General features: G+C 36.6%; 28 protein-coding genes and 2 tRNA genes. 23 read left to right on the top strand and 7 right to left on the bottom strand.

Annotation, left to right across the window (positions count from 1 at the left end):
* The 5 genes from F1003_RS04015 to F1003_RS03995 all read left to right on the top strand — a co-directional run.
* The coding region (locus F1003_RS04015; protein ID WP_155087924.1) for a DUF8693 domain-containing protein at positions 1-7,140 on the top strand (7,140 nt) is incomplete at its 5' end.
* A 177-nt stretch (positions 7,141-7,317) separates the two neighbouring features.
* Positions 7,318-8,085: a DUF8693 domain-containing protein gene (locus F1003_RS04010; protein WP_155087923.1), complete on the top strand. Its 768-nt coding sequence runs from the start codon at positions 7,318-7,320 to the stop codon at positions 8,083-8,085.
* 49 nt (positions 8,086-8,134) lie between these two features.
* The gene (locus F1003_RS04005) at positions 8,135-9,283 is read left to right on the top strand and encodes a trans-sulfuration enzyme family protein (protein WP_155087922.1); all 1,149 of its coding nucleotides are present in this window, start codon (positions 8,135-8,137) and stop codon (positions 9,281-9,283) included.
* A 4-nt stretch (positions 9,284-9,287) separates the two neighbouring features.
* Positions 9,288-10,010 carry a bacillithiol biosynthesis deacetylase BshB1 gene (gene bshB1, locus F1003_RS04000; RefSeq protein ID WP_155087921.1) on the top strand — a complete coding sequence of 241 codons (723 nt, stop codon included), beginning with the start codon at positions 9,288-9,290 and terminating at the stop codon, positions 10,008-10,010.
* Positions 10,011-10,070: 60 nt separating this feature from the next.
* Positions 10,071-10,146: transfer RNA gene (locus F1003_RS03995), tRNA-His, on the top strand.
* 294 nt (positions 10,147-10,440) lie between these two features.
* Here F1003_RS03995 and F1003_RS03990 read toward each other — a convergent pair.
* The 4 genes from F1003_RS03990 to F1003_RS03975 form a co-directional block, all read right to left on the bottom strand.
* The gene (locus F1003_RS03990; protein ID WP_155087920.1) at positions 10,441-12,024 is read right to left on the bottom strand and encodes a M28 family metallopeptidase; all 1,584 of its coding nucleotides are present in this window, start codon (positions 12,022-12,024) and stop codon (positions 10,441-10,443) included.
* Between the two features lie 129 nt (positions 12,025-12,153).
* Positions 12,154-13,185 (bottom strand): M28 family metallopeptidase, encoded by a 1,032-nt coding sequence (locus F1003_RS03985; RefSeq protein ID WP_155087919.1) that lies wholly within the window; start codon positions 13,183-13,185, stop codon positions 12,154-12,156.
* Between the two features lie 68 nt (positions 13,186-13,253).
* Complete coding sequence (locus F1003_RS03980; protein ID WP_155087918.1) at positions 13,254-13,589, bottom strand: DUF4149 domain-containing protein; 336 nt, start codon at positions 13,587-13,589, stop codon at positions 13,254-13,256.
* 7 nt (positions 13,590-13,596) lie between these two features.
* Positions 13,597-14,376, bottom strand: coding sequence for a DUF3108 domain-containing protein (locus F1003_RS03975; protein WP_155087917.1), 780 nt, complete (start codon positions 14,374-14,376; stop codon positions 13,597-13,599).
* A gap of 168 nt (positions 14,377-14,544) precedes the next feature.
* Here F1003_RS03975 and F1003_RS03970 point away from each other — a divergent pair.
* The 3 genes from F1003_RS03970 (at position 14,545) to F1003_RS03960 (ending at position 17,159) form a co-directional block, all read left to right on the top strand.
* Positions 14,545-14,629 (top strand) — tRNA-Ser (locus F1003_RS03970).
* Positions 14,630-14,879: 250 nt separating this feature from the next.
* Positions 14,880-16,058 carry an acyl-CoA dehydrogenase family protein gene (locus tag F1003_RS03965; protein ID WP_155087916.1) on the top strand — a complete coding sequence of 393 codons (1,179 nt, stop codon included), beginning with the start codon at positions 14,880-14,882 and terminating at the stop codon, positions 16,056-16,058.
* Positions 16,059-16,106: 48 nt separating this feature from the next.
* Positions 16,107-17,159 carry a GNAT family N-acetyltransferase gene (locus F1003_RS03960; RefSeq protein ID WP_155087915.1) on the top strand — a complete coding sequence of 351 codons (1,053 nt, stop codon included), beginning with the start codon at positions 16,107-16,109 and terminating at the stop codon, positions 17,157-17,159.
* Between the two features lie 13 nt (positions 17,160-17,172).
* Here F1003_RS03960 and F1003_RS03955 read toward each other — a convergent pair whose 3' ends face one another.
* The 3 genes from F1003_RS03955 to F1003_RS03945 form a co-directional block, all read right to left on the bottom strand.
* A complete protein-coding gene (locus F1003_RS03955) occupies positions 17,173-19,332 on the bottom strand; it encodes a xanthine dehydrogenase family protein molybdopterin-binding subunit (RefSeq protein ID WP_155087914.1) in 2,160 nt (719 codons plus the stop codon).
* 108 nt (positions 19,333-19,440) lie between these two features.
* Positions 19,441-19,902, bottom strand: coding sequence for a (2Fe-2S)-binding protein (locus F1003_RS03950; RefSeq protein WP_155087913.1), 462 nt, complete (start codon positions 19,900-19,902; stop codon positions 19,441-19,443).
* A gap of 92 nt (positions 19,903-19,994) precedes the next feature.
* Entirely contained in the window at positions 19,995-20,579 is a 585-nt protein-coding gene (locus F1003_RS03945) for a nucleotidyltransferase family protein (RefSeq protein ID WP_155087912.1), read from the bottom strand.
* Between the two features lie 96 nt (positions 20,580-20,675).
* On the opposite strand from F1003_RS03945, the gene F1003_RS03940 reads away from it, so the two are divergent.
* From F1003_RS03940 to F1003_RS03870, 15 genes are all read left to right on the top strand, one after another.
* Entirely contained in the window at positions 20,676-21,302 is a 627-nt protein-coding gene (locus F1003_RS03940; protein ID WP_155087911.1) for an NAD(P)H-dependent oxidoreductase, read from the top strand.
* A 73-nt stretch (positions 21,303-21,375) separates the two neighbouring features.
* Positions 21,376-21,531, top strand: a complete 156-nt coding sequence (locus tag F1003_RS03935; RefSeq protein ID WP_155087910.1) for a hypothetical protein — start codon at positions 21,376-21,378, stop codon at positions 21,529-21,531.
* 222 nt (positions 21,532-21,753) lie between these two features.
* Entirely contained in the window at positions 21,754-25,635 is a 3,882-nt protein-coding gene (locus tag F1003_RS03930) for a hybrid sensor histidine kinase/response regulator (protein ID WP_162306890.1), read from the top strand.
* A gap of 468 nt (positions 25,636-26,103) precedes the next feature.
* A complete protein-coding gene (locus F1003_RS03925) occupies positions 26,104-27,075 on the top strand; it encodes a hypothetical protein (RefSeq protein WP_155087908.1) in 972 nt (323 codons plus the stop codon).
* 20 nt (positions 27,076-27,095) lie between these two features.
* Complete coding sequence (locus F1003_RS03920) at positions 27,096-28,694, top strand: hypothetical protein (RefSeq protein ID WP_155087907.1); 1,599 nt, start codon at positions 27,096-27,098, stop codon at positions 28,692-28,694.
* 3 nt (positions 28,695-28,697) lie between these two features.
* Positions 28,698-31,811 carry a M43 family zinc metalloprotease gene (locus tag F1003_RS03915; RefSeq protein WP_155087906.1) on the top strand — a complete coding sequence of 1,038 codons (3,114 nt, stop codon included), beginning with the start codon at positions 28,698-28,700 and terminating at the stop codon, positions 31,809-31,811.
* Between the two features lie 10 nt (positions 31,812-31,821).
* Positions 31,822-33,261: a DUF11 domain-containing protein gene (locus F1003_RS03910; RefSeq protein WP_155087905.1), complete on the top strand. Its 1,440-nt coding sequence runs from the start codon at positions 31,822-31,824 to the stop codon at positions 33,259-33,261.
* 32 nt (positions 33,262-33,293) lie between these two features.
* The gene (locus F1003_RS03905; protein WP_155087904.1) at positions 33,294-33,899 is read left to right on the top strand and encodes a hypothetical protein; all 606 of its coding nucleotides are present in this window, start codon (positions 33,294-33,296) and stop codon (positions 33,897-33,899) included.
* Between the two features lie 27 nt (positions 33,900-33,926).
* A complete protein-coding gene (locus F1003_RS03900; RefSeq protein WP_155087903.1) occupies positions 33,927-34,532 on the top strand; it encodes a hypothetical protein in 606 nt (201 codons plus the stop codon).
* A 12-nt stretch (positions 34,533-34,544) separates the two neighbouring features.
* Complete coding sequence (locus tag F1003_RS03895) at positions 34,545-35,717, top strand: ScyD/ScyE family protein (protein ID WP_155087902.1); 1,173 nt, start codon at positions 34,545-34,547, stop codon at positions 35,715-35,717.
* A 134-nt stretch (positions 35,718-35,851) separates the two neighbouring features.
* Positions 35,852-39,517, top strand: a complete 3,666-nt coding sequence (locus F1003_RS03890) for a tail fiber domain-containing protein (RefSeq protein WP_155087901.1) — start codon at positions 35,852-35,854, stop codon at positions 39,515-39,517.
* 3 nt (positions 39,518-39,520) lie between these two features.
* On the top strand, positions 39,521-40,501 hold the full coding sequence (locus tag F1003_RS03885; RefSeq protein WP_202913875.1) for a hemagglutinin protein: 981 nt from the start codon (positions 39,521-39,523) through the stop codon (positions 40,499-40,501).
* A 26-nt stretch (positions 40,502-40,527) separates the two neighbouring features.
* Positions 40,528-41,352, top strand: a complete 825-nt coding sequence (locus F1003_RS03880; RefSeq protein ID WP_155087900.1) for a T9SS type A sorting domain-containing protein — start codon at positions 40,528-40,530, stop codon at positions 41,350-41,352.
* 28 nt (positions 41,353-41,380) lie between these two features.
* Positions 41,381-42,334 (top strand): hypothetical protein, encoded by a 954-nt coding sequence (locus tag F1003_RS03875; protein WP_155087899.1) that lies wholly within the window; start codon positions 41,381-41,383, stop codon positions 42,332-42,334.
* A 306-nt stretch (positions 42,335-42,640) separates the two neighbouring features.
* A complete protein-coding gene (locus tag F1003_RS03870; protein ID WP_155087898.1) occupies positions 42,641-43,834 on the top strand; it encodes a DegT/DnrJ/EryC1/StrS family aminotransferase in 1,194 nt (397 codons plus the stop codon).
* The last annotated feature ends 9 nt before the right edge of the window (positions 43,835-43,843 follow it).

The following is a 43,843-nucleotide window of genomic DNA, read 5'->3' as shown; positions in this document are numbered from 1 at the left end:
GGAACAACAACCGACCCACTAACGTACAGCACACAAGGCACCTATGTCATCAACTGGACCTTTGACGATGGCAACGGCAACAGTATCACAGTGCCACAGAATGTGATCGTGGACGATGTCACCGATCCAACCACACCGACACTGGTAGACGTGACAGGTGAATGCTCGGCCACTGCCACGGCACCGACCACGACGGACAACTGTTCAGGCACACTAACGGGAACCACGACAGATCCACTGACCTACAACACACAGGGCACCTATGTCATCAATTGGACCTTCGACGATGGCAACGGCAATGTGATCGTCGTTCCACAGAACGTGATCGTGGATGATATCACCGATCCGGTAATACCAACTTTGGTAGATGTCACGGGCGAATGTTCGGCCACGGCTACGGCACCGACCACAACGGACAACTGTTCGGGAACATTGACGGGAACCACGACCGATCCACTGACGTACAGTACGCAAGGCACCTTTATCATCAACTGGACCTTTGACGACGGTAACGGCAACAGTATCACAGTGCCACAGAACGTCATCGTGGACGATGTTACCGATCCGACCACACCGACACTGGCAGATGTTACAGGCGAATGCTCGACCACGGCCACGGCACCGACCACGTCGGACAACTGTTCGGGAACATTAACAGGAACCACGACGGATCCACTGACGTACAGCACACAAGGAACCTATGTCATCAACTGGACCTTCGACGACGGTAATGGCAACAGTATCATAGTGCCACAGAACGTGATCGTGGATGATATCACCGATCCGGTAACACCGACACTGGCAGACGTCACGGGCGAATGCTCGGCCACTGCCACGGCACCGACCACCACGGACAACTGTTCGGGAACATTGACGGGAACCACGACCAATCCACTGAGCTACAGCACACAGGGTACCTATGTCATCAACTGGACCTTTGACGATGGCAACGGAAACAGTATCATAGTTCCACAGAACGTTATCGTGGACGATGTTACCGATCCGACCACACCGACACTGGCAGATGTTACAGGTGAATGTTCAGCGACAGTATCAACACCGACCACCACGGACAACTGTTCGGGAACATTGACGGGAACCACGACGGATCCACTGACCTACAACACACAGGGCACCTATGTCATCAATTGGACCTTTGACGATGGTAATGGTAACACCATAGTCGTCCCACAGAACGTGATCGTGGACGACGTTACCGATCCAACCACACCAACTTTAGCGGACGTGACAGGTGAATGTTCGGCGACAGCTACAGCACCGACCACGACGGACAACTGTTCGGGAACATTAACAGGAACAACAACCGACCCACTAACGTACAGCACACAAGGCACCTATGTCATCAACTGGACCTTTGACGATGGCAACGGCAACAGTATCACAGTGCCACAGAATGTGATCGTGGACGATGTCACCGATCCGACCACACCGACACTGGCAGATGTTACAGGTGAATGTTCAGCGACAGTATCAACACCGACCACCACGGACAACTGTTCGGGAACATTGACGGGAACCACGACGGATCCACTGACCTACAACACACAGGGCACCTATGTCATCAATTGGACCTTTGACGATGGTAATGGTAACACCATAGTCGTCCCACAGAACGTGATCGTGGACGACGTTACCGATCCAACCACACCAACTTTAGCGGACGTGACAGGTGAATGTTCGGCGACAGCTACAGCACCGACCACGACGGACAACTGTTCGGGAACATTGACGGGAACCACGACCGATCCACTGAGCTACAGCACACAGGGCACCTATGTCATCAACTGGACCTTCGACGATGGCAACGGCAATGTGATCGTCGTTCCACAGAACGTGATCGTGGATGATATCACCGATCCGGTAACACCAACTTTGGTAGATGTCACGGGCGAATGTTCGGCCACGGCTACGGCACCGACCACAACGGACAACTGTTCGGGAACATTGACGGGAACCACGACCGATCCACTGACGTACAGTACGCAAGGCACCTTTATCATCAACTGGACCTTTGACGACGGTAACGGCAACAGTATCACAGTGCCACAGAACGTCATCGTGGACGATGTTACCGATCCAACCACACCGACACTGGCAGACGTCACGGGCGAATGTTCAGCTACAGTTACGGCACCGACCACCACGGACAACTGTTCGGGAACATTGACGGGAACCACGACCGATCCACTGAGCTACAGCACACAGGGTGCCTTTGTCATCAACTGGACCTTTGACGACGGTAATGGCAACAGTATCACAGTGCCACAGAACGTCATCGTGGACGATGTCACGGATCCAGCGACACCAACACTGGCAGACGTCACGGGCGAATGTTCAGCTACAGTTACGGCACCGACCACCACGGACAACTGTTCGGGAACATTGACGGGAACCACGACCGATCCACTGACGTACAGCACACAGGGTACCTATGTCATCAACTGGACCTTTGACGACGGTAACGGCAACAGTATCACAGTGCCACAGAACGTCATCGTGGACGACGTTACCGATCCAGCGACACCCAACCTTCCAATAATTACTGGTCAATGTAGTGCTACAGTTCCAGTACCAAGTACAACAGATGGATGTACAGGCACTATTACAGGAACAACCAGCGACCCGTTGACCTATAACGCTCAAGGATCTTATGCTGTAAATTGGACATTCAATGATGGTAATGGAAATGTAACTAATGTGGTTCAAAATGTAGTAGTGGATGATACGATAGATCCAATAGCTGTGTGCCAAGACTTAACAATTCAATTAGATGATACGACTGGAACAGCTACGATAATTGGGCCACAGTTAGATAATGGTTCTTCTGATAATTGTGGACTTGTAAATTTTTCACTATCACAAAGTATATTTGACTGCACTGATATAGGAACCAATATAGTTGTCTTAACTGTGGATGACGGCAACGGTAATACAGATACTTGCACTGCGACAGTGACTGTAACAAGCCCAAATATTGATGGAGGCACAGCTTTAGGATATTTAAATAATACCGAAACTGTTGCTGATTCGGATAATATTATAGAAGTTACGGCCTGTCCTGACGAACCACAAAATGCCACAATTAATTTATCAGGTCATTCAGGAAGTGTTGTTTTTTGGCAGACTTCAACTAATGGAGGTGTAATTTGGTCTGACGTTGCAAATACGACCACATCTTTTTACTATGCTAATATCTTGGAAACTACATTGGTAAGAGCTGTTGTTCAAATTGGTTCGTGCCAAGCCACATCATCTATAGTAGTTGTTGCAGTAGTCCCACCAGATGTACCGCCTACGATTATTGGTCCGTCGGAATATACTATTTGCTTAGGGGAGGCTATTACTGTAGAGGCAGAAAGTTCTTTTTCGGTCAATACAGAATTGAATAACGGAGGGCAATTTAATGAAGCCAATTTACCTGGATGGTTGGTAGATGGTGCAGACGGAGTTAGTGGCTGGAATGCTTCGGGTAGTAATACCAGTCCAACACCTTGGAGAGGTATAAGTAATGGTAATGGTAACAATAGTAGTAATATTACTGAAGGAGTCCGCTATAAAAATCAAGGAGGAGGGAAATTTGCTATAACTTATGGTGATTTCAACGGAGCAGACCCATCACCTCCTGTAACAACTTTAGAAACTGCAGTGTTCAATACCTTAGGATTGACAAATGCAAGTATTGATTTTCAATCTGCATACTATTTACAGTCTGGAGCATCAGGAATCGTTGAGCTGTCAGTTGATGGTGGGGCTACTTATCCTGTAACATTAATGAGTTTCAATGGACCAGGGGATTCAGGCGGGTTTGTTAATCAAGGTAACGGAGGAAATAATGTTCCAACAGTAAACTTACAGGATGGAATCCATTCGGTTTCATTAGACTTATCAGATTATATTGGCCTTACGGATCTTCGTGTAAGATTCACATTTACCTCAACAGTAGGAAGTTCTTGGGCAATTGACGGAATTACCTTGCCACAAGCTCCAGTTGACGAAGTCATAGAATGGGAAGATGGCACTGGAACTGTGGTAACAACAGGTTCATCAACAACTATAACACCAGTAACGCCAGGTATTCAAACTTATGGTGTTACTTCGTTAATCAATGGCTGTAGAGCAGATGGTCCGGAGGGAACAGAATTTATTGATGTTAATGCGACATTGGCTTATGCAGGCGAGGATATTTCACAAATTATAGGAGAGTGTGGAGAAGATGTAGAATTAAATGCTTACGATAATAATTTAACAGCAGCCCAGAATATTGCTAATGGTGTTAGTAACGCAGCTGTCTTTACTACGGGTACTTACCCTGGTACTGCAGCAGCTGGTGTATGGTCTGCAAATCTCATATCAAGCTGTGGTGGTAATTATTCTTTTTCAGACTTAGGAAGTCCGAGTTCTAAATTCTCAGCAGATCCTGGTACTTATGAAGTGACATGGACAATACCTTCAATAAATTGTTCTGATACTATGATTGTTACCATTGAAAGTTGTCCAACAATAGACTTTGATGGTACTAACGATTATATAACTTTTAAGGACAATTACGACTTGTCAAACGAATTCAGTATTGAAGTTTGGGTTAAACCAGAATCAGTCACAGGTACCCAAACACTATTTTCTAAACGAGACGCTAATGATTTAACTTCTGGTTATGATTTAAGATTAACAGGAGCTACAGTGCAATTTAATTGGAATTCAACGGAAACAATTCAGTCTTCTTATCCAATTTCTATCGATAGATGGTATCACATTGCGGTTACTAATGATAGCGGTAATTATCGATTGTATATTGATGGTATAGAGGTGAGTTCTCCAGTTGCTGGTATAGCTCCAACAACCAATGCAATGGCTAGTATTGTTGGTGCAATGGATCAAAATAATAATCCACCAAATAAACCTTTACATTATTACAACGGTTGGATGGATGAACTTAGGATTTGGAGCACTGCATTAACCCAGGATCAGATTAGACAAATGATGAACCAGGAAATAGATGATAATACTTTGGTACGAGGTGCTGTCGTTCCATTAGATATTACAGGTTTACCTTGGGCAGACTTAGAAGGTTATTATCGTATGGATGTTCTTTGTGGTAAGTTAGTAGCTTATAAAGGTTTAACAGGTCTTCTTAGAAATATGGACTCAGCACAGCAGGAAACAGCACCAATACCTTATACCTCTAGAGTTGATGGACAAGAGTGGGCTACAGATAACACTTGGACAAATTTTAATGTGTGGGATGCACCTAATAGTATAGGTGTGGATAATGCAACACTTATTGATTGGAATATTGTAGAGACCTCCCATGATATATTTTCAGGTGATAAGGATATTACAGTTTTAGGCTTGATATCTGATACACCAAATAAAGAACTTGAGATAAGAGATCCTTCAACACCAAATAACCAGACTAATGATGGTCAAATGTTAAGAGTGACCCATTACTTAGAACTTGATGGAAATATTAAGCTTGTTGGGCAATCACAATTGCTTCAGGATTTTGGTAGTGTGCTTGCAACTTCTAGTGTTGGTAGTTTGGAGCGACACCAACAAGGGACATTGAATGAGACCAATTATAACTATTTGTCATCTCCTGTCGGTACTCTTAATACTTCTTCTAATAATGTGGCTTATACAGTACCTTCTGTCCTTAGGGACGGAACAAATGCGAATAACATAAGCACTATAACATTTAATGACGGAGCAATAGACCCATCAGGTACTGCAGGAAATCTTACGATGGCTGGATACTGGTTGTGGTATTACAACAACAGGAATGATGTTGAGGATGAACAAACAAATTATGATGCTTGGCAATATTTGGGTTCAAGTACACCTATTGATGTTGGCCTGGGCTATACAATGAAGGGCAGTGGTTTGGCTAGTGCTTTTGGCGAACAGAATTGGGCTTTTGTTGGTAAGCCAAACAATGGAGATAATATTAATTTTAATATTAATGCAGATCATCAAACCTTATTGGGTAACCCTTATCCTTCGGCTTTAGATTCCCATAAATTTATTGACGATAATATACCAGGTTCTGGAACTGGTGCAATTGACGGGACATTATATTTTTGGGAACATTACCCAGAAAACCAAACACACTTTTTGGAAGAATATGAAGGTGGCTATGCGACGTTAACTAAGTTGGGTAGCGTACCTGCGGCTGTAATCTCATCATTGATTTCTGGTAACACCACTGCAAACCCTAAACGTCCGGGAAGATATATACCTGTGGCACAAGGATTTTTTGTTCAAGCTCCAGAGTTTGGAAGTGGTGTGAGAACAATTAACTTTAATAATAGTCAGCGTATTTTTTACAGAGAAGGTGTTGATCTGGAAACCCCAAGTGGAGATGATTCTGTATTCCTTAGGAATAATTCTGATACCGTTTCTGCATCAAGTAGTCAAAATGATAATGAACAAATTATTAGAAGTATAAGATTCTTCTTTAATTCTCAAGGATATTCAAGAGAGTTGTTATTAGGGTTTACAAGTGATAATGACGCTACCGATGGTGTAGATTTTGGTTATGATGCAGAGCGTTATGATGTTATGTTAGATGATATATCTTGGAAGATTGAAGATAGAGATTTTGTTATACAAGGAGTAGGGGAATATGATAGCTCAAAAATTTACCCATTGTATATAACGGTTACTAATGATGGTGAGATTGTTTTAGAAGCAAGCGAAATAGAAAATTTCGAAAGTGATATAGATGTGTTTTTATATGATAGTGTATTAAACTCTTATACCAGTATAAAAAACGTTGAGCATATATTTATTCTTAGTCCAGGTGAATATGTAGATCGTTTCTATATTGTATTTGAATCTCAAGTGCTGAGCATAGAAGAAAATGATACAAAATCTTTAGGTTTATATTATTTAGATAATACTAACGAGATTTATGTAAATTGGATCAATACAAATGATATTGTACAGATAGAGTTGTTCAATATATTAGGACAGTCGGTTAAACTTTGGGATGATATTTCACCGGAAAGTGATACGGAGTTAAGAATTCCTGTAATCGAAGTTCCTCATGGTGCGTATGTTGTAAAGCTGAAATTAAAAAGAGGGTCTATAGTAAGTAGAAAAGTTATTATTAAGCAATAATATCTCAGTAATCATCTTATACAGAAGCGACCGATTAGGTCGCTTTTTTGTTGTATATCGGACTTTAATTGTTAATAAATTATGTATTTGGTCGATAAAATAATGTATTTCATGGATTTTATAACTTAGTTTGGTTATATTGGCCTATTAAGATTTTTATCATTTAACCCAAATCAAATGAAAAAAACTACGTGCCTACTTATATTAATGTGTGCAACCTTCTTTATTGAGCTCTCTGCACAAGATATTCAGCGAATTTATTTGAATTTTGAAACCAGTACAGGGTTTCAACGACAGCTATTGTTAGGGTTTACCCCAGATAATGCTGCTACTGACGGTTACGATTACGGATACGATGGAGGTACTTTTAATAATTTTGCGGATGATTTTGGTTGGATAATAGAAGGCAATAGCTATGTTATACAAGGTGTAGGTGAATTTAATACCAATAAATACTACCCTTTAGGTATGTTTCTAACTAATTCTGGAGATATTACAGTTTCACTTGCAGAACTGAATAATTTCGAAGAAGATATAGATGTCTATCTTTATGATGTAGAATTAGACTCCTATGCACTATTAAATGCTTCAAATTTTACTCAAAATTTACAAGCAGATAATTATATAGATCGATTTTACATTACCTTTTCGACTACTGCTCACTTAGATATTAATAGTAATCTTTTGTCTGTAGAAGATAATGAGATTTATCCTGTCAACATATGGTATTCAAAATCAAATAATGAGCTACACTTAAGTGGAAATTTTAACAACACTAACGCTTTACTTTCTTTATATAGCTTAGAAGGAAAGAAAATTATTAAAGAAAAAATGTCTACAGAAGAACATACTTTAAATACGTCAGAAATCTCTAACGGTATCTATATCGTAAAAATTGATTCCGACACATTTTCATATTCTACAAAAGTTTGTATTACCAACTAAGTGAGTAGTTAAGCATTTTCATTAATTTTAGCACTTAAAAATTAATGGAATGTCGAAATCTAAATTAGGTTTAAATACCATTTGCACACACGTAGGAGAAATTAAGGACGAGCAATTCAAAGGTTCTGTCTCACCAATATATTTGAGTTCGTCTTACGAATTTTTTGATATTGATGTAAAACGCTATCCACGTTATTTTAATACACCAAATCAAGAATACTTATCAAAGAAAGTAGCTGCATTAGAACATACAGAATCCGCAATGATATTCGGGTCTGGTATGGCAGCAATTAGCACCATGTTCTTAGCATTTTTGCAAAAGGGAGACCATTTGGTGGTACAGAATACATTGTATGGTGGCACCGTAAATTTTATAAAGGAAGAATTCCCAAAGTATGGCATAGAATATACCTTTACCAATAGCTATAAAGTTGAAGATTTTGAAGCTGCTATTCAAAAAAACACAAAATTGATTCATATTGAAACGCCTTCAAATCCATTATTAACAATAACAGATATAAAAGCTGTTGCTAAGTTGGGTAAATCAAAAAATATATTAACCTCAATAGACAATACCTTTGCTTCCTCGGTGAATCAGAATCCGATTGATTTTGGGGTTGATATGGTGATGCATTCCGCAACGAAATATTTTGGAGGGCATAGTGATATTTGTGCTGGTGCGGTAGCAAGTTCTGCAGAACACATTGAACGCATTTGGAACGTAGGCAAGAATTTAGGCGGAAGCTTAAGTGACATGACGGTTTGGATGTTAGAGCGCAGTATGAAAACTTTAGGACTACGTGTAAAAGCACAAACTAAGAATGCCATGAAAATGGCTAAATGGTTAAATAAACATCCAAAAGTCAGTAAAGTTTATTATCCTGGATTAAAATCCCATCCTGAACATAAATTGGCAAAATCGCAAATGAAAGGTTTTGGTGCCATGCTTTCTTTTGAATTGACAGATGATTTGGATTCGAAACGATTTCAGGAGGAACTAAAATTGATTAAGTCCTCAATGAGTTTGGCAGGAATTGAAAGCACTATGCTGTCACCACACCTCACATCTCATGCACTATTGAGTCAAGATGAACGTGATCGAGTCGGTATCAGTGACCAGCTGATTCGTTTTTCTGTGGGAATAGAAGAGGTAAAGGATTTAAAGAGGGATATAAATAATGCTTTAGATAAAATTTAAATTGATGAAACTAGACATATTAGCTATTGGATCGCATCCTGATGATGTGGAATTGGGTTGCGGTGCAACACTGGCGAAAGAAGTTGCCAATGGAAAAAAAGTTGGCATTATAGATTTAACCAGAGGTGAGTTGGGTACGCGTGGTACAGCAGAAACTCGTGACGAGGAAGCGTTTAATTCAGCGAAAATACTAGGTGTACATGCCAGAACCAATATGCGTTTTGCTGATGGATTCTTTAAAAATGATAAAGAGCATCAAATTGAAATGATTAAAATGATTCGTTTTTACCGACCTGAAATTGTAATCTGCAATGCTATTGATGACAGGCATATAGATCATGGAAAAGGTAGTCAATTAGTTAGTGATGCCTGTTTTTTGAGTGGTTTGAGAAAAATTGAAACCGTACACAAAGATGAAAGTTCTATACAGGAAGCTTGGAGACCAAAAACCGTATACCATTATATACAATGGAGAGATATTGAGCCAGATATTGTTGTAGATGTTTCGGGCTTTATGGATAAAAAAATGGAATCTGTTTTGGCATACAAGACTCAGTTCTTTAATCCTAAAAGTGGTGAGCCAGAAACACCCATTTCTAGTAAAAACTTTACGGATAGTATAGAATACAGAGCTCGAAACTTCGGTAGGCTTGTCGGAGTTGAGCATGCAGAAGGCTTTACGGTTGAGCGCTATCCTGCAGTAGATAGTTTATTTGATTTAAAATAAGTTAAAAAAACACTTTGTAGAAAAATGTAAATAAATTACATTTGCAGTCCTAATTAAAATGGTGGTTGTAGCTCAGCTGGTTAGAGCGTCGGTTTGTGGTACCGAAAGTCGCCGGTTCGAACCCGGTCTTCCACCCTAAATTAGTAAAGCCTTTCAGAAATGAAAGGCTTTTTTTGTTCTATACCTTTTGAGTAAAACTTATTATAATAATAAAGGGAACAAATGATAAACATATTGTTCCCTTTACTTGTTAATGTATTCCGTAGTTGGCATTATCCAACGAGTACTATGGGTCTTTTCTCAGCCGAAATGTATCAGCACCCCAATACAACTACGTAAATTTACATAAAAACTATAAATCAGCAATGAAATTTATAAAAATTTAACATTTAAACTGATAATATCTCAATTTAAACGATTGTTTGTTACGTTATTGTTGTTCTGCTTTATCGACTACAATTCTATCAGCTCTGTTGGCAACTTCCCATGCCGTATGGAATACCAATTTTGTTCTGTTTTCCAACAAATCGTATTCAATCTTATCTGGTGTGTCGGATGGTTTATGATAATCTGCATGCGTACCATTGAAATAGAATATAACAGGAATGTTGTTTTTAGCAAAATTATAATGATCAGACCTATAGTAAAAACGGTTAGGGTCATTCTCATCATTATAAGTATAATCAAGTTCTACATTTGTGTATTTGCTATTGACCTCTTCAGAAATATTATGCAAGTGAGTACTTAATTTATCACTTCCAATGAGATAAATATAATTTCTATCACCTTCAGTACGCTTAGGATCAGTTCTACCGATCATATCAATATTTAAGTCAGCAACTGTATTTTCCAAAGGAAAAATAGGGTCGTTGTCTGTATAGTATCGAGAACCTAAAAGCCCTTTTTCTTCACCAGTAACATGAAGAAATAGTATAGAACGTTTTGGGCCATGACCAGCTTTTTCTGCTGTTTTAAATGCTTCAGCAATTTCTAAAATAGCAATAGTACCAGAACCATCATCATCGGCACCATTATAAACTTCACCATTTTTAATACCTTCATGATCTAAGTGAGCTGAGATAACTACAATTTCATCAGGCTTTTCAGAACCTTTTATGTAGGCCACGACATTTTCTGAAATGATTTCTTCAGATTTATTTTCAATGGATAAGTTAAAGTCAGTATTAATTGCTTTTGATGTTTTGTCTTCAGAAATTCTATTGTGTAATGCTTTTCCAAGGTTTTCAGTAACCATAAGCATAAACATATCGTCATCATTACTTTTTAATGATAAGCGACTAGAAGCACCAGCCATTGCTTGTCTTTGAAAAAATGGAGCATATCTTGTAAATAAGTTATTATCCATATAAATAAGTCCTTTTGCACCGTTGTTTGCTGCAGCATCTCTTTTACTGGACAAAGATTGGCGTCCATTGGTCCATTTAGTATCCTCAGTTGTTCCTGATGTAATGTAGTTTCCATCAGCATCTTTAGGCTCTCCTGATTTTGCTAAAACGATTTTACCCTTTACATCTATATTTTTATAGTCTGAATAGTTATCTGCGTCGATACCATACCCAACATAAACAATTTCATCTGAAGAGATATCTACGTTTCCAGATGCTCTCAAAACAATATGGTCTTCAAAACTTTTAAAGTCGGTTCCATTAACTGAGAATTTAGCTTCTGAAACACTTTGCTTTTCTAATGGAACTTCCTGAAAATAGTCGTCATCACCCAATGGAGTGTCAACTCCCATAGCTTTGTATTGTGCCTTTAAATACTCAACAGCCAGTTTTTGTCCTTTCTCACCAGTTTCCCTTCCTTCAAATTCATCAGAGGCATACTTGTATAGCATTTCTTTTAATTCTTCAGTAGTAATTGTTGAGGCATACTCAGTTGGATCTGCTACTTTGGCCTCATTCATTTGTACAGACGACGAGTTACCTTTGGAAGAAGTACCACAACTAAAAATTAATCCCATGGCACAGAAGACCAATAAAAACTTTTTCATATCAATAAAAATTAGATGTTAGTTGTTTAAAGCCAGATGGTTAATGACTTTAAATTAATTTTTTGATAAAATTACGAAAATCGAAGGGTCAAAAGGTTTAAGCTAAATTTCTTTTAACAAACTTTAACATTAGATAATCTCTGGATTTAATCGATCTGGTGAGTTCGCTAAATACCATGCTGTAGCGAATATTAATTTTGTGCGCTTTGCCAACAATTGGTAATTAATTTTGTCAGCTGTATCTGTCGGTTTTGTGTAGTCCTCATGTTCACCGTTAAAAAAGAAAATCACAGGGATGTCCTTTTGTGCAAAATTATAATGGTCTGACCTGTAGAAGTAGCGGTTTGGATCGCTATCGTCATTATACTTATAATCTAAATTTAAACTTGTAAAATTAGAATTTGCTTCTTGCACTATAAAATGTAATTCTGTACTCATTCTGTCCGAACCAATCACATAGATATAATTTTCATCATCTTTGTGCCTTTCGTCCACACGACCAATCATATCAATATTCAGCGTGCTTATTGTATTTTCAATAGGAAAAACAGGGTTATTGGTGTAATATCGCGAACCATGCAAACCAACTTCTTCAGCCGTAACATGTAAGAATACGATACTGCGTTTTGGGTTATAACCGTCTTCTGAAGCTTTTTTAAAAGCCTCAGCCATTTCAAATACAGCAGCAGTACCAGAACCATTGTCATCAGCACCAGGGTATATTTCACCATCAATGATACCTTCATGGTCAGAATGGGCAGCTATATAAATATATTCATCCGGAAATTCAGAACCTTCAATATATGCAATGACGTTTTGCGATTCATTTAACCCTTCTGGCAATACTTCTTTAGGTACTTTTTGATAGTAATCTGGATGAGATTCTGGAGCTTTTATATTTTGGGATTTGTAGTAATTTCGAATATAATCACAGACTTCATTATGACCTTTCTCACCAGTCATTCTTCCGTTATACTTCTCAGAGGATATTTCTTCTACATGGGTTTTTAGCTCTTCGGAATTGATTGTGTTTAGGTATTTTTCAACTATTTTCTTGTCGTCGTATGAAATACTATCCTTTAAATTCTCTATTTTTTCACTATGTCTTAGTGTAGAGCAAGAGCCAACAAGAATAAGCGCTGAGGCAACTAATACTTTCATGTAACTATTTGATTTCCGCAAAAATAAGTTAAATGAGCGAAATAATTTCTGACGTTAAGTCATAAAATTTAAAAATTTTCGTCAATTTCTATATCCTCAAGGATTTCCTTAGAGTCCTCTAGGTTTTCTTCATCTCTTTGTTCTAATTGTTCGGTGTCACCGATTTCTGTGGTTGAGAAAACGCCTTTATAAATAGTGAGTCCTAACGAAATGATTACCAAAATGAAAATGTATTGAATGGTTTTCGTTTTAGTGTTTTGTTTTTTAGAAATAAATAGTACTATTAACCCACAGATAAATGCCGCAACTATTGGTGCTATGGCTAAATTAGAAAGAGGGGTTACAGCTAGTATTACAGCTAAAATTGCTGAAATAAAACCTAAGATTATAAATAGTTTTTTCATTATTAAATTAATGTTTTAAACCTGTGGCAGAAACGATCTTAAGTTCACCGTTTCCAACAGGAATTTTAAACTTCGCATATACTGGTATCTTATTCGCATCTGCCGTAAGCCATAAAAGGTTTGCATTATTGCCTTTTAAAACATCACTATCTTTTACAGATATTGCGAGCTTATAACATTCTTTGCTCCCAATTTTAGTAGATATAGTTTCTTTACCAATGTATTTTATTGTTATGGTAGTTTCTTCATTGTCAAACAGTATTGTGAAATTTTGAGAATCACCAGGACTGGCTTTGTGGATGTCTAAATTTCTGATATGGTATAAGGTACTCACTAAGTCTTTGGTAGAAGCATTGATCTTAACCGTTTTATTTTCGTCCCAAGTTTTACCGTCTTTTCTCTTTTTACGCTTAAGGCTTTTTACGAGCTTGGCCTTATGGTTATACTTGTACTGCATGAATTTATAATAGCCCCCTTCGCTAATGTCTCTTTTATAGAGGTAAGGAGTTAAAGTTTTAGGATTGACATAGCTCTCATATAAATCTCTTATTTTAAAGAAGTTATCCCATTTTTTAAAAGTTGTAGCTGTACACTTTAATCGCATTAGCGTACTTTTTGATGTCTTAACTTCACTGGTTTCCATTTTTACCTGAGCAATATCTGTTAATAGACCAGACATATTATAGGATGCGGTATAGACGAGTTTTTCACCTGCAGCAATAGTCTTGTTTTGTGCTACACTGCACAGACTAATTAAAACTGTGAAAAAGAAAAAGTAATGCTTCATAAAATTGATTTGATATAGTAACGTTGTAAACAACATATATTATGCCGAAAATACAATGCATAATTTATTGATGCTAATTTTTTTTTCAAATCTAAAATCAAAATTTAATAAAAAATAAGAAAAATCTTTGACTACAAAAAAAAGGGTTTTATATTTGCACCCGCTATTGGAGAAATGGCAGAGTGGTCGAATGCACTGGTCTTGAAAACCAGCGAGGGTCACACCTCCGGGGGTTCGAATCCCTCTTTCTCCGCAAAAAAAGTGTTAAGCTTTGAAATAAAACCACCAAGTCATCTTGTGTGGTTTTTTTATTTCACCAATTTTTTTCGCATTTAAACAATTAATTATCAAGTAATAAACTTTAAATAATACCTTCGACTTATTATTGCCCTGAATTTTTAGTAATACTTTATACCAAGTCATATTTCTAAAATATATTCAGTAGTTTAATTAAAATCTATGAAATTTGATGATATAATTATCATCATTGTTAAATTATAATTATGCACAAATCATTGTTAGAAATTAGAACAAACTCGCCATCTGATGCGTCAAATGAGATTCATGCTACTGCAATCTTGCATCGTGACGAAACAGAAAATTTAAGAAGACTTGCACCTAAGCTTGTTGAGCACCTAAAAGAATCTGGACTGTTTAGAATGGGATTACCAAAATTTCTTGGTGGCTGGGAGGACAATCCTGTAGAGGTTCTAAAAGCTTATGAAATACTAAGTTGTAGCGAAGCTGCTGTCGGTTGGAGTGTATGGAACAACCATTTAGCTTGTACATTTGGTCGTTATCTTGATGAGGAAAGTATGAAAGAGGTTTATAAGGATCCATCTCATGTATATGCCAATTCAGCGCGCCCAGAAGGTGTCGCGGAAATTGTTGATGGAGGTTATAATGTTTCGGGACGATGGACTTTAGTTTCTGGATGCGAAATATCAGACTGGTTTGTTCTGCGCTGTTTGGTAACAGGAGAAGGTTTACCATCTACTTTGGGACCAGGTGCTAATTTAAAGTTGTTTTTTATTCCTAAAGAGGCGATTGAAGTTGTAGATACGTGGCATGTTGGTGGGCTAAAAGGTACGGGTAGTCATGATGTTGTAGTGGATAATCACTTTGTCAAAGAAGCATATGCAGTAGATTTTGATAGCCCTGTAGCTATAGATAATCCTTATAGCCGTTTGCCAATTGGTTGTTTAAATTCTGCTGGTAATGCCGCTATTGCTCTTGGGATATTTAAAGCAGCAATGGATGATCTTGTGAGAATATGCTTTGAAAGAGTTACTCCTGGTAAAAATCCTGATTTAAGAGACAGAGATAGAATACAGAGTGTTGTTGCAAAAAGCAAGACTACATTAAGTGCTTTACGTGGTCAATTGCATAATGCAGTATCAGTAATTTGGGAAGAAGCTAAAAAGGAAAATACTTATACAGATGAACAACTTGCAGATGTATGGTCGGCTTCTGTTCAGGCTGCAACTATAGCTAGGAGCATGGTAACTGAGATTTATGCAGCTGCGGGAACAGTTTCTTTATATACAGAAAACAGAATTGAACGTGCCCATAGAGATATACATGCAGTATTGCAGCACGGAATTATACAACCTCACTGGATGAATCAGGCGGGAATGGCGTATCTTGGTATAAAGCCTAAAGGCGCAATGTTTAGAATATAAATTTAAATAACATTATAATCTTAAAACAATTATACAATTAGCTATTAAATGATTGAAGTTATAAAAGATAAGAAAGTTTGGAAGGAACAAATCGCTTTGGTTTCAAATTCAGACTTTTACCATACATACGATTATCATCAGTTGTCAAAAAGTAATGATGAATACCCTATCCTTATAAAATATGCGGATGGGCAGACATCTTTGTTAATTCCTTTGCTTCTTAGAGATATTGATAACTCTGACTATAAAGATGCTACCTCAGTATATGGTTATGCTGGTCCGTTAGTACAACATATTGATGAAAATTTTAACGTAGATGATTTTCAAGATGAGTTTAATCAATTTTTGCAAAAGAATAATATAGTATCTGTGTTTTCTAGGCTTCATCCTTACATTGAACATCAAGAAAGTATTCTAAAAGGGTTGGGTACAATTACGGCTTTAGGAAATGTTGTGAATATAGACTTAACCGACACCATAGAAAATCAAAGAGCAAAATTCAGCAGACGTTTAAAAACATATTTAAATAAATCGCGAAGGTCTTGTACTGTAATTAAAGGTAACATAGATGAGCATCTTGATGACTTTATACGTCTATACCATGAGAATATGAGGCGTGTTGATGCAGATGATAGCTATTTTTTTACTAATAAATATTATCATCAAATCTTATCAAGCGAGGATTATGAGTCTGAGTTATCCTTATGCGTCCATGCAGAATCTGAAGAAATAATAGGAGCTGCAATGTTTATGAAAAAAGGGGATATTGTACAATATCATTTGTCAGGTCTTAGCGAAGAGCATTTTGAACTCAATCCTATAAAGCTAGTTATAGATGAAATGCGTATCAAATCTACCGAAGAAGGTTATAAGTACTTTAACCTTGGTGGAGGTTTAGGAAGTAATGAAGACTCTCTTTTTAGATTTAAAAGTAGCTTCTCTAAGGATTTTAAGGAATTTAAAATCTGGAAGTACATTGTTAATGAAAATGTATATAAAGAATTAGTTTCGCAAAAACTTGGTAACGATCATGCACCTGATATTCTCGAAGCAGATTATTTTCCAGCATATCGTGCAGTTAAGAAAGTGACAGAAGTTTAGCTATAGGTTAGCGTTATGCACTTAAATCTGTCTTTCGCTTATTAAATTCATTTATAAAAGGTTGTTTGGTTAGAACTTGTCCTGTAGCAGCTTTTATAGCATTTGATAGCGCGCCACCAGCAGGAGGTAAACCCGGTTCTCCTAAACCAGTTGGTGATAATTCATTTTCAACAAAATGAGTTTCAACAATTGGAGTTTCTTTCATTCTGATTAATCGATAGGTGTTAAAGTTAACATCTTGTGGTTGTCCATTTTCAAAAGAAAAATCACCGTACATGGCATGGCCTATACCATCAATTACTCCACCTTCAATTTGATTTTTGGCACCAGTTGGATTTACAACAATTCCACAATCTACAGCAACGGTTACTTTTTCTACCATAGGATTTCCGTTTTTCATACTAATGTCAACTACCTCTGCAACATGCGTGTTATGACTGTAATAGGCTGCAAATCCTTGATAGATTCCATCTCTAGATTTTCCCCAATTACTTTTTTCTACAGCTAGATTAATTGTATCGGTCATACGTTTAGCTGAATATTCAATACTAGGGTCTTTACCCTCTTCAACATTGCTCAACAAATCTAAACGTAACCGCACTGGATCAATTTCTAACTCTTTAGCAAGTTCATCAAAAAAGCTCTGCTCGGCAAAAGCTAGAAAATTAGTGTAGGGAGCTCTCCATGCACCAGTTGTTATTTTACTTCTATAATTTCCGGTTTCAACTTTGTAATTTTCTATAGCACCAGCAGGGAAAAAATTAGGAATTAAGCCATACATGTTCGAATTTATCGCAGCCTCTTTTAAATGGTATCCCGTCACTTTTCCATCTTTTATAGAGGCTTTTATTCTATACTTTATTGCAGGTCTATATATACCTGCCGCCATATCATCCTCTCGGGAAAATATAACTTTAACAGGTTGTTTTGTGATATTTGAAATTTCTGCTGCTTCTAATGCAAAATCACCATATAGACGTCGCCCAAAACCACCACCCATTCTTGTCATTTCTAAATGAATATCATCTTCATTTCTATTAATAAGGTTGGCAATACGTCTTGCTGTACCAGCTGGCGTTTGAATTGGGCCAACTAAATGAACCTTATCATCTGTAACGTTAGCATAGAAATTCATAGGTTCCATACAGTTATGAGGTAGAAAAGGAGATTCGTAAGTGTGTTCTAAAACTTTATCGGCTTCGGCAAAAGCTTTTTTCACATTGCCATCTTCGCGTCTTACATCTAATTTGTTGCTGTTTAATATTTTATTTAATTCATGGTCATGATCAGATGTGTTTTCTAAATCATTATCATTGGTCCAATTGACCTTCAAGGCTTTTTTGCCTTTCATTGCAGCCCAAGTATTTGATGCTAAAACAGCTACCTTATCTCCAAATTGTACTACATCAATAACTCCGTTAACTGCTTTGGCTTCAGTAGCATCAAAAGAATCAATTTTTTGCCCAAAGGCAGGAGGACGAGCAACAGAAACATATTTCATACCTTCAGAAGTATAATCTAATCCGAATAATGGTTTTCCGGTTATAATAGCTTCCATATCTACATTAATGGCGTCCTTACCAATAATTTTATAATCTTTCGGTGATTTTAAGGTGACATTTTCGGGTACTTCCAATAATGCCGCTTCACTTACTACGTCTCCATAACCTAAAGTATCACCATTGTTATTTGTGATAATACCATTTGAAGCTTTGCATGTTGAAGCATCGACTCCCCATTTTGCAGCAGCAGCATTTACCAACATTTGTTTTGCCGTAGCTCCGGTTTGTCGTAACGCATCCCAACCAAATCTAATGGATTGGCTACCACCTGCCACTTGTCTCTGAAAATTTTCAGTATCCAGCACACCTTGTTGTACTGAAACATGCTCCCAAGGCACATCTAGCTCTTCAGCAATTATCATGGGCATAGATGTTTTTACACCTTGCCCAATTTCAGGGTTGGGAGAAAAAATAGTTACATAACCGTTATCTGCAATTTTTATAAAAGCATTAAAATCATTGAAGTTCAATTTTGAAATATCCACTGGTGGTTGAGCTGCCTCCTTGCAAGCTGTAAAAAAATTGAAACCTATTAAAAGTCCTCCGCTGGCTAATGCAGAAGTTTTTATGAAATTACGTCTGCTAAATGCTACTTTGTTTTGATTTTTCATCTCTAGAAGTTTTGCTATCACTTATCGCTAAGTAATGTAATAATTTAGATTGGCAGTATCTGTTTTCTTGCCAAATGCCCACCTGTCTGTCGGCAGGCAGGTTATGCTTTAAGACATTTTTTTGGCAGCTAAAGCCACTGCTTTTTCAATTCTATTATAACTTGCACAACGGCATAGATTACCATTCATGGCATTTCTAATATCTTCATTATTTGGACTTGGGTTTTGCTTTAAAAATGAAGTAGCTGTCATTATCTGACCTGCTTGGCAGTAACCACATTGCGGAACATCAAGCTCTTTCCAAGCTTCTTGTACAGGGTGTAGTTTTTCTTTAGCAAGGCCTTCGATAGTTGTAATTTCAGAATCCGCTATATTAGAAGCTGGTACGGAGCAGCTTCTTATTGCAACACCATCAACATGTACGGTACAAGCACCACATTGTGCAATTCCACAGCCGTACTTCGTACCTAATAAATTGAGTTCATCACGAAGCACCCAAAGCAAAGGCGTGTCATTGTCCACGTTAACAGTTTTGCTTTTTCCGTTTACTTTTAAATTAAAAGTTGCCATAATCCTAAAAAATGAGTTCAGCTAAAGTTATAAAATATTTGTGTGATTTTTATCGATGTAAGTATTTAATAATCAACATATAGAAAAATGACTTACGTGTTTTTTAAATAATTTAAATAATCTTCTCTTGTATCTATGTCTATAAGTTGATCTTTTGCTTCTACAGCTATGACCGTTTCTAAATTTGAGTTCAGGAATACTTTTGCTCCTTTATCACCCTTTAATTGCATTAATTGATCAAAAAATTTACTCGGGAAAATAGCTGGAACACCATAAGCGCCTGAATAATTTGATGCGATTATATGTTGTGAGTGCTTTATTGAAGTGTCAATCAATGTGTTTATATACTCAGTATCAACATTTGGTTGGTCAGCTAAAGTGATTAAAACAGCATTGAAGGAATAAGGTTTTATTGATTCAATTCCCTTAATAATACTAGAGCTGAGACCTTTTTCAAATTCAGAATTGAGAATAACTTTTACATTGTAGCCTGCTATAGATTTACTGACTTCTTCTGAATTGGCACCCAAAACACAAAAGACTTTATTGGCTTTAGAATTTAAAGCACGCTCAATTGTTAGGCCTAACATGGTATTGTTATCAATGGGTAGCAATTGCTTGGTTGCTTTCATTCTTGAAGAGCCTCCAGCCGCCAAAATTAGGATAGCGATATTCATTTGCAGAGAATTGGATATAAATTTATTCAAAATATTCCATCTTTGAATATAATTTCACCCTTGAGTTAATTATGTATTTTTACAAAAAATAAGAACATGATAATTGAGAAGTTAAAATGGCGTTACGCCACTAAAAAGTTCGATGTTAGTAAACAACTACCTCAAGAAAAACTTAATGTTTTAAAAGAAGCTTTTAATTTAACAGCTTTGTCTTACGGTTTGCAAACTTTAAAGATGGTGGTAATTGAAGATCAAGAAGTTAGAGAGAAATTAGTTCCGCTTTCTTATGGACAGCGTCAAGTAGCAGATGCTTCTCATTTGTTGATATTGTGCATACAGAATGAAATAGACGATAAAGATGTTGACCAACATTTTGATGCCGTTAAGGCTTTGAGAAATACGCCAGATGATATTTTAAACCCATTTAGAAAAGGTTTAAAAACCACGATTAACAATATGCCTTCAGACAAAAAGTATAATTGGGCTACACGACAAGCATATATAGCTTTGGGAAATCTAATGACCGTTTGTGCGGTTGAGAATATAGACAGTTGCCCAATGGAAGGATTTATACCTTCAGAATTGGACAAGGCTTTAGAGTTAGATAATCATGGGCTCAGCTCGGTATTATTACTTCCTGTAGGTTATAGAGCTGAAGACGATATGTTCGCAAGCTTAAAAAAAGTAAGAAAACCTTTATCGGATACTATCATTGAATTGTAGTAATTTTAATATCAAACCCTTGGCAGAAACTTAAAATTGTTTTAATATTAAGACTTTAATTTTAAGATAATTTATGCCAGGATTTGAGTTATTCAGCGATTTAGAGCGCAAAGAAGTTAATGATGTTTTAGATAATGGAGTATTAATGCGCTATGGCTTTGATGGCATGCGCAAAGGTCATTGGAAAGCTAACTACTCAAGATTTTTAACAGCCAAGCATTTTACATAGGAAGAAACATTTCTTGCTTAATAAAATTATCTTGGCTGAAGAAGAAGTTAATGCTCATGCTAAGAATATGGTTTCATAAATTAAATCTTTATTATAGAATATTGCTGAGAGAGCATAATTATTTAAAATAGTATTGTTTTAGTAATTTTATTGTTAATTTAAGTCTTTAATTTCCAATATCTTATGCGGTTGTTTTCTGTTTTTTTTATTTTAAGCATTTTATTGGGATATTCGCAAGGGGATAAGTCATTTAGTTTTAAACAACTCTCAAATGAAAATGAAGATATGCCATCAGGTGCTCTTGGGATTACACAAGATAGCCTTGGGTTTATCTGGATAGCTAGCGTTAATGGCTTGAGTAAATATGATGGTAAAACCATTAAATATTTTCCTAAAAACTTTGTAAGTGAGAGTGATATTGTTATTTACGACAAAAAAATATATACCGATCGGGAGAAAAACACGTGGATCATTACCGGTGAACGAATCATTGAGAAATTAAATAGTAAGGAAGAAACTTTTACGGTAATAGGCAATGTGCCTATGCCTAAGGTATTATACCAAGATCAAAACCTTAATTACTTTATAGGGACATCGAATAACGGGATTTTTAAAATAAACCGTGTTACTAATGATACTATACAAATTCTCGAGAAGAAAGATTTTCCTGTTAACGTCAATGAATTTGCAGAAATTCAAAATAACATTTGGGCTTCTACAACCTCTGGTGTCTACAAAATCACACCAGATAATCAGTATATAAAGTATAATATTCCTATTTTAGATGAATCTCACACTACGGTTATTGGCGCTTCTGAGAATCATGGAATTTTTGTGGGTACTTATTTAAACAAGATTTTTAAACATAATGAGACTGCTGATAAATTTCAGGTTTTTAAAGGGTTTCCAAATTATCCTTTACCAGAAAACTTGTATATCCATAATCTATTTTTTGATAGTAAGGACCGCTTATGGATAGGCTCTTATGGCCATGGTTTATTTCTGGTTAATTTTAAGGAACAAATCATTTTAAATTTTAGACAAAATAAGCAAAATCCTAATGCTATACCTTACGATTGTATCATAGCAATTTATGAAGATAGAACCAATAATATATGGATTGGAACAGATGGAGGTGGTCTCTGCCTGTACGACGAAAAGCTTCAAAAATTTAATGTGTTTACAAACGATAGAGTACCTAACGATGTAAATCTTACTCTTGTTAAAAGCTTGGATATAGATCATAATGGAGGTATCTGGATGGGAACCCACAATTATGGGGTAGTTCATCTAGATAGTACTAAAACCAGATTTACAGCATATAACACCAAAAATTCTGAATTAAGATCTGATAAGATTGCTTATTTAAAATTTATAGGTAAAGATTTGTGGATAGCCAATGAAACACCAGAAATACAGATTTTAAAGCCAGATGGTAGCATACATACTTTTAATAGCAATTCTGAGCCCAGCATAGATGTTGGCTACATTTATCACATCTTCCAAGATTCCAAAAAGAGGGTGTGGTTATCTACCTCAGATAATGGGTTAATTCAATTTGACCCAGAAATGGGTGTTGTTAAACAATACAGGCACTATCCAGAGAAATTTAATTCTATATCAAGTGATTTAATTTACTCAATTACTGAGGATAGTCATAATAATCTTTGGGTTGGAACAAAGTACAAGGGGCTTTGTAGAATTGATCCTGAAACCGATACTATAGAACGATTTAATGAATTCGAAGGTCTAGCAAGATATCTATATATAGATCCCAATGATACCATTTGGATTGGTACTAATACGTTAGGATTAATTAAATTCGATCCTAATACAAGAGAAAAAATTGTTTATGATAGATCTTTTGGTTTTGCTGGTTCTACTATATGTGCCATTTTGCCAGATGGTGATAACCTATGGTTAAGTTCCAATCAAGGTATCACAAAATTCAATACCAAAAGTTTAGAGGTAGAAAACTATGACAAGTTAGACGGTTTGCAGTCTCCTTATTTTACAACCAGATCAGGAGTAAAAGATCAAAAACGTAATCTATTTTATTTTGGAGGCACAAAAGGGGTTAATTGGTTTAACCCAAATGATATTGAGCATAATACAACATTAACGACTACAATAATTACAAAAGTAGAAGTTAATGAAAAGCTTCAATCTGTATTTAACTCAGGTAACTTTACACACAAAGAGAATACTGTAAATTTCACATTTAATAGCTTACATTACTCATCTCCAAATAGAAATAACTTTAAATATAAACTTGTTAACTACGATGATGACTGGCAAGAAGGCGAAAACATAAATTTTGTACGTTATACCAACCTTCCACCTAATGATTATGAGTTTCAGGTAATTTCAAGTAATTATGATGATGTGTGGAACGAAGAACCTGCCATCTACAGCTTTAAGATTAATAAACCCTGGTTTGCTACAAATTTAGCATACACCCTTTATGGCCTATTGATTTTAACAGCGTTATTTGTCTTTTTTAAATACTTACAGTGGCGCCTACAGATAAAGAATAAATTAGAATTTGAACATAAAGAAGCAACACGCTTAAAACAATTGGATGAATTTAAAAATAGGCTTTTTACCAATATTTCCCATGAGTTTAGAACACCTTTAACCTTGATTTCTGGTCCTATTGACAACCAGTTAAAAAAGCCCAGCTTAAACTCAGACGATAAGGAGGAACTCTCCTTAGTAAAACGAAATGCCAAACGATTGTTGAATTTGGTCAATCAAATTCTTGATCTTTCAAAGTTAGAGTCGGGACATTTAAAACTCAATGTCAGTGAAGACGATTTGGATGTGTTTTTAAAGCAGTTGGCCCACCTATTCGATTTTAGAGCAAAGCAAAAAGGTCTTGAGTTTTACTATGAAGTAAATACTTCTGATAAGGCTTGGTTTGATAGAGATGCTCTGGAAAAGATAGTCACCAATTTACTGTCTAACGCTTTAAAATATACGCCACAAGGCGGTCGCATACGCTTTAATGCTCAAAATAACGAAGGGCAATTGATTATAACCGTTCTTAACTCGGGCTCAACACTTAATCAGGACGACTTACAAAAATTGTTTGAGCGTTATTACCAAGCAGACAAACACAGTGACGGTGCTGGCATTGGTTTATCTTTAATTAGGGAGCTTGTTACATTATCCCATGGTAGTATTGTAGCCCATATTGTAAATACCGATGAGATTCAATTTACGGTATCACTTCCAATAGAGCGGTCTTACTTTAAGGCTTCCGAGATTTCTGGTCGACTAGACAGAGATACTTCAACAGAAATAGACAAAGCAAAGGTTGAAATAGATGCTCTAAACAAGGAAAATCAAAAGGACCAACCGCTTATACTAATAGTAGAAGACGATGAAGACATTAGGTTATATCTTAAATCTATTTTAAAACACCACTACAAACTTATCGAAGCCACAAATGGTGAATCTGGAATTGATAAAGCCCTACAAAACATACCAGACCTTATTATCAGTGATGTAATGATGCCAATTAAAGATGGTATTGAATTATGTAATGTGCTAAAGCAAGATGATAAAACAAGTCATGTTCCAATTGTATTACTAACCGCAAAGAGTGATAAAGCTCATGAGATCGAAGGGTTAAAGATTGGAGCAGATGCATACATCACCAAACCTTTTGATAAAGAAAAATTGCTGATCCAGGTAAAGAATTTAATTGAGTTACGCCTTAAATTACAACAGCGCTATGGGCAGAACTTTAAATTAAAGGAGGTAGCTGTAACAAGTATTGAGCAAGAGTTTGTAAACAAGTTAAAAACAATTTTAGACAGCCATATTACAGACAGTTCTTTTACGGTGGAAGCATTAAGCGAACACCTCGCTATGAGCCGTATGCAGTTGCATAGAAAGATCAAGGGCATGATAGGTGTTTCTGCTTCAGAGTTTATAAACAACGAACGCTTAAAATTAGCGGTGAAACTATTAGAGCGTACTGATAGAAGTATTGCTGAAATTGCCTACGAAACAGGTTTTAATTCCCCATCTTATTTTAACAGATGCTTTAAAAAGGTTTACGGTAAGGCTCCGGGAAGTTATATTGCAGAAGCATAGATTCTTCAGATAACTTTAACCTCTACGAAGTAGTTGTCCAACACCATAATATTAGTTTTCCAAACACTACAAAAACCCCATTGAGAGGGTTAAGAACAATTCAGTATTCGGGGTGTCGCTAATCATTAGACGTCTATCTTTTATATGTATTAAGTATTTGTAATACAATAATTTAATGATTTTTTTTCTTCCGATTTAGCTTGTGTTACATAAGTGCAAGAGAATGTTACATACGTGCATCAGCAAACAGTAATCCTAAAGTACATTTGGCTAAATCAACATCTAGGAAAGTAATCCTATACAAGCAATTATCCAGACTATGGATGTTAAAAACATTAAAAGCACAGTGCCTAACAAAGACATTTACATCTCTTTAGACCATTTAAAAAATGGAAAGTACACCGTTAAGTTACTATTAGGTAATAAAGTGCTGAAGGCTATAAAAATTAAAAAAACATAAATCTTTTAATGATGAAAGCAAAGTACATAATAACATTACTATCCTGTCTATTGGTCGGTTCAATTTCAGAAGCACAATTGTTAAAGAAGCTCAAAAAGAAAGCTGAACAAGCTGTTGAACGTACACTCTTAAAAAAGACGGATGAGATCGTAAGCAATAAAACAGAAAAAGCTATTGACGGTATTGTAAATCCACCTAAGGTAGAATTAAAATCAGATTCTACCTTAACTGCAAAAACGTCCTATCCAGATGGGATGACATTTGAAAACCCTGCCATTGACAATAATACTGAAACCAAGCGCTCGTGGTACACAGAAGATGTTAGGGTAACCTCTTACGATAAGGAAAAACAATCGGATGCCGTCTCCTATTTCGATGCAGATGCCGTAGCGATGCAATCCTATTTTACAGATCCGCAAACGGGTGAAGCACAAACGGCTTTTGTGGACAGTGATGGATTTTTTGTGTCCTACAATGAAACGGAAGGCCAATACACAAAGACCGCACTTTTAACTATGCCAGGCATGGATATGATGGCACCAAGCATGATGGCTTCGGCATATAAACTACCAGAAGGTGCCATTTTTGAAGGTATGGAAGAGATGAAGAAACAAGGCTTGGCTGTGTATCCTTTTATGCATGTCGATTTTCCGTTTGTATTAAAACCAGAGCATTTTAGGAATGAGATGATTGCCAGTAGGTATAGGGAATCTGTACAATCGTGCAGAGGTAAAATGGGCTGTACTAAGTTTAGTGTTACAGACGAAGGTTACGAAGGCACTTATACGCTATTTGACAATCAAAACAGACTGGTTGAAATCAACATAATTGTAGAAGGCGATCCATTCTATGGATCGGGCAAAGGCAAAATAGAATACTTCTATGAAGATTGTAATGTGCAGGTGCCAAAGGCTGTTGAAAAGAAAATGCTCGGGCAAGATTTACTTAAGAAGGGGCTAGATCCTACAAATAAAAATTAAAAGCAGATATACAAAACACCATGAAAACACTCGTTTCTATAATTTTTTCAATGTTGTTTGGTGCAGTGTCTATTGCCCAAACCTTCCAAGACAATGTCACCAATGAAGTCATGGGAGAATTCCCCAGCCAATGGGACTTGGTAGCTGGTATGGCTACTGTAGATCAACAGGATGGTTACAAATTCATCAATTTCAGTCATGGTAGTATTATTAAGCCCATAATAAATGAGCAAACCGACAACTACCTTAGCGATGATTTTACCGTTGAATTTGATATGTTTTTTGGCCTTACCTCTTCCATTTATGGCCAACGTGTTGAGATTAGGTTTTGGGATGGGATATACGGATATAGACAAGATGATATTGTTTACAAGCCCATCATCATAAAGCGAGACGGCTTAGAAACGAGTTGGGAGCATCCTCAATCAGGACATGCAAAAAACTTCGTTAAAGAACTTCATACTTTAGAGCCTGTATGGCGTCATGTAAAGATAGAATGCAAAACTAGTAAACTTAAAATTTATCTAGACGAACGTTTAGTGCTTAACATCCCTAGGTTTAAAATGCAACCTAGCATGGTTTCAATAGGTGGAAAAATAAATGACTCTCGACACGACGCCAAAGTAGGTATAACCAATGTGACTATTACAGGCTTAAGCATACAAAACCAGACCCAAGAAGATATAGGTGAACCACATACCGAAAGTGATATTTTGGCGACTAATACGCAAACACCAGGAATCACAAGTACCACTAACACCACAGGCACTGAAAACACTAACATGACGGTAGATAATCAAGGCACTGGCACTAATAGTGGTGAAACTAATAGTCATACCACAGCGCAACATACAGGACAAATACAAACCACTATAAATGAAACACCAGAAATTCCCATTGATAAAGATAGTATTAGAATATATACACCTTATGAACCTTTAGTAGTTTCAACTAATCCTCAATTAACACCACTGGAGATAGAAAAGCCAAGAATATTAAAAATAACAGTTACTGATTTATTATGTATAGATGAAAGAGATTCTGGTGATAATCCAGATGATTATGCTCTTCAATTATTTTCTTATTTCAAGGACAGTAGTGCTGATTATGATCAATTTTTTCACTACGATAATAACATTGATTGTAATGTCGCTGTTCCTGGTGGGGATTTACTGGTATGTGGTGATATGGATAATCAAATTCATGTTGAAAAGGGAAACACTCGAATTGGAAACTTTACCAACGCATCTCTATACTATGAATTGGATAATGCCCACTATACCATGGATGCGGTTAATGATATCAAATTCTTTATTTGGTTAAAAGAATATACCAATAATAATCACCAAATTTTGTTTAATGGAAGTATTAAAGTAAAGATCAAAGAATTACTAAACCACTTACTAATTCAGAAGTTTCCCGACAACTCAAACTTAGTTCAATACTATGACACATCCATAACTACTTTAAATGATTTTTATGAGTATGGATCAAGAGGTAGTTTTATGTGGCTCCGATTTACTTCCAGAAAGACCCTCGAAGGACCAATCCGGTTGGGAAACAGCCATGGGAAAGCTGCTGTTTGGGTTGAATTTGAACTTCAGAATTATTATGATTGAGTTATGAAATATATTTCCTTTTACACCATATTAGTAGTTTTCTCAATATTTACACTGGTAAACGCTCAAAACTTCCAAGACAATGTTACCAATGAAATCATGGGAGAATTCCCCAGCCAGTGGGACTTGGTGGCTGGTATGGCTACTGTAGATCAACAGGATGGTTACAAATTCATTAATTTCAGTCATGGTAGTATTATAAAGCCCATAATAAATGAGCAAACCGACAACTACCTTAGCGATGATTTTACCGTTGAATTTGATATGTTCTTTGGCCTTACCTCTTCCATTTATGGCCAACGTGTTGAGATTAGGTTTTGGGACGGGATTTATGGATATAGACAAGATGATATTGTTTACAAACCTATCATTTTAAAGAGAGATGGCTTGGAAACCAGTTGGGAACATCCACAACCAGGACATGCCAAAAATTACCTAAATGAGCTGCACACTTTAGAACCAGTTTGGCGCCATGTAAAGATCGAATGCAAAACTGGTAAACTTAAAATATACCTAGACGAACATTTGGTACTTAACATCCCCAGATTTAAAATGCAACCCACTATGGTTTCCATTGGAGGCAAAATCAATGATTCTAGACACGACGCCAAAGTGGGGTTTACCAATTTTAGTATTGTATCTACACCAAAAGAAACTAAAATAGCCATGATTGTGGATCGAAAAACCAACAAGGTTTTAGATATCAACACGGTAGCAAATCTTCAAAAACTACCTGATCTAAGGCTTATTTACCCTAATACAAAAACCTATTTTGGAACCATTTCGGGCAACCATGAAGTAAGACCTTATGAATTTTCTGATGTTAAAAAACCGGATATCAATATTCAGAATACAGATAACCAAACGGTTAGGCCTTATGAGTTTTCAGATATTAAAAAACCTCAATTTATAGATATCAACACTTATGGTCGTTATACACTGCTCCCCGAAAAGGAAGCTCAAATGGTCTTTAATTTTGAAAAGGAGTTTATTACTGAAAATTTAAGGTTTGATAGTTCTGAGCTATACGTTATTAAAACTTCTGGCAATACACTGCCAGGGAATTATTTTGAAACTAAAACTAGCTTACAAACACCTACTAAAACGCTAACGGTAAAAGATAATTTTCTGTACGTGCTCCCAAACCAAGATGCCGAACACATAGGGGAAACCGAGAAGAATCTAGAGACAAATACAAATACAAATATAAATGCCCCATCTATATCAACCAATACACCAGTTTTGGGGAATACCGACCCAAATATTCAAGAAAACATTATTTCATCCTCCCAAAACCAAAATATGGCTGATGACACATGTGGAGCAGTACCAACCGAGGCACAAATACAGATTTTGGCAGATTCATCCTCGCTGTTTAACAAACGTTTAAAATTTCTCGAAAACTTTACGGTCGAAGACCTAAGGGGTTTACCCACGGTTCAATATATTGATGGGCAGTTTATACTCCCGCAGCAAGTACGCTTTTCTACCTCTCCAACAGAAAATTATACCATCATACCAATTGCAGCGCATATATTAAGGCTAAGTAACCGTCAAGGGGGACTTTCTTTAGAAGATTTATATGCAAGTGTTAATAGGGCCAATGAGCTATTTGATAAATACGGGGTGTATTTGCATCTGGATAAAATTTCGTTTATAGATAATGACGAAATGTTTAATACGTCACTCGTATTTGGAGATGATGTTGATGAGGAAGTTGAGGTATTAAATATCCCCAATAACAATATTGAAGGGAAATTAAATATATATTTCGTGAAGAACACAAAAGATGTAAATAACAAAAGCGGTTGGTCATGGTCAAGTTTTCCAAGTGAAAGTATAAGAGACCAACATATTATTATGAATAATGCTGCTGGTGGAACTGTTCTTGTACACGAAATAGGACATTGGTTTAATTTATTACATACTCATGAAGTAGATAGAACAAGTTTAGAAAATATAAATGGAGATAATTGCTCAACTGCAGGCGATTACTGTTGTGATACCCCTGCGGACCCAGGGCTAAATAGTACAGTGGTAAAAAATTGCATATATACAGGAGCAGCCACAGATAGCTCAAATAATAGTTATAATCCAGACCCAACCAATTTCATGTCTTATGCTCCTAGTTTATGTAAAAACGTTTTTTCTGACGATCAAATTAAACGTATGTATACTGCATATTTGGGGATGGAAGAAGATAGGGGTTATAGGTTTGAAGTCAATGGGGGGATTGGACAAAATATACAAACCGCTTCATTAAGTCCTGGATGGAAAGCAGTAGAGCATTTTGAAATTGGTAATAAAACCTATATGGCTTGTTTTAATGATACTACAAGTGAAATTGCCATACATGAACTTAGAAAACATGGGCAATTAGGCAGCAAAATGGATTACAAAGACTATACTAGTAACATGTCTTTTGTTGGTGCTTTTAGAAAAGGGCTTAATAATTACTTAGTTCTAATGAACTATAGTAATGGCGAACTTGGTATAATAAAATTAAACTCAAATGGAACTTTAGGTGCTGCGCAACCTTACCAAGTAGGTTTTGGTTGGGGTAGTGCATTTATAAACGCTAACAAATATTTAGTCCTTTTTAAAAGAGAAGCAGGAACAGCAACTTATACGTTAAATGCAGATGGTAGATTAGGTGAAAAAATTGCTGAAAACCAACATTACTACAACAGCTCACATATAGTTGAAAGTTTTGGTCAAAACATGATTTTTTATAATCCAAACGATGGGTATGCAAGAAAAGCTTCTATAAACCAAACTGGCATTTTTAATCTAATGACTGGAGATCCAACTTTTGTAGATAACAATTGGACAACTGTAACCTATGCTCCCATTTTAAATAATTACGGACAAAAAATTCCTAACATAATTTTTTTAGATAAGAATAGTGGACAAATTATGCAATACAATTTAACAGAAAACTGGAAAATTGGAGAAAATTGGTATAACAGCTCAAAAATAAATGGCAATATAGAACCTGGCTTTGACACCATAACTCCTTACGATGTTTTTGATGGCAATAGATATAGAAACTACGTTATGATTTCAAACAGCACAACAGGAAAAATTCTAACATATCATCTAAACAATAATTTGTAAAAATATAATCATGAAACCAAAACACATTTTACTCACATTGCTCTGCTTAAGTATTGGTTATACTGCAGAAGCACAGTTGCTTAAAAAACTTAGAAAAAAGGCTGAAGCAGCTGTTGAGCGAACGCTCTTAAAAAAAACAGATGAAGTGGTCAGTAAAAAAACTGGCCAGGTGGTGGATACCCTAAGCACTTCTAAGAAAAAAAATAAAAAGGGAAATAAGAAAGGGAACAAGTCAACCGACTCCGTAGCTTCTGTTCAAAAAAATAAGCCATCTGCTAAAAAGCCAGCTTTAAAAAATGATAAGGCCGATTTACACCTTCAGGCAAGTGTACAACCATTTGCTACACAATTAGGTGGAGCAGTGACGTTTACCATAGCTGTAAATAACAAAGGGCCAGCAATTGCCAATGCTATAGCCTCTAAAGTTCATATACCAAAGAGTTATGCCATTTCAAATATTTCTGTAACTCAGGGAGCATACAATAGAGATAGTAAATTATGGGATGTCGGAACGCTAGAAGCTTGGGATAGGGCGGTTATGACCATTATGGCTGTGGTGATGGACGATACCGATTTAATGACCACAGGAGAAATTATAAGCTCTAGCGTACTAGACCCAGATAGCACACCAAATAATGGCATAGATACCAATGGCAACGGGCTAATTATAGATGATAAAGGAGATGAAGACGATGGGGATGGCCAAGATGTTAAATTAGGCGAGGTAATGGCAGGTAATGGCACTGGCAATAGTGGCAATAGTACTGGCTATAGTGACTCTGGTAATAGTAATGTGGATGCCATAAACACATTAATATTCGATCAAGATATTAAAATGGTCATGGAGCATAAACGCGATAAAATAATTTCTTATTTAGATTTTGATACCATGGCCATGCGTTTGGAAGACCACAGCAAAGGCAAAAAAAATGACCCTATGTATTGGGATAAAGATGGGTATATCTACTCGGGCGATAAAGGACAGTACTATAAGATAAAGTTTGAGCAAGTGATGAATATGGGTAAAAACATGATTAAAATGTTTACAGGCCCAATTCAAGGAATGCCAATGGATCTTCCCAAAGTAAATGGTAAGGAAGTCGATTTAGAATGGCACAAAAAGCCTATTATTTATAATGGTTATGAGCTATATGTAGCACCAAATAGATACCCCATGGTAGAATGGGTGTTTATATATCATCCACAAATTTTTAGAGGTGCAGCTGGTGTAGAGGAAGAGACTGTACCCTGTAGAGGGAGTTCTAATTGCATAAAGTTTTCGGTAACCCAAGGGGAAGGTGCTGGCTCATCGGTTTTATTTGACTTTAAAGGAAGATTGGCAGAAATCACTAACCCGGATGGAGCCGTTGCTATCTATACTTATGAGCCTTCTACGGTAACGTTACCTACTAACGCTCAGGAGTTCAATTTTAACTTTCAACAAAATTAATACACTATTTCAGAATTTAATAAAACGCTATCATGAATACCATAAAACACATCTTTAAACTATTCTTAATAACACTGACTATATGTTCTTGTGGCAACGATGCTAAAAAAGAAAAAGAGGGTCGAGAAGTCATAGCCCAAACCAAAAAGGTGGTTAAGGAAGTACCAAAATCAAACGATTTTAGGGAGCAACTTAAAGCCACAGATCCTGCTACTGAGGCACAGTTCCAAAACTGGTTGCCAGAAAACCTAGGAGACTTTAAAAGGTCTGAGTTTACTAAAACCCGTATTTCGCAAAACGACATTGCATCTGCAGGAGCCATCTACGTAAATGGTGACAAAAGGTTAGAGCTTGCTATTGTAGATGGTGCTAGTAAAGATGGCTTATTGGCCATCAATTCGCACTACATGGCGCAAAATTTAAAACTCGACAACACAAATGCATCAGGTTATGAAAAAACCTACGAGCGTAACAGTTTGAAGGTGCTAGAAACCTATATAAAGAAAGACAATTTTTATAGGGCCTTATTTTTATACAACATGCGCTTTGGCATCAAGATAGAAAGTCATGGTTTAAACAATGACGAGCTTTGGCAAGTGATAGACACTTTAAACTTAGAGAAACTTAACGACTTGTAAAAGCATACACTAGTAAATAATAACATAATGAAAAAATTCATACTTGTAATACTAGGATTTAGCTTGTGTTTTGCCTGTGGTAACGAAACAAACAAAAGTGATACAGCTTTACAACAAGAAGACAAAGCTTCTACCACAACAGCGTCTAAAGCTATACCAAAACCAACAGACGCAGCAAGGAAACTAGCAAATACTACGCCTCTAAACGAAGACGTCTTGGTAGACCTATTTCCAGAGACTTTGCTCGATATGAACAGAACTACTGCAGGCAAAGGTACCTTACGTGCCCGTAATGCCAGTGGTGCTAACGCCATATACCATGGCCCTGACAAGAAATCGATGTCGATCGCCATTACCGATTGTGCCGGAGTAGATGGCGCAAAACTATACAAACGGTATTCAAAATATAAAACCAAAAAAGAGGATACTGAAAACAGTACAAGCACCACCACTTATTTCAGTAAAAACGGAATGGAAGGTAAGGTCATCTTTATAAAATCACTCAATCAACACACGCTAGACTTATTATACCAAGACAGGTTAGTTATGACGATTGGTGCAACACATATAGAACTAAACAAGATATGGGAGGCCATAGAAGTACTTCCTCTTTCAGAATTATTAAACCAATAAAAACTAAACATTATGAAAACACTAGTATTAAAAATCACCGCCCCTATTTGTTTGTTATTATTAACAGCGTCTTGTGAAACGGAATTGCTAGACACTAATAACCTATCAGCCGATGCAAAAGTTGCTGTTGCAGCCAAACATGCATCACCTGGCCCTTATACATTTAATGGGGCTGTATATGATATTTCTGCAGCACCAGATGGTAGTATTATGGTTGGTGTAAATGGAGCCGAGGGTAGAACGCTAGAAGTGATAAAAAATGGTCAGGTAAGTACCATGGCTACTGTAAATACAAGCACGGATATACAAGGTGTGGCCTCCATAGGTAGCGGAAATGCTTTTGTTACTTCGGCAGGGTCTGACTTGGCATTAGATGGGGCTTTATACAAAGTTTCTAATGGAACTTATAGAATGGTTGCAGACCTGGCAGCTTTTGAGCGAAATAATGATCCAGATGCCTTTTTTGGGATACAATGGAAAGACCAACTATGCGAAGCCATAGACGGTTTTAGTGCCGGGCCACAAAACAACCCGTATAAAGTAGCCTCTTCTGGCAATACTGCCTATATAGCAGATGCTGCAGGCAACACGGTTTTATCATCTTCAAATAAAGGAGACATTGACTGGCTAGCAATATTGACACCACCTATTGATGACAATGGTGAGTTTCTAATTCGCTGGAATGCCGGTGAAGAAGGGGAAATAGACTGTTATGCACAACCTGTACCCACCTCTGTTGCAATAGACACTGATGATAACATTTATATTGGGGAGCTTACAGGTGCGTTAGGGCCTCAGGATGGTGTGTTTCCGATAGGAAAGTCCCGTATTTGGAAGATAAAGTCTGGTGAAAATAATGTTGTACTCGACCAGAGAACTTCTTCACAAGACTATGAACTTTTAATCGATGGCCTAACCTCTGTAATTGATATTGAAATCGGTCCTGATGGCATGCTTTACGTCGTGGAATTGGATGAAAACAGTTGGATGTCGTTACTAGGAATCCCTGGATTAACCCCAATTGGTGGTACCATAAGCCGTTACCATTTAGATGGCACCTTTGATGCTGCTATCACAGGGTTAAGCCTTCCAGGAGCTATTACTTTCGATAAAAATGGACAAGCATGGGTATTAGAAAACTTAAGTTCTGTGCGCATGTTAGATTTTGATGTGGAAGCACTTTAATGGGTAAAGTTTACATGACTTAGACAAAAAAACAATTTTTAACTGATAGATTAAAAACATCAAAGTGAACAATATCAATATATAGAACAACTAAAATTAGTAAGACTAATGAAGCAACAACAAGATACAAGATTATGAGAACAAAACTAATCACGTTAATATTTTTAGTATTAGGTATAATGGCCTATGCCCAACAAGCCATCAATTATAAAGCAATAGTAAAAGATGATTTAGGTAATGTTTTAGCCAATCAGACTATAACAATAGAGTTTTCTATTTTAGAAGGGCCCGTAATTGAGTTTACAACTGTGGTCTATGCTGAGACTCATGCTGTTAATACAGATGCCAATGGTATTCTTATGGTCAACATAGGAGAAGGGGTACCTTTATCTGGTTATGAAGATGGTTATGATCAATTAGATTGGAGAACAACGAGTTTTTTTGGTTCACGCTTTTTAAAGGTTCAAATAGATTCTGGTTCTGGTCTTATAGATATTGGTACTACAGAATTTAAGGCGGTGCCTTATGCATTGTATGCAGAACAATCTAACAACACCGGGCTTGAAGCAATTGATGAAGGTAATGGACGAGGTTGGCGTTTAATAGATAGGCCAGAAGATTTTTATGGTCCTATTGCAGATGGAGCGGTAGATTTAAGCAATAGTTTGGCATCTTCAACGACAAGAGGTGCCACTGGGAATTATGCAACTGCTGTTGGATTAAATACAACTGCATCAGGTCAAGGCTCGTTTGCATCTGGTGTTGGTACAATAGCATCACAATCACAAGCTACTGCAATGGGTGCAGGTTCGGTAGCTTCCGGACATACTTCAGTGGCGTTAGGGCACAGTACTAGAGCAGAGGCACCCAACTCAATGGCAGTAGGGATTTACAATATTGGAGGTGGAGACCCATTATTGGCTGCATCAACAGATCCTTTGTTCGAGATAGGAAATGGGCACTATGTAGATGGTATTAATGATGTACGCAGTAATGCTTTAACGGTATTGAGGAACGGCACAATTACTGCTCCAAGTTTTGATATCTCAGAGATTACAGACAACAAGTCCTTAATCACTAAAGAATATGCAGATGCTAATTATTCAGGTGGAGGTTCTAGTGCTAACCCAACAGGACTGGAAGCTATTGATGAAGGCAATGGTATTGGTTGGCGATTAGTGGGAGTGGACGAGAATAATTATGGAAACATTGGCAATGAGGCTATAGACTTAAGTATTAATAATATTGCTTCAGCTGTGGATGGAGCTGTAGGCAACCGTTCTGTGGCATTGGGGTTTAGCACAGAGGCTTCTGGAGCTTACGCCTTGGCAACGGGCTATAATACAGAAGCATCTGGAGAAACGTCAACTGCTATGGGCTTAGAAACTGAAGCCGTAGGAGATAATAGTACAGCTTTAGGTAAAGGAACAAGTGCTATTGGAGAAAATTCATTGGTCTCAGGAGAACTTTCATTTGCAACGGGAAAAAATACCATAGCAATGGGCAATGGCTTATCAGCGTCCGCCTTGTATTCCACAGCCTTGGGTGGTTTTAATATAGGTGGTGGAGACCCATTAAATTGGGTAGGGGCAGACCCTGTGTTTGAAATAGGTAATGGTACAGGTTTTGGTGACAAAAGTAATGCATTTACAGTACTTAAAAACGGAACTATTACAGCACCAAGCTTTGAAATGGCTGAAATTACAGACCCAAAAGCATTAATTACCAAAGAATTTGCAGATGCCAATTATTCTGGTAGTGGTTCTGGTACCAACCCAACTGGTTTAGAAGCTTTAAATGAAGGTAATGGTAATGGTTGGAGGTTTATTGGAACTAATCCAAACCATTATGGTAGTATAGGTAGTTATTCAGTTGATTTAAGTTTTTCAGGCTTGAATTCAGAAGAATACGGAAGTAAAGGTGATTTTTCAATCGCTACTGGAGCATATACAGAGGCTTCAGGAATTTATTCATCTGCATTTGGGCACAACACAAAAGCACAATCTAGATTTTCTACAGCTTTCGGATTAAATAATATTGGAGGAGGAGATCCACAGAATTGGATTAATTCAGACCCTCTTTTTGAAATAGGAAATGGGAATACAACACCTTCGAACGCCTTAACAATTCTCAAAAACGGTACTATTACGGCACCAAGCTTCGATATAGCAGAAATTACTGACCCTAAAGCATTGATAACCAAAGAATATTTAGAAGCAAATAGTTCAATTGCAACAGGTTTAGAAGCTATTGACGAAGGGAATGGCATTGGTTGGCGCCTAATAGGCAGTGACCCTAATAACTATGGGAATATTGGTGAAAATGCTGTGGATTTAAGTTATTCTTTTTATGCTTCAGACACTAGCGGAGCATTAGGAACTAATTCATTTTCAGTAGGTTATGACCCAAGTGCAATAGGGCACAATTCAATTGCAATGGGGACTCAGGCAAATGCTTCAGGATTCAATTCTATGGCGTTCGGGTTTAGTTCTGATGCTATTGGAGAAAACTCTGTAGCTATGGGACCATTTGCAAATGCTTCAGCAAGTAATTCTATGGCAATTGGATATGGTACCATAGCAGACGACTATAATTCTACTGTAATAGGTAACTGGAATGACGCTACTATTTCATCTCAGACTTTGTTTCAAGTAGGAAATGGCACTGGTTCGGCAGGTCGAAGCAATGCATTAACTGTTTTAAAAAACGGAACCATAACAGCACCAAGCTTAGATATTGCTGAGATCACGGACGCAAAAGCATTAATCACCAAAGAGTATTTAGAAGCCAATGTTGGAAATGCTACAGGTTTAGAAGCAATTGATGAAGGGAATGGTATTGGTTGGAGATTGAAATATAGAGTGCCTTCAGCTTATGGTAATATAGGTTATGGTGCAATAGATTTGAGTTATGCAGTTGGATCCTCAAATAATTATGGAGCTTTAGGCTTTTTATCAACGGCTTTTGGCATAGAGACAATAGCTTCAGGTTCTTATTCTACAGTAATGGGAGGCAACACAGTAGCTGATGAAAGTTATCTAACAGTAGTAGGAAGATATAATGATCACACAGCCTCCACAACTGAACTTTTTCAAATAGGAAATGGAACCTCACAATCTTCACGTTCAAATGCTTTTACAGTTTTACAAAATGGGTTTACATCAGTAGGCACCCATAATGAAGAGCCTACTTCAGATTTTCAAGTTTATCATGATAATGGTGGTACTGAAAATGGGTTTAAACTACAAAACAAAGGTGCCAATGAGAATTGGTGGCGGTTTTATACACTAAATAGTAATGGACAACTCTATTTGTATTCAAAAGCTGGTGGAAATACCAATGCCGTAGGCTCATTTAACAGTGCTTCAGGTGCGTATTCGGCACTTTCAGATAGGAGAGTAAAGGACAACTTTAATGATTTACATTTTAACTGGCAGGATTTTATGCAACTAAAACCATTAACCTATCATTATAAAACAGATAATAACAAGCAAACGCATATTGGTTTAATAGCTCAAGATGTAAAACCAATTTATCCAGAATTGGTAAATTATAATAAAGAAAACGACCTCTATCAACTTAACTATTCAGGATTTGGAGTAGTGGCTATAAAAGCTATTCAAGAACAACAAATTATTATAGAAAACCAACAAAAACAAATAGATGAGCTAAAAGCCTTATTGGAAAATCAAAAACAATCAAATGAAAACCAAGCAATGGCTGTTCAAACACTTTTAAATAGAGTAGAAGCTTTAGAGAACAATAAATCACCAATAATTATAGAGTTGGTAAAAAATTAAACTATGAAAATATTTAAATTATTAGGTATCATAACAGGTTTTATTTGTTTTGGATTTTCAGGACAGTCACAGACCATAGAGAAATTTAGCATAGATAGTGGTGGAGCAAGTACAACAACTGGAGGAATTGAGGTTTTATATACACTGGGTGAGGTACATGTTCAAGAATTAAATACAGCATCAATTTCTGTTTCGGAAGGGTTTATTAATAGTGATCTAAAAATTAAAATAGATCCAAAACTTTTTTTACAAGGTCCAAGCCTTAATCCTGAAATAGTAGGATTAATGAACGATAATTTACGAGATTTTGGGTACTTGCCAATAACAAGCCCATATGAAGACGAAGCAACTTGCAATGCTTCAGTATTTATAACGACAGGAAATGATGCTATAGTTGATTGGGTTTGGGTAGAATTAAGAGCGTCCAATGATAATCAAAAACTGATTAATGCACGCTCGGCACTCTTGCAACGTGATGGCGATGTAGTAGGTCTTGATGGAATCTCAAACTTGCAAATGACTGCTTCTCCGCAGAGTTATTATGTTGTGGTAAACCATCGCAACCACTTGGGAGCAATGACTAATACCATAATAAACCTAAATCAGACACCCATTTTAGTGGATTTTACTGACAGTAATTTGGTTACCTATGGTAATAATGCTAGGATGGTACTAAACAGTGGTGCATTGGCTCTCTGGTCTGGAGATACCAATAACGTAAATCTAATACGTTTTTTAGGGGCAGATAGTAGTATTAGTGTCATTAAGGATGAGGTACTTGCAGATCCTAGTAATGGATTTGAATCAATTTCTTATACCTCTTTGGGGTATTTTAATACCGATTTAGACCTAAATGGTGGAAGTAAATATAGCGGTTCTGGAAACGACACAAACATAGTAAGGGATAATATACTATCGCACCCATCCAACGGTTTTGGGTCACCTACATATACTATTCATACAACAGTTCCTTTTAGAAATTAGAAGTTATTTAATATAAACACAAAATCATGAAACATTATTTCACATTATTATTGTTAATATTCTCTATTTATGCTATTAATGCACAGGAATATAAATTTGGAATTATTCATGAATCTGGCAATGCTTTTAAAGTGGTGTTCATTCCAGATTTCAATTCTTTTGACTCGAATACATCTGATGGAATTGTTGATATATCTGATGTAGGTTTTACTTTAATGTTACCAGCAGGGATATCAGAAATACAAAATGTCATTTCGTTACTTACAGGACGAACATGGAACCTAAATTCTTATGATGCAGATTTCTTGATAGGGCAAGGCTTAGGAGATGGCACTAAAGATGCTTTTTTACTTACAATGAACCCAGGGCAAAGTATCTATTCACATGTTGCAACTGCCCAAATAGATTTGGTGAGCTTTGAGGTTGTAAATCCACCTGCTTTTGGTGAACTCTATTTTTTGGAAAATACGGATCCAATTGCACAAGGTGCAGGAAACGTACTGGATAGTTTTTTTAATGCCGATATTGATGGTATAGGAAATGGAGCAGGTACAATAGATTATTATGGCGGTAATGACCCTACATTAAATAGTTTCTCATTTAGCACCTTATCCATTCCTGATAGTGTAATTACGAACTTAGACATTTTTCCAAACCCAGTTTCAAAGACCCTATATATAACAACAAATCAAACATTAAAAAGTGTACTACTGTATAACATTTTAGGAAAGCAAGTATATAGTTCTAAAGATAGTAATCAGATAGAGGTTGATGGTTATCAACAAGGTATATATCTACTCAAAATTGAAACAAACCAAGGGGTTACAACAAAAAAAATAATAATTAACTAACTTTATATCAAATCATTAAAACCAGATTATGAAAACATTTAATTACCCAGCCATTTTAACCCTTGTTATGTTAACTGTTATTTTTAACTGTAAATCCGACCAGAAAAAAGAGCAGGTTTCAGAAGATAGAGAAGTCGTAAAAGAAGAAAAAATTCCAATGACTACAATTGTTACTCGAGCCATGGAGTTCGATATGGCAGATACTATTTCTTCTGGTTGGAACACCTTTAAATACTTCAACAGGGCAGCTGAAACCCACTTCTTTCGATTTGTAAAAATGCCAGAAGGAATTACTTTAGAAAATTTTAAAAATGAAGCTGATCCTGTTTTTGAAGAGGGTATGGACTTGATAAACGCAGGAAAACCCGAAGAGGGTTTTGCCGCTTTCGGAAAAATGCCAGAATGGTTCAGTAACGTCGTTCCAAGTGGTGGTTCTGGCTTAATTGCTCCAAAATCAACTGCAATTTCTACCCTCTATTTAGAACCTGGTCTTTATAGTGTTGAGTGTTATGTAAAAATGCCAAATGGTAAGTTTCATTCTACTATGGGCATGGTGAAGCAGGTCTATGTGTCAAAAGCTAATAGTGGTCACAAACCTCCGATAGCAACTGACACCATCTCAATTAAGGAAGATGGGTTTCATTTTGATAGAAACATCGCAAAGGGAACACACGTTTTTCAAGTAGACATTGTAAACCAAAAAATGCATGAAAATTTTGCAACTTCAGATATACATCTTGTAAAATTAGAGGACTACGCTAGCATGAAAGAATTAGAAGCTTGGATGGTTTGGTATGACCCTAAAGGGTTTATAACACCTGTACCAAAAGGATTAACATTTTTAGGCGGGTATAATGATGATGATGAAGGCAGTACTGGTTATTTTGAGGTTGACTTAAAACCGGGAAATTATGTTTTTATTGCTGAAGTTCCTAATGCTAAGGCTAAAGGAATGCTTCATACTTTTGAAGTACTCGATTAGTTATTAACACACTCAACAATTTCAAGGCCATACAAACTACCTATGTTTAAAGGTTAGATAAGTTTAGTGTCTATTCTTGTTCACTGAATATGAGGTTAGATTAAATAATACTGTTGGTTTTTATTAATTATATTCTAATCCGATATACCTCTAGATTATAGAGCTGAAGACGATATGTTCGCAAGCTTAAAAAAATAAGAAAACCTTTATCCGACACTATCATTGAATTGTAGTAATTTTAATATTAAACCTTTGGCAGAAACTTAAAATTGTTTTAATATTAAGACTTCAATTTTAAGATAATTTATGCCAGGATTTGAGTTATTCAGCGATTTAGAGCGCAAAGAAGTTAATGATGTTTTAGATAATGGAGTATTAATGCGCTATGGCTTTGATGGCATGCGTAAAGGTCATTGGAAAGCTAAAGAATTAGAAGCTGAACTTCGCTCAACCTTTCAATCAGATTATGTACAATTAGTATCGAGTGGTACTGCTGCAGTTTCAATAGCATTGGCTTCAGCTGGAGTGGGTGCAGGCGATGAAGTTATTATGCCAACATTTACTTTCGTTGCCAGTTTTGAAGCTATTATGATGTTGGGAGCAATCCCTGTACTGGTAGATATTGATGATACCTTAACGCTAGACCCAAAGGCTGTTGAAGAAGCGATCACAGCAAAAACAAAAGCCGTAATGGTAGTACAAATGTGTGGCAGCATGGCCAATATGGATGCTTTACGCACGGTTTGTGATAAACATAATTTAATTTTTGTTGAAGATGCATGCCAAGCCATTGGAGGTAGCTTTAAAGGAAAACCTCTTGGAAGCATCGCTGATTTAGGTTGCTTTTCTTTCGATTTTGTAAAAACAATTACTTGTGGAGAAGGTGGGGCAGTAGTCACAAATAACAAGGATTATTATACCAATGCAGATCATTATTCAGATCATGGGCACGACCATGTTGGTAATGATAGAGGTGCTGAAACCCATCCGTTTTTGGGTTATAACTTTAGAATATCAGAGTTAAATGCAGCAGTTGGACTGGCTCAAGTAAGGAGACTGCCAGAATTTATTTCAATTCAGAAAAGAAACTATACCATTATAAGAGAAGCTTTGTCCCATATTCCTGAAATAACTTTTAGAACTGTACCAGATGGTGGAGAGGAAAGTTATGCGTTTTTAAACTTCTTTCTGCCAGATTTAGAGTCTGCAAGAAAAGTTTCCAAAGCATTTAAAGATAATGGTATTGATGCCTGTTTTCACTACTATGACAACAATTGGCATTATATAAGAAAATGGGACCATTTAACGAATTTAAAATCTTTATATCCAATTTCTAAAGAAGTAAAAGAAGGTTTGCAATATCTTCAAACCAAATCTTTTGAACAATCCGACCATTATATCGGAAGAAATATTTCTTGCCTAATAAAACTCTCTTGGACAGAAGAAGAAGTAAAAACCAGAGCTAATAAAATGGCTCAAATTATTGAAACTATTAATTAAATATCTCAA

Origin of the sequence: Winogradskyella ouciana (assembly GCF_009709615.1) — a bacterium.
Lineage (GTDB): Bacteria > Bacteroidota > Bacteroidia > Flavobacteriales > Flavobacteriaceae > Winogradskyella > Winogradskyella ouciana.
Note: the sequence above shows the minus strand (reverse complement) of the source record. Positions and strands in the feature narration are given on the sequence as shown.

What these genes read in the sequence shown, in the direction of transcription:
- F1003_RS04010 (WP_155087923.1), top strand. Translation starts at nt 7,318, where the DNA reads ATGAAAAAAACTACGTGCCTACTTATATTAATGTGTGCAACCTTCTTT.
- F1003_RS04005 (WP_155087922.1), top strand. Translation starts at nt 8,135, where the DNA reads ATGTCGAAATCTAAATTAGGTTTAAATACCATTTGCACACACGTAGGA.
- bshB1 (WP_155087921.1), top strand. Translation starts at nt 9,288, where the DNA reads ATGAAACTAGACATATTAGCTATTGGATCGCATCCTGATGATGTGGAA.
- F1003_RS03990 (WP_155087920.1), bottom strand. Translation starts at nt 12,024, where the DNA reads ATGAAAAAGTTTTTATTGGTCTTCTGTGCCATGGGATTAATTTTTAGT.
- F1003_RS03985 (WP_155087919.1), bottom strand. Translation starts at nt 13,185, where the DNA reads ATGAAAGTATTAGTTGCCTCAGCGCTTATTCTTGTTGGCTCTTGCTCT.
- F1003_RS03980 (WP_155087918.1), bottom strand. Translation starts at nt 13,589, where the DNA reads ATGAAAAAACTATTTATAATCTTAGGTTTTATTTCAGCAATTTTAGCT.
- F1003_RS03975 (WP_155087917.1), bottom strand. Translation starts at nt 14,376, where the DNA reads ATGAAGCATTACTTTTTCTTTTTCACAGTTTTAATTAGTCTGTGCAGT.
- F1003_RS03965 (WP_155087916.1), top strand. Translation starts at nt 14,880, where the DNA reads ATGCACAAATCATTGTTAGAAATTAGAACAAACTCGCCATCTGATGCG.
- F1003_RS03960 (WP_155087915.1), top strand. Translation starts at nt 16,107, where the DNA reads ATGATTGAAGTTATAAAAGATAAGAAAGTTTGGAAGGAACAAATCGCT.
- F1003_RS03955 (WP_155087914.1), bottom strand. Translation starts at nt 19,332, where the DNA reads ATGAAAAATCAAAACAAAGTAGCATTTAGCAGACGTAATTTCATAAAA.
- F1003_RS03950 (WP_155087913.1), bottom strand. Translation starts at nt 19,902, where the DNA reads ATGGCAACTTTTAATTTAAAAGTAAACGGAAAAAGCAAAACTGTTAAC.
- F1003_RS03945 (WP_155087912.1), bottom strand. Translation starts at nt 20,579, where the DNA reads ATGAATATCGCTATCCTAATTTTGGCGGCTGGAGGCTCTTCAAGAATG.
- F1003_RS03940 (WP_155087911.1), top strand. Translation starts at nt 20,676, where the DNA reads ATGATAATTGAGAAGTTAAAATGGCGTTACGCCACTAAAAAGTTCGAT.
- F1003_RS03935 (WP_155087910.1), top strand. Translation starts at nt 21,376, where the DNA reads ATGCCAGGATTTGAGTTATTCAGCGATTTAGAGCGCAAAGAAGTTAAT.
- F1003_RS03925 (WP_155087908.1), top strand. Translation starts at nt 26,104, where the DNA reads ATGATGAAAGCAAAGTACATAATAACATTACTATCCTGTCTATTGGTC.
- F1003_RS03920 (WP_155087907.1), top strand. Translation starts at nt 27,096, where the DNA reads ATGAAAACACTCGTTTCTATAATTTTTTCAATGTTGTTTGGTGCAGTG.
- F1003_RS03915 (WP_155087906.1), top strand. Translation starts at nt 28,698, where the DNA reads ATGAAATATATTTCCTTTTACACCATATTAGTAGTTTTCTCAATATTT.
- F1003_RS03910 (WP_155087905.1), top strand. Translation starts at nt 31,822, where the DNA reads ATGAAACCAAAACACATTTTACTCACATTGCTCTGCTTAAGTATTGGT.
- F1003_RS03905 (WP_155087904.1), top strand. Translation starts at nt 33,294, where the DNA reads ATGAATACCATAAAACACATCTTTAAACTATTCTTAATAACACTGACT.
- F1003_RS03900 (WP_155087903.1), top strand. Translation starts at nt 33,927, where the DNA reads ATGAAAAAATTCATACTTGTAATACTAGGATTTAGCTTGTGTTTTGCC.
- F1003_RS03895 (WP_155087902.1), top strand. Translation starts at nt 34,545, where the DNA reads ATGAAAACACTAGTATTAAAAATCACCGCCCCTATTTGTTTGTTATTA.
- F1003_RS03890 (WP_155087901.1), top strand. Translation starts at nt 35,852, where the DNA reads ATGAGAACAAAACTAATCACGTTAATATTTTTAGTATTAGGTATAATG.
- F1003_RS03885 (WP_202913875.1), top strand. Translation starts at nt 39,521, where the DNA reads ATGAAAATATTTAAATTATTAGGTATCATAACAGGTTTTATTTGTTTT.
- F1003_RS03880 (WP_155087900.1), top strand. Translation starts at nt 40,528, where the DNA reads ATGAAACATTATTTCACATTATTATTGTTAATATTCTCTATTTATGCT.
- F1003_RS03875 (WP_155087899.1), top strand. Translation starts at nt 41,381, where the DNA reads ATGAAAACATTTAATTACCCAGCCATTTTAACCCTTGTTATGTTAACT.
- F1003_RS03870 (WP_155087898.1), top strand. Translation starts at nt 42,641, where the DNA reads ATGCCAGGATTTGAGTTATTCAGCGATTTAGAGCGCAAAGAAGTTAAT.